At 36.7% G+C, this 57,671-nt stretch carries 56 protein-coding genes (1 of these 56 only partly in view); 29 read left to right on the top strand and 27 right to left on the bottom strand.

Features of this window, described 5'->3' with window-relative positions:
* From IWC72_RS19025 to IWC72_RS19015, 3 genes are all read left to right on the top strand, one after another.
* On the top strand, positions 1-314 hold the 3' portion of the coding sequence (locus tag IWC72_RS19025) for a DUF4252 domain-containing protein (protein WP_194527755.1). 232 nt of this gene lie to the left of the window's left edge; the window shows 314 of its 546 coding nt (coding positions 233-546); its start codon lies off the left edge, out of view; it ends in the stop codon at positions 312-314.
* Positions 315-367: 53 nt separating this feature from the next.
* Positions 368-904 carry a DUF4252 domain-containing protein gene (locus tag IWC72_RS19020; RefSeq protein WP_194530882.1) on the top strand — a complete coding sequence of 179 codons (537 nt, stop codon included), beginning with the start codon at positions 368-370 and terminating at the stop codon, positions 902-904.
* 144 nt (positions 905-1,048) lie between these two features.
* Positions 1,049-1,864, top strand: a complete 816-nt coding sequence (locus tag IWC72_RS19015) for a mechanosensitive ion channel family protein (RefSeq protein ID WP_194527753.1) — start codon at positions 1,049-1,051, stop codon at positions 1,862-1,864.
* A gap of 81 nt (positions 1,865-1,945) precedes the next feature.
* Here the strand turns inward: IWC72_RS19015 and purB are convergent, their stop codons facing one another.
* The 3 genes from purB to IWC72_RS19000 all read right to left on the bottom strand — a co-directional run bounded on the left by purB (position 1,946) and on the right by IWC72_RS19000 (position 4,697).
* Positions 1,946-3,289, bottom strand: coding sequence for an adenylosuccinate lyase (gene purB, locus IWC72_RS19010; RefSeq protein ID WP_194530881.1), 1,344 nt, complete (start codon positions 3,287-3,289; stop codon positions 1,946-1,948).
* Positions 3,290-3,408: 119 nt separating this feature from the next.
* Positions 3,409-3,981 (bottom strand): adenylosuccinate lyase, encoded by a 573-nt coding sequence (locus tag IWC72_RS19005; RefSeq protein WP_194530880.1) that lies wholly within the window; start codon positions 3,979-3,981, stop codon positions 3,409-3,411.
* A 14-nt stretch (positions 3,982-3,995) separates the two neighbouring features.
* Complete coding sequence (locus IWC72_RS19000) at positions 3,996-4,697, bottom strand: SIR2 family NAD-dependent protein deacylase (RefSeq protein WP_194530879.1); 702 nt, start codon at positions 4,695-4,697, stop codon at positions 3,996-3,998.
* A gap of 35 nt (positions 4,698-4,732) precedes the next feature.
* On the opposite strand from IWC72_RS19000, the gene IWC72_RS18995 reads away from it, so the two are divergent.
* A complete protein-coding gene (locus IWC72_RS18995; RefSeq protein ID WP_194530878.1) occupies positions 4,733-5,395 on the top strand; it encodes a TrmH family RNA methyltransferase in 663 nt (220 codons plus the stop codon).
* 107 nt (positions 5,396-5,502) lie between these two features.
* Entirely contained in the window at positions 5,503-6,030 is a 528-nt protein-coding gene (locus IWC72_RS18990; protein WP_194530877.1) for an SRPBCC family protein, read from the top strand.
* Positions 6,031-6,067: 37 nt separating this feature from the next.
* On the opposite strand, the gene IWC72_RS18985 is transcribed toward IWC72_RS18990, so the two are convergent.
* The 4 genes from IWC72_RS18985 to IWC72_RS18970 all read right to left on the bottom strand — a co-directional run bounded on the left by IWC72_RS18985 (position 6,068) and on the right by IWC72_RS18970 (position 11,222).
* Entirely contained in the window at positions 6,068-7,783 is a 1,716-nt protein-coding gene (locus IWC72_RS18985; RefSeq protein WP_194530876.1) for an alpha-amylase family glycosyl hydrolase, read from the bottom strand.
* Between the two features lie 51 nt (positions 7,784-7,834).
* Entirely contained in the window at positions 7,835-8,611 is a 777-nt protein-coding gene (locus IWC72_RS18980; RefSeq protein ID WP_194527746.1) for a carboxypeptidase-like regulatory domain-containing protein, read from the bottom strand.
* A 101-nt stretch (positions 8,612-8,712) separates the two neighbouring features.
* The gene (locus IWC72_RS18975) at positions 8,713-10,512 is read right to left on the bottom strand and encodes a DEAD/DEAH box helicase (RefSeq protein ID WP_194530875.1); all 1,800 of its coding nucleotides are present in this window, start codon (positions 10,510-10,512) and stop codon (positions 8,713-8,715) included.
* 140 nt (positions 10,513-10,652) lie between these two features.
* Positions 10,653-11,222, bottom strand: coding sequence for a non-canonical purine NTP diphosphatase (locus IWC72_RS18970; protein WP_194530874.1), 570 nt, complete (start codon positions 11,220-11,222; stop codon positions 10,653-10,655).
* An 84-nt stretch (positions 11,223-11,306) separates the two neighbouring features.
* On the opposite strand from IWC72_RS18970, the gene IWC72_RS18965 reads away from it, so the two are divergent.
* The 5 genes from IWC72_RS18965 to serA all read left to right on the top strand — a co-directional run bounded on the left by IWC72_RS18965 (position 11,307) and on the right by serA (position 15,994).
* The gene (locus IWC72_RS18965; protein ID WP_194527743.1) at positions 11,307-11,759 is read left to right on the top strand and encodes a methyltransferase family protein; all 453 of its coding nucleotides are present in this window, start codon (positions 11,307-11,309) and stop codon (positions 11,757-11,759) included.
* 82 nt (positions 11,760-11,841) lie between these two features.
* A complete protein-coding gene (locus IWC72_RS18960; RefSeq protein WP_194530873.1) occupies positions 11,842-12,450 on the top strand; it encodes a SatD family protein in 609 nt (202 codons plus the stop codon).
* Positions 12,451-13,149 (top strand): DUF3307 domain-containing protein, encoded by a 699-nt coding sequence (locus tag IWC72_RS18955; RefSeq protein ID WP_194530872.1) that lies wholly within the window; start codon positions 12,451-12,453, stop codon positions 13,147-13,149.
* Positions 13,136-13,936, top strand: a complete 801-nt coding sequence (locus tag IWC72_RS18950; RefSeq protein ID WP_226979636.1) for an alpha/beta fold hydrolase — start codon at positions 13,136-13,138, stop codon at positions 13,934-13,936. Before IWC72_RS18955 ends, IWC72_RS18950 begins: the two co-directional genes overlap by 14 nt.
* Positions 13,937-14,101: 165 nt before the next feature.
* On the top strand, positions 14,102-15,994 hold the full coding sequence (gene serA, locus IWC72_RS18945) for a phosphoglycerate dehydrogenase (protein ID WP_194530871.1): 1,893 nt from the start codon (positions 14,102-14,104) through the stop codon (positions 15,992-15,994).
* A gap of 99 nt (positions 15,995-16,093) precedes the next feature.
* Here serA and IWC72_RS18940 read toward each other — a convergent pair whose 3' ends face one another.
* Both IWC72_RS18940 and rlmH read right to left on the bottom strand, forming a co-directional pair.
* Positions 16,094-16,831 (bottom strand): hypothetical protein, encoded by a 738-nt coding sequence (locus tag IWC72_RS18940; RefSeq protein WP_194530870.1) that lies wholly within the window; start codon positions 16,829-16,831, stop codon positions 16,094-16,096.
* Between the two features lie 154 nt (positions 16,832-16,985).
* The gene (gene rlmH / locus IWC72_RS18935) at positions 16,986-17,459 is read right to left on the bottom strand and encodes a 23S rRNA (pseudouridine(1915)-N(3))-methyltransferase RlmH (RefSeq protein WP_194530869.1); all 474 of its coding nucleotides are present in this window, start codon (positions 17,457-17,459) and stop codon (positions 16,986-16,988) included.
* A 129-nt stretch (positions 17,460-17,588) separates the two neighbouring features.
* On the opposite strand from rlmH, the gene nadC reads away from it, so the two are divergent.
* The 4 genes from nadC to priA are packed head-to-tail and all read left to right on the top strand — an operon-like array spanning position 17,589 to position 22,324.
* Positions 17,589-18,446, top strand: a complete 858-nt coding sequence (gene nadC / locus IWC72_RS18930; protein WP_194527737.1) for a carboxylating nicotinate-nucleotide diphosphorylase — start codon at positions 17,589-17,591, stop codon at positions 18,444-18,446.
* Complete coding sequence (locus tag IWC72_RS18925; RefSeq protein WP_194530868.1) at positions 18,447-19,415, top strand: YihY/virulence factor BrkB family protein; 969 nt, start codon at positions 18,447-18,449, stop codon at positions 19,413-19,415.
* Positions 19,412-19,852: a DUF2147 domain-containing protein gene (locus IWC72_RS18920; protein ID WP_194530867.1), complete on the top strand. Its 441-nt coding sequence runs from the start codon at positions 19,412-19,414 to the stop codon at positions 19,850-19,852. Before IWC72_RS18925 ends, IWC72_RS18920 begins: the two co-directional genes overlap by 4 nt.
* A gap of 15 nt (positions 19,853-19,867) precedes the next feature.
* Positions 19,868-22,324, top strand: coding sequence for a replication restart helicase PriA (gene priA, locus IWC72_RS18915; RefSeq protein ID WP_194530866.1), 2,457 nt, complete (start codon positions 19,868-19,870; stop codon positions 22,322-22,324).
* Between the two features lie 156 nt (positions 22,325-22,480).
* Here the strand turns inward: priA and IWC72_RS18910 are convergent, their stop codons facing one another.
* Complete coding sequence (locus IWC72_RS18910; RefSeq protein WP_194527733.1) at positions 22,481-23,173, bottom strand: LytR/AlgR family response regulator transcription factor; 693 nt, start codon at positions 23,171-23,173, stop codon at positions 22,481-22,483.
* A gap of 228 nt (positions 23,174-23,401) precedes the next feature.
* On the opposite strand from IWC72_RS18910, the gene rpsF reads away from it, so the two are divergent.
* The 8 genes from rpsF (at position 23,402) to IWC72_RS18870 (ending at position 31,242) form a co-directional block, all read left to right on the top strand.
* Positions 23,402-23,740 (top strand): 30S ribosomal protein S6, encoded by a 339-nt coding sequence (gene rpsF, locus IWC72_RS18905; protein ID WP_194527732.1) that lies wholly within the window; start codon positions 23,402-23,404, stop codon positions 23,738-23,740.
* Between the two features lie 6 nt (positions 23,741-23,746).
* The gene (rpsR, locus tag IWC72_RS18900) at positions 23,747-24,043 is read left to right on the top strand and encodes a 30S ribosomal protein S18 (protein ID WP_013991412.1); all 297 of its coding nucleotides are present in this window, start codon (positions 23,747-23,749) and stop codon (positions 24,041-24,043) included.
* Between the two features lie 12 nt (positions 24,044-24,055).
* The gene (rplI, locus tag IWC72_RS18895; protein ID WP_194527731.1) at positions 24,056-24,508 is read left to right on the top strand and encodes a 50S ribosomal protein L9; all 453 of its coding nucleotides are present in this window, start codon (positions 24,056-24,058) and stop codon (positions 24,506-24,508) included.
* Positions 24,509-24,611: 103 nt separating this feature from the next.
* Positions 24,612-27,791, top strand: a complete 3,180-nt coding sequence (locus IWC72_RS18890; protein WP_194530865.1) for a TonB-dependent receptor — start codon at positions 24,612-24,614, stop codon at positions 27,789-27,791.
* Positions 27,792-27,855: 64 nt separating this feature from the next.
* Positions 27,856-28,329 (top strand): DUF6495 family protein, encoded by a 474-nt coding sequence (locus IWC72_RS18885; protein ID WP_194527729.1) that lies wholly within the window; start codon positions 27,856-27,858, stop codon positions 28,327-28,329.
* Positions 28,330-28,432: 103 nt separating this feature from the next.
* Complete coding sequence (hisS, locus tag IWC72_RS18880) at positions 28,433-29,812, top strand: histidine--tRNA ligase (protein ID WP_194530864.1); 1,380 nt, start codon at positions 28,433-28,435, stop codon at positions 29,810-29,812.
* Positions 29,813-29,957: 145 nt separating this feature from the next.
* Entirely contained in the window at positions 29,958-30,728 is a 771-nt protein-coding gene (locus IWC72_RS18875; RefSeq protein ID WP_194527727.1) for an SDR family NAD(P)-dependent oxidoreductase, read from the top strand.
* 79 nt (positions 30,729-30,807) lie between these two features.
* Positions 30,808-31,242, top strand: coding sequence for an RbsD/FucU domain-containing protein (locus IWC72_RS18870; protein WP_194527726.1), 435 nt, complete (start codon positions 30,808-30,810; stop codon positions 31,240-31,242).
* Positions 31,243-31,273: 31 nt separating this feature from the next.
* Here the strand turns inward: IWC72_RS18870 and IWC72_RS18865 are convergent, their stop codons facing one another.
* Together IWC72_RS18865 and IWC72_RS18860 are read right to left on the bottom strand one after the other, a co-directional pair.
* Complete coding sequence (locus IWC72_RS18865) at positions 31,274-31,822, bottom strand: NUDIX hydrolase (protein ID WP_194530863.1); 549 nt, start codon at positions 31,820-31,822, stop codon at positions 31,274-31,276.
* Positions 31,823-31,866: 44 nt separating this feature from the next.
* On the bottom strand, positions 31,867-32,955 hold the full coding sequence (locus tag IWC72_RS18860) for a M42 family metallopeptidase (protein ID WP_194530862.1): 1,089 nt from the start codon (positions 32,953-32,955) through the stop codon (positions 31,867-31,869).
* A gap of 102 nt (positions 32,956-33,057) precedes the next feature.
* Between IWC72_RS18860 and IWC72_RS18855 the strand changes: the two genes are divergently transcribed.
* Positions 33,058-33,741, top strand: coding sequence for a DUF4294 domain-containing protein (locus IWC72_RS18855; RefSeq protein ID WP_194530861.1), 684 nt, complete (start codon positions 33,058-33,060; stop codon positions 33,739-33,741).
* A gap of 3 nt (positions 33,742-33,744) precedes the next feature.
* Here IWC72_RS18855 and IWC72_RS18850 read toward each other — a convergent pair whose 3' ends face one another.
* The 10 genes from IWC72_RS18850 to IWC72_RS18805 all read right to left on the bottom strand — a co-directional run bounded on the left by IWC72_RS18850 (position 33,745) and on the right by IWC72_RS18805 (position 45,732).
* Positions 33,745-33,990 carry a DUF6095 family protein gene (locus IWC72_RS18850; RefSeq protein WP_194527722.1) on the bottom strand — a complete coding sequence of 82 codons (246 nt, stop codon included), beginning with the start codon at positions 33,988-33,990 and terminating at the stop codon, positions 33,745-33,747.
* Positions 33,991-34,025: 35 nt separating this feature from the next.
* Positions 34,026-34,883, bottom strand: coding sequence for a DUF4249 family protein (locus IWC72_RS18845; RefSeq protein ID WP_194527721.1), 858 nt, complete (start codon positions 34,881-34,883; stop codon positions 34,026-34,028).
* A 4-nt stretch (positions 34,884-34,887) separates the two neighbouring features.
* On the bottom strand, positions 34,888-37,287 hold the full coding sequence (locus IWC72_RS18840; RefSeq protein WP_194530860.1) for a TonB-dependent receptor: 2,400 nt from the start codon (positions 37,285-37,287) through the stop codon (positions 34,888-34,890).
* 126 nt (positions 37,288-37,413) lie between these two features.
* The gene (locus IWC72_RS18835; RefSeq protein WP_194530859.1) at positions 37,414-39,633 is read right to left on the bottom strand and encodes an NADP-dependent isocitrate dehydrogenase; all 2,220 of its coding nucleotides are present in this window, start codon (positions 39,631-39,633) and stop codon (positions 37,414-37,416) included.
* Between the two features lie 704 nt (positions 39,634-40,337).
* Positions 40,338-40,688: a 50S ribosomal protein L19 gene (rplS, locus tag IWC72_RS18830; RefSeq protein WP_194527718.1), complete on the bottom strand. Its 351-nt coding sequence runs from the start codon at positions 40,686-40,688 to the stop codon at positions 40,338-40,340.
* A 147-nt stretch (positions 40,689-40,835) separates the two neighbouring features.
* Positions 40,836-41,510, bottom strand: coding sequence for a tRNA (guanosine(37)-N1)-methyltransferase TrmD (gene trmD / locus IWC72_RS18825; RefSeq protein ID WP_194530858.1), 675 nt, complete (start codon positions 41,508-41,510; stop codon positions 40,836-40,838).
* A 12-nt stretch (positions 41,511-41,522) separates the two neighbouring features.
* Entirely contained in the window at positions 41,523-41,966 is a 444-nt protein-coding gene (locus IWC72_RS18820; RefSeq protein WP_194527716.1) for a GNAT family N-acetyltransferase, read from the bottom strand.
* A gap of 43 nt (positions 41,967-42,009) precedes the next feature.
* On the bottom strand, positions 42,010-42,630 hold the full coding sequence (locus IWC72_RS18815) for a tRNA (guanine-N1)-methyltransferase (RefSeq protein WP_194527715.1): 621 nt from the start codon (positions 42,628-42,630) through the stop codon (positions 42,010-42,012).
* Positions 42,631-42,778: 148 nt separating this feature from the next.
* The gene (locus IWC72_RS18810) at positions 42,779-44,227 is read right to left on the bottom strand and encodes a glyceraldehyde-3-phosphate dehydrogenase (protein WP_194527714.1); all 1,449 of its coding nucleotides are present in this window, start codon (positions 44,225-44,227) and stop codon (positions 42,779-42,781) included.
* Positions 44,228-44,340: 113 nt separating this feature from the next.
* Complete coding sequence (locus tag IWC72_RS18805) at positions 44,341-45,732, bottom strand: S1C family serine protease (protein WP_194527713.1); 1,392 nt, start codon at positions 45,730-45,732, stop codon at positions 44,341-44,343.
* 189 nt (positions 45,733-45,921) lie between these two features.
* Here IWC72_RS18805 and dapF point away from each other — a divergent pair, with 189 nt between their 5' ends.
* The 4 genes from dapF (at position 45,922) to IWC72_RS18785 (ending at position 49,035) form a co-directional block, all read left to right on the top strand.
* The gene (dapF, locus tag IWC72_RS18800) at positions 45,922-46,698 is read left to right on the top strand and encodes a diaminopimelate epimerase (protein WP_194530857.1); all 777 of its coding nucleotides are present in this window, start codon (positions 45,922-45,924) and stop codon (positions 46,696-46,698) included.
* On the top strand, positions 46,692-47,216 hold the full coding sequence (locus IWC72_RS18795) for a GNAT family N-acetyltransferase (protein ID WP_194530856.1): 525 nt from the start codon (positions 46,692-46,694) through the stop codon (positions 47,214-47,216). Before dapF ends, IWC72_RS18795 begins: the two co-directional genes overlap by 7 nt.
* Positions 47,216-48,259, top strand: a complete 1,044-nt coding sequence (gene mltG / locus IWC72_RS18790; RefSeq protein WP_194530855.1) for an endolytic transglycosylase MltG — start codon at positions 47,216-47,218, stop codon at positions 48,257-48,259. The genes IWC72_RS18795 and mltG overlap by 1 nt, the downstream gene beginning before the upstream one ends.
* Before the next feature lie 146 nt (positions 48,260-48,405).
* The gene (locus tag IWC72_RS18785; protein ID WP_194527709.1) at positions 48,406-49,035 is read left to right on the top strand and encodes a hypothetical protein; all 630 of its coding nucleotides are present in this window, start codon (positions 48,406-48,408) and stop codon (positions 49,033-49,035) included.
* 522 nt (positions 49,036-49,557) lie between these two features.
* Here IWC72_RS18785 and IWC72_RS18780 read toward each other — a convergent pair.
* The 5 genes from IWC72_RS18780 to dnaA all read right to left on the bottom strand — a co-directional run bounded on the left by IWC72_RS18780 (position 49,558) and on the right by dnaA (position 54,100).
* Positions 49,558-50,244 carry a HEPN domain-containing protein gene (locus IWC72_RS18780; protein WP_194530854.1) on the bottom strand — a complete coding sequence of 229 codons (687 nt, stop codon included), beginning with the start codon at positions 50,242-50,244 and terminating at the stop codon, positions 49,558-49,560.
* Complete coding sequence (locus IWC72_RS18775) at positions 50,241-51,296, bottom strand: DUF262 domain-containing protein (RefSeq protein WP_194530853.1); 1,056 nt, start codon at positions 51,294-51,296, stop codon at positions 50,241-50,243. The genes IWC72_RS18780 and IWC72_RS18775 overlap by 4 nt, the downstream gene beginning before the upstream one ends.
* A gap of 186 nt (positions 51,297-51,482) precedes the next feature.
* Positions 51,483-52,208, bottom strand: a complete 726-nt coding sequence (locus IWC72_RS18770; protein ID WP_194530852.1) for an SAM-dependent methyltransferase — start codon at positions 52,206-52,208, stop codon at positions 51,483-51,485.
* Between the two features lie 14 nt (positions 52,209-52,222).
* Entirely contained in the window at positions 52,223-52,669 is a 447-nt protein-coding gene (locus IWC72_RS18765; RefSeq protein ID WP_194530851.1) for a low molecular weight protein-tyrosine-phosphatase, read from the bottom strand.
* Between the two features lie 6 nt (positions 52,670-52,675).
* The gene (gene dnaA / locus IWC72_RS18760; RefSeq protein ID WP_194527704.1) at positions 52,676-54,100 is read right to left on the bottom strand and encodes a chromosomal replication initiator protein DnaA; all 1,425 of its coding nucleotides are present in this window, start codon (positions 54,098-54,100) and stop codon (positions 52,676-52,678) included.
* Positions 54,101-54,307: 207 nt separating this feature from the next.
* Between dnaA and IWC72_RS18755 the strand changes: the two genes are divergently transcribed.
* Positions 54,308-54,715 carry an acyl-CoA thioesterase gene (locus IWC72_RS18755; RefSeq protein ID WP_194530850.1) on the top strand — a complete coding sequence of 136 codons (408 nt, stop codon included), beginning with the start codon at positions 54,308-54,310 and terminating at the stop codon, positions 54,713-54,715.
* A gap of 264 nt (positions 54,716-54,979) precedes the next feature.
* Positions 54,980-57,671 (top strand): hypothetical protein (locus IWC72_RS18750; protein ID WP_194530849.1); only part of this gene is annotated, 2,692 nt, incomplete at its 3' end.

The following is a 57,671-nucleotide window of genomic DNA, read 5'->3' as shown; positions in this document are numbered from 1 at the left end:
ATATAGGAATATCGGAAGACATGGGCAAAACCGTCAAAAAGTATCTAAAATCATCTAATCTTGAAGAGTTGATGAAAGTGCGTGATAAAGATGCCACTGTAAAATTTTACATTAAGCAAGGTAGGGATGAAGACCATGTTAGTGAGCTTTTGTTATTCGTGTCCGATATTAATAGCGACGAGTTGGATATGGGGAATAGAAAGTTTGAAAGTGTATTGGTTTCCATGACCGGAGATATAGACTTGAACAAAATTGGAGCGTTAACGAGAAAGATGGATCTTCCTAAAGAATTGAATGAAGTAGGAGGAAGATAAAGGGGTGTTTCTCTTTATATCTAAAAACAAAAGTTAATCGAAAAGACATTTATATGAAAAGAATAACAATGATTATAGCTGTATTGTTGCTAGGTATTGTGAGTGCTTGTAACTCTACACCCAGTTTACAACAGTATTATGTTACAAATTCTGAAAACCCTAATTTTCTAACCTTAGATTTACCTGTAGGGCTATTGAATATTAATAAAGCACAATTATCTCAAGAACAGAATGAGAGCCTTGGGTCATTAAAAAAGCTTAATGTTTTAGCTTTTAAGAAGACAGAGGCAAATCAGGCAGATTTTGTAAAGGAAAAGACTATTATAAAATCTATCATGGCGAATGAAGATTTTACCGAACTCATGAAAATGAATACCGATTTTGGTAAGGCTACCATCAAATATTTAGGAGATGATGATGCAATTGATGAGGTGGTTATTTATGGAGATAACGATGAAAAAGGCTTTTTGGTTGTACGGGTTTTAGGAAATAACATGAATCCGGCTAAAATGATTCAATTTATTCAAGCACTTGAAAAATCTAATCTAGATAGAGGTGAACTATCTGAAGCATTGAGTTTTATGAAATAAAGTAAAGTGGAATTTTAACTGAAAATAAGCAAGCCAGTATACTGGTTTGCTTTTTTTTTTGAATAAAAATGAAATTTTTTGTGACCTTTTAATAAATCTAGTGTCTTACCTAGTATAACAATAACCAGAAAACTATTTAAGATTATGGAACAAGCAGAAGTATGGATAAACAAGGGTATTGATTTTGCCGTTGAATTTGGCCCCAAAGTAATAGGAGCAATATTAATTTACATTATTGGTTCTTGGGTCATTAAAAAACTTATTAAAGTTGTTCAAAAGGGAATGACAAGTCAGGAATACGATAAGTCACTTCAGAAATTTTTATTGAGCTTGGTAAAATGGGCTTTGACTATTTTCTTAATTATTACGGTGATTTCTACACTAGGAGTAGAGACTACAAGTTTCGCAGCTGTAATTGCAGCAGCAGGTTTGGCAATTGGTCTTGCACTCCAAGGTTCTTTATCAAATTTTGCAGGTGGGGTTTTGATTATCATCTTTAAGCCTTATAAAATTGGAGATTTAGTGGAGGCACAAGGGGCTCTAGGTTCTGTTAAAGAGATAGAAATTTTCACAACTAAACTTATTACGCCAGATAACAAATTAGCTATAATACCTAATGGGGCAATGGCAAATGGAAATATCATTAACTATACTGCAGAAGGTAAAATGAGAGTAGATACGACTATCGGAGTAGGTTATGGAGAAGATATTAAGACAGCAAAAGAAGTTCTTTTGAATGTGCTTACTTCTGACCCAAAGGTTTTGCAAGACCCAGCACCATCCGTAAATGTTTCAGAATTGGCGGATAGCTCAGTAAATTTTGCAGTACGACCGTTCTGTAAGCCAGAGCATTATTGGGATGTATATTTTGGAACATTGGAAAACTGTAAGCTGGCACTTGATAAAGCTGGAATTGAAATCCCTTACCCACATCAAGTTGAGATACAAAAGAAAGGATAATTTTTACGTAAACACTAACCATTATCCCCCGAAGAAGGCCGCAATTGCGGCCTTTTTTTTGTTTAGGGTGTATAGTGAATTTTAGATGCCAGTATAATTACTTGGCGTAATAATCTTTAGTTCTTGCTTAATTTCATCAGAAACCTCGAGTGTATCAATAAATTCAGCAATAGAATTCTGATTTATTTTAGCATTGGTACGGGTTAATCCTTTTAAAGCTTCATAAGGGTTAGGGTAACCTTCTCTACGTAAGATAGTTTGTATAGCCTCTGCAACAACTGCCCAGTTATTTTCAAGGTCTTGTTCAAACTTTTCTTTGTTCAATAAAAGTTTGTTCAATCCTTTTAAAGTCGACTGAAATGCAATTACGGTATGCGCAAATGGCATACCCGCGTTTCTAAGAACCGTACTATCGGTAAGGTCACGTTGTAATCTTGATACAGGAAGTTTGGCTGAAAGGTGTTCAAAAAGTGCATTCGCAATGCCTAAATTCCCTTCTGAGTTTTCAAAATCTATAGGGTTTACTTTATGTGGCATTGCCGAAGAACCAACTTCTCCTTTTTTAATTTTTTGCTTGAAATAATCCATGGAAACATAGGTCCAAAAATCTCTATCCAAATCAAGAATAATGGTGTTTATTCTCTTTAAAGTATCGAACAATGCGGCCATATGGTCATAATGCTCAATCTGTGTGGTAGGGAAGGAGTGGTGAAGCCCTAATTTTTCTTGAACAAATTTGGTCCCAAAGGCTTTCCAGTCAATAGATGGGTAAGCTACTTTATGTGCATTGTAGTTTCCTGTGGCGCCACCAAATTTTGCGGCACTCGGAATATCGTTCAATAGGTTGAATTGTTCTTTTAATCGCACAACAAAAACTTCTATCTCTTTTCCAAGACGGGTAGGAGAGGCAGGCTGACCATGTGTTCTGGCCAACATTGGTATGTCTGCCCATTCTTTAGCTAGCTCTTCAATCTTATTTAAAAGTATTGTATGCTCGGGAACATAAACCTCATTCGTGGCCTCTTTTATAGAAAGAGGAATTGCCGTATTGTTAATATCTTGAGAGGTGAGTCCAAAATGGATAAACTCTTTGTGTGCGGAAAGTCCCAATTTATCAAAAGCAGCTTTTATGAAATATTCAACGGCTTTTACATCGTGATTGGTAGTTTTCTCTATTTCTTTTATTTCTTGCGCATCTACGGTATCAAAATTAATGTAGATTTCTCTTAATGCTTCAAATTTTGAATGGTCAAAACCGGAAAGTTGAGGTAACGGAATCTCACAAAGAGCAATAAAATATTCGATTTCTACTCGAACCCGATATTTTATAAGGGCTTCCTCCGAGAAAAACGGTGCCAATGGTTCAGTTTTACTTCTGTAGCGCCCGTCTATAGGCGAAATAGCGTTCAAAGCGTTTAGAGACATAACATTGTATAAAGTTGATTTTTGAAAAAAAGCAAAGATACCTTAAGATGGGTAGTTTTGAAAGGTTTTTATGGTTCTTATGCTAAAAAGTTGTACCTAAAAAGTTAATAACTCGTATTTTATGAATAAAGCTTCTTTAACTTGGCAAAAGCATGGCGAGCCCTCGCTTTATATGCAGCACTACCTTCAGCATAATTCTTTTCTAAAATCATTTTTAATTCTGGGTGAATCCAATCGTATTTGTGTCCTAGTTGGTACAGAGAAGTTATAGAATATGCTTTTGCTGCAACTTTATGGTCATCTATTAACCAATCAAAACAAGCCGAGGTAATTCGTTTCAATTGGTTTTCTGTCATAATATTTTTAAGCCCGATATCATTTTTTGAGAAATATACTTCGGTCAAAAATTCACAAATTTTGGCTATGGGGCGTATTGCAGATTCAAAATGTACTCGGTGTAAATTGGTTGTAAAATTTTCCAAATGAGGATATAAAAAGGAGAGATTTTCTTTGGCAGTAAATTCAAGTACCCAGCATGCTCTATTGGATATGGGGTCATCTATAGAAAAAGCTATTTCCATTAACGGAGCTACTAGTTGCGGATTTTGAGAAATTAAAGTAGCCATTTCCGAACGCTTTTCACGAGAATGATTAACATAGTCCAATGATTTATAAAGCTCTTCCTTGGTCATAAAATAACGGCTTGTTAGTTTTCTTGAATGGTTGCAATTAGTTCAGTCACCAGTTTAGGTATGCCTTGTACGGCGGTTTTTGCTATTACGGTAAGGTTGTCATAATTGTTTCTGGACACGTTGGGTTTAGGGTCTACAAAATAAATGGGAATTCTGCTTTGTGCATAATCAATAAGACTGGCCGCGGGATATACTTGCATTGATGTACCTATAATAATAACAATATCGGCATTTTGGGTAGCGATGGCTGCTTCCTCTAAAAGTGGAACCGCTTCGCCAAACCAAACAATGTGCGGCCGCAATTGATGGCCTTCATCACAGCAATCACCTAAATTAAGGTCATTGGACCATGGTAAGACTACGTTTTCATTTTTGGTACTCCGTACTTTTAAAAGTTCGCCATGAATGTGTATTACATTAGAACTTCCTGCTCTTTCGTGAAGGTCATCTACGTTTTGGGTAACAATAGTGACTTTAAAAAAATCTTCGAGCTCTACCAATACTCTATGGGCTATATTAGGAGATACTTCATGTAATTGTTTTCTTCTTTGATTATAAAAATCAAGAACTAAGTTTGGGTTTCGTGCAAAGCCTTGTGGAGAAGCAACTTCCATAACATCATGACCTTCCCATAATCCACCAGCATCTCTGAACGTATTAATACCGCTTTCGGCACTCATTCCGGCTCCCGTTAAAATGGTAATTCGCTTCTTCATCGTTATAAAAATAGAGTTTTTATTATATTCGGTATATGATAGATGAGCAACTTCTTGAATATCTTGAAGATTTTATATCCGAAGAAAGAAAACAACGTTTTTTAGAAATACTTGAACAGCGAACAAAGTTGGTGACGGTAGCCATTGAAGATTTATACCAAATGCATAATACAAGTGCTGTTATTCGTAGTTGCGAAGTATTCGGTATTCAAGATGCGCATGTTATTGAATCTCGTTATGGTAAAAAGTTAGATGATCAAATTGCTATGGGTGCCCAAAAATGGGTAGATGTGCACAGGCATCAAAGCACCACAGATTGTATTGGCAAGTTAAAGGAAAAGGGATATAAAATTATTGCTACTACACCACACAACGATTCTACTTTTTTAGAGGATTTTAAAATTGAAGGAAAGACTGCTTTACTGTTCGGAACAGAACGCACGGGACTAAGTCAAGAAGCTATGGACTTGAGTGATGGATTTTTAAAAATTCCTATGCAGGGTTTTACAGAAAGTCTGAATATTTCAGTTTCTGCAGCCATTGTACTGCAACAACTTTCGGATAAAATTAGAAAGACCGATTTAGAATGGAGGTTGACCGATGAAGAAAAATTGGAAAAAAGATTGGACTGGACCAAAAAGTCGGTTAGGAGCATAGACGATGTATTGATGCGTTATGAAGAGCAAATAAAAAAGTAGAGTTAGCCTATTGGTTAATTCAATTCTAAAATTTGTCTGGTTTAAATAGGATTATATTCTTTGTTTTTTTTAGTATATTTCGTTAATAACCAACCGATTAATAAGATATGTATACATTACTTTATATTATCGTAAGTGTTGTAGTGTTAATTTTAATATTATCACTGATAGCGCCAAAAACCTATAATGTTTTTCGAACAGTAGAAGTTGCCAAACCAAGAAACGAGGTTTTTCAATATTTAAAATCTTTGAAAAAGATGGATGAGTGGTCACCTTGGGCAAAAAAGGACCCGAAAATGAATAAAAAGTTCACAGGAACTGATGGAGAGGTGGGTTGCACTAGTTATTGGAACGGTAATAAAGAGGTTGGGGAAGGAGAGCAGGAAATCAAGAGAATTATTGAAGGAGAACGAATAGAATCTGAATTACGGTTTTTAAAACCCTTTAAATCAACTTCTGACTGTTATTTACAAGTTGATGATATTGAAGAAGGGAACTCTAAAGTAACCTGGGGTTTTTCTGGAAACCATAAATTCCCGATGAATATTATGATGCTTTTTATGAGTATGGACAAGGCTGTTGGGAAAGACTTTGAAGCTGGTTTAGCGAGTTTAAAAGAGAACTTAGAGGATTAAAATTAAGAAAGCCCTTCAGGTTAAAAGGCTTTCTTAGTTATTCTTTTAATTCTAATAGAGCAATATTAAAATCGTTCTCAAGAAGTACTTTGCCATTTTCTACGGTTACTTCTGTTTCTGAATAGGTGTCATAAAGTTTAGTACCATCACCAAAAAATCCTTTCACCCAAAGTGATTTTTTTCCTTTTGGCAAGTCTAGGCCAACCACTACTTTATCTTTGTAATCGCCTTCAACATAGGTTCTGCTAAAAACATAAGGGCTTTTGCCAAGTCTTTTATGTCTTCCGGTGCCAATGGCTAGATGATTTCTTCTAAAGGTTCCTAATTTTTTCCAATGGTGTAGGATTTCTTTTGTTCTTGGTAGGCTATCCAGTTCATCCCAATTCATGAAAGAACGTAATGTGGCATCACCTTGTACAGGGTTATCCGCTGTTCCTTCAATGGTCAAATCACGGGCAGTTTCGTCGCCATAATAGATTTGGGAAGCACCCGGAGTAAGCAATAAAACGTTTGCTGCTCTAAAAGGGTCTTTTCTGTCCGCATCATAAGGATGTGAGTCATCATGTGAGGTTAAATAATTTACAACACTTTTACCGGAAAGTTCGGAATGTAAGAATTTATTATATTTTCTAAAAATAGATTCGTAGTCTTTCTTTGCGTCTTCCTTTAATTCAAAATTGATTAAGCTTTTAAATCCGTGAGCAAAATAATCTACTTTCTTGTCACTAAACTCAAATTCTCTTCCGCTTGAAATACCATAGTTGTAAACTTCACCAACCATATAGAAAGGCTGTTGGTCAAGTACTTTTTCTGGATGCATTTTTTTCCAGTTTTCAAAAGCGTATGAAGCTTCTTTATAAAGTTCAGACCATGCATTTTCGTTCACATGCTTTACTGTATCAACCCTAAAACCATCAACACCTAAATTATTAACGTAGTCTGTGAGCCATTTTATTATATAATAGCGAGGAGCTCTTGGGTAGCCTGTACGTTCAAAAAAGAGTTGTAATTCGTCTAATTCTTGACTAAGGCGACCCTCTTCTTTCCATTTGGCTAAAAGTGCATCAGGAAGCTCAACGGCTTCATTAGATTCTGTTCGTATATCGGGTAGATTTTCCACTAACGTGCACTCAGTAGTAGTTTCATATGTGGCAAAATCACATGTAGGTTGGGTTCTAATCCATTCCTCAGGCCAAGCCTCGTCAATGTCGGTAACAGGTCCGGTATGATTAAGTACTACATCCATTAAAACGCGAATTCCATTTTTATGGGCAGTTTTGACCATAGTTTCTAAATCTTTTCGAGTACCAAAATTAGGGTCTAGAGCTGTCCAGTCGTTTGCCCAATAGCCATGATAACCATATGTGTTTCCGGTACCTTCATCTGTGCTACCATGAATTTGTTCAATGACTGGAGTAAACCAAATGGCGTTGATTCCAAGGTCTGAAAAATAACCTTCTTCAATTTTATGGGTAATACCTTGAATATCGCCTCCCCTGAAATCTCTTAAAGGGCCTGTAGATGCTGTTCTGTCAAAATTAACGTCATTTTCTGTATTGCCATTGTTAAACCTGTCGGTTAACAAAAAGTAGATGTTAGCCGCTTCCCATGTAAAAGGATAGTCTTTTTTGGGATCAATGACTTTCGAAATAGTATCGGTCTTTACTGATACTTCTTCTATTATATCTTTTCGCTTTTCTTTGCAGGCGATAAGAAGGGAGAAAATAACAACCGCAGAGAGCAGTCTTTTCATAAGTAGTCTATTTTCCTCTAAAGCTATAAAATGCTATGGAAAATAGAAAATTTATTTTTTACGATTTAATACTTTAAAATCTTCGTAGCAACTGCTTATGGCGTCTAGTATTTGTAAGTCATTGGCAGTTTTTATAAACGATTTTGAGTAATTGCAATTGTTCAAAATGTCTTGAATGTCTAGTTTTTCTATTTGGAGTAGTTCCGTTAAGACTTCGCGGTCAAATTTTGATGCTAAAAGGTCCCGTATCTGGTCATCTTCTTTTATTTTACGGAGTTTCTTCATCTGGTTGGGCTGTTTGCCAAAAAGATTACGCAACAAATCTGCAGGATTTAAGATAGCGCCCAAAACTTTTGTAACAGCACTTGGATTCTTGCTGCCACCTTCATAACCTACAGAAAGACCTGATATACTGTATTGATACGCATTGTTTATTGGAGCATTCTTAACGTCTATCTCAAGATAACCAGTAAGCTGATAAGGCTTAACAATTACCTCTTCTAATGCATAGGCAAGTTCCGTTAGGGCAATTTTTGTGTCCTTGAATTTGAACATATCATTTGTGACCCTTATTTTTTGAGACTTGAAACCTAAAAAAGAAAAGTAAAGGATGTCATCTACAGATGCTAAAATTGAAAATTCACCATCTTCTTTTGTAATTGTTCCTTTAACCTTGTTCAGATTTATAACGTGAACATCACCCATAAGGGCATCGGTCTGAGCGTTTACAACTGTGGCGTTTATTACTTTTTCCTCTAAAATTTCTTCTTCTTGAGCAAACGAGAATGTAGAGATAAATAGGAGAATTAAGACTAAGATTGGTTTCATTACTTTAAGCATACGGGTTTAAAAGTACTAAACAAAACAAAAAAATACGCCGAAGCGTATTTTTTAATATACAATTAACTATAAATGTAAGTTGCAAGGGTCTAAAAGAAGTCTGTTCTGCTTTTTGAGCTTCTTCTCTTTCCTGAATGGCTAGATTTTCCTTTTGAAGAGTTTCTGTTGTTATCTCTACTTCTTGAACGACCACCACGATCGTTGTCGCGATCTCTTCTGCCGCGACCTCCGCCGCCACTTCTACTACGACCGCCACCGCTTCCGCCTGGATTTTTAGAAACTTCAACGTTTATAAACCTTCCTTCTAATTTGAAATCTGTGAAAAACGAAAGAATTTTATCTGTGTGTTCTGCTTCGGTATTAAAGAAAGAAAAAGAATCTTTAGTGTCAACCTTGTAAACATCTTCTTTTCCTAGACTTAATGTATCACGTAAGAAATCTTTTAACGACATCCAATCGTAACCATCTTTCTCTCCAACATTAATGAAATAGCGAACAGATCCATTAGAAGGCGCGTTTGAATTTCTTTCGCCTCTATTTCTATCTCTGTCGCGACCACGGTCGTCAGAGGTATTCATGTCTTTTGTTTTGTTATAGTAATTAGAGAATCGTGTAAATTCTACAGATACTATTTTTTTGATAAGTTCCTCACGATCTAAACCTTCTAAAACATCGTTAATAGCAGGAAGATAGTTTTCTACATCTGCATTAATTTCTGTTTCCTTGATTTTGTTTGCCAAGTGATATAACTGAATTTCACAAATTTCTATTCCAGTTGGAATTTTCTTTGACAAGAAATCTTGCTGAATTTTTTTCTCAATGGCATGAATCTTACGCATTTCACTTCTGGTTACAATAACCATTGAAATACCAGATTTACCCGCTCTACCGGTACGACCACTTCTATGCGTATAGGTTTCTATTTCATCAGGTAGTTGATAGTTGATAACGTGTGTAACATCATCTACGTCAATACCACGAGCAGCTACATCTGTAGCGACCAGCATCTGAATTTGTTTCTTGCGAAACGAGTTCATAACTAAATCACGTTGGTTTTGGCTTAAATCGCCGTGTAATGCTCCTGCATTGTACCCATCTTCAATTAACTTTTCAGCTACACGTTGGGTATCTCTTTTTGTTCTACAGAAAACTACAGAAAAAATATCCGGGTTGGCATCTGCAAGTCTCTTAAGGGCAGGATATCTGTCTCTTCCGCCAACTACGTAATATTCGTGTTGTACAGTTGAAGTTCCTGCATTTTTATTTCCTACTGTAATTTCAGTAGGGCTGTGCATGAACTTTTTGGCTATAGTAGCTACTTCTCTTGGCATAGTAGCAGAAAATAACCAGGTAGATTTGTCTTTAGGGGTATTAGAAAGGATATCTTTTATATCTTCAAAAAAGCCCATGTTGAGCATTTCGTCCGCTTCATCAAGAATACAGTAATCTATTTTGGTAATATCAACTAGACCACGGCTAATCATATCTTTCATTCGTCCAGGAGTTGCTACAACTATCTGTGCGCCACGTTTGATTTGTCTTGCTTGGTCTGTAATGCTTGCTCCACCGTAAATGGCAACAGTGTTGAGGCCTTTTACATATTTTGAGTAAGCTTGCATTTCTTTAGTAATCTGCAAACATAGTTCACGAGTAGGAGACAGTATCAAACCTTGAGTGGTTCTACTGTTACTATCTACTTTCTGGATTAATGGAAAACCAAAAGCAGCAGTTTTACCGGTTCCTGTTTGCGCTAGTGCAACAAGATCGGTTTCACTTTCCAATAAGATTGGGATTGCTTTTTCTTGTACTTCAGATGGGCTTTCAAATCCCATGTCGTTGACAGCGTCCAATATGGACTTGTCTAGCCCTAAGGCTTCAAATTTTGTCATAAAAAGGTATACTTAAATCGCTAATAGGTGCGTTGCATAGAGCGATTATCGTATATAACCTTAGTACTCAGAGCAACACCTGCCATACCGGCGGCGTTAAAATTAAGCTGCAAAGGTACGTTTAATTATTGAGATAGCGATTATTGTAGAAAATCTATCAATTTTTTCATGGCACGCCCTCTATGACCTATACTGTTTTTAGTCTTTAATGGAAGCTCAGCAAAAGTTTTCTCGTAACCATTGGGCTTAAAAATAGGGTCGTAACCAAAACCATGGTTGCCTGTTTTTTCTTTTGTTATTTCGCCTTGAACGATTCCGTCAAATGTATGTTTTTCTTGATTTATATTTAAGGCAATTACGGTCTTAAAGTGGGCAGCGCGACTATTTTGGCCTTTTAGGTTGTTTAGAAGTTTGTTCATATTGTCATCTGAGTTTTTTGACTCGCCTGCGTATCTGGCTGAATATACGCCTGGTTCACCATTAAGAGCCTCAACTATAAGACCCGTATCATCTGCAAAACAAGGTAGATTATAATTTTTAGTTACGTAGTCGGCTTTGATGTGAGCATTTTCTTCTAAAGTGGCACCGGTTTCAGGTATTTCGTCAAAGCAGCCAATATCTGTAAGTGAAACCAATTCTATATGTGCAGGAACTAGCTTCTTAACTTCGTCAAATTTGTTTTTGTTGTGTGTTGCGAAAACAAGTTTCATGTAAATTGATTTAAGATTGTTTTTAGACTAACTACTTGTAACAGTTCAAAAATAGTAATTTTGAAAAGCTAAAAACATTCTATTATGGAGTTAAGAATACCTCCCGCTGTTGTTTTTTTAATTTGTGTGGGTTTGATGTATCTGCTTGCTACGTTTTTACCTGTGGGTTATTTCGATTTTTTTGGAAGACATTATTTGGTTTACGGGTTATTGGCTTTTGCGAGTATTGTTGCGATTATTGCTCTTTTTCAATTCTTTAGTTCGCGGACTACTATAAATCCAACAAACCCTTCTGGGGCAAGTAAATTGGTTGAGAGCGGAATCTTTGCATATTCTAGAAACCCTATGTATTTAGCTTTGCTTGTTTTGTTGCTGGCTTGGGGGATATGGTTAGGGAATGCTTTTAATACCTTATTAGCAGCTGGTTTTGTGGGGTATATGAATAGGTTTCAAATTATTCCTGAAGAAATGGCCCTTGTAAAACTTTTTGGCAAGAGTTATAGACAATATTGTTTGAATGTGCGAAGGTGGTTTTAAATTATAAGCAATAAAGCTTATAATGTAATATATTAGCGTTTTAGCTTATATTTTTATATATTAGCGTTTTAGCTTATATAATATGGTAGCAATAATCACGGGAGATATTATTAATTCTGAGAACCACAACTCATCCGAATGGTTAGGTATTCTTAAAGATTACTTATCTAAATTAGGTAATTCACCAATAGACTGGGAGGTTTACAGAGGAGATGAGTTTCAGTTAAAAATTGCAAAGGAAGATGCTTTGCAAGCGGCAATACATATTAAGGCTTTAGTAAAAACTGTAAAGGGTTTAGATGTTCGTATGGGCATTGGCTTAGGTAGTGAGACTTTTAAAGGTGTTGGTGTGAGTGAGTCTAACGGGCCTGCGTATCATAGGTCTGGTAGAACTTTTGAGTCTCTTAAAGACGATAAGCTTAATTTAACTATTGCTACGGGCAATGGTTTTTTTGATGATACTCTAAACCTTATGCTAAAACTAGCACTTCATTTTATGGATGACTGGAGTACCGTATCTGCAGAAATAATTGTTTTGGCACTAGATAGCCCTAATGCTTCACAACGTGAAATCGCTAAAAAGCTAGATATTCAACAGTCAGCGGTAAGTCAACGTCAGAAAAGGGCTCGTCTAGATTTGGTTCTAGAATTACTTGAGTATTATTCAAAAACTTTAAAAGAATTAAGTTAGATGGTTCTGTTTACTAAACTTTTATTGGCACATTTAATAGGTGATTTTTTATTGCAACCTAGTCGTTGGGTTGTTCATAAGGAAGCGAACAAGGGGATATCCAAATACCTGTATGCGCACGTTTTACTTCACTTTGCACTAATAATGCTATTTGTATGGGATTTGCAATATTGGAAAATAGCTTTAATTATAATGGTTTCGCATTATATTATAGATTTAGCTAAGTTATATGTAACACCAATGTTCAGACTTAAAAGCATTCCCTTTTTTATTGATCAGGTACTTCATATTATAGTGTTGTATTGTTGCGTGTATTATGACAATCTAATGGAGCATACTATTTCTCTTTTTCAGAATCTAGATTGGCCGTTGGTTACTGCAATTGTATTTGTGAGTTCTCCTGCAGCAATTATTATGGGAAAATTGTTGGAAGCTATGTCCGATAAAATAGAATTAGACCATAAATCGTTGCCTAATGCTGGTAAATACATAGGAATAATTGAAAGATTGTTTGTCCTTATGTTTATTATTATGGGTAGGTGGGAGGCTATTGGTTTATTAATTGGAGCTAAATCTGTTTTTCGGTTTAATGATTTAAAAGAAAGTAACAACAGGAAGCTTACCGAATATATTTTAATAGGAACATTGTTGAGTTTTGGGCTTGCTGTAATTACAGGAATTATCTATGTCAATATATAAGATTACCATACGTACCGTTTTTGCAATGGTTATGTTTATTTATAGCACAGTTACTTGGGCACAAACTGAATTTTTTAATTCTTTTGACGATACCAAAATTGCGTATTCGGATGAAGGTGAGGGAGATGTAGTGTTGCTCATTCATGGTTTTATCAATACAAAGGAGTCTTGGGATAATGCAAGTATAAAGGAAGATTTGTTAGCTGAAGGTTTTAGGGTTGTAGCACTAGATTTAAGGGGTAATGGAGAATCAGATAAGCCTCAAACTGAAGATGCTTATAGCTTTGATGCAGAGGTAATGGATATCCTATTTCTCATGCAACATTTGCGATTAAAGAAATACATGGCGGTAGGGTATTCTCGTGGTAGTATCATTCTTGCTAAGTTGTTACTAAAAGATAGGCGTGTTAAAAAGGCAGTGTTGGGTGGAATGGGGGTTGATTTTACTAATTATAGGTGGCCGAGAAAAATTAAATTCATGAATGCCTTTAATGGAAGGGTGACAGAAGAAACGAAAGGAGCGGTAGACTATGCCAAATCTGTGAATGCAGATTTTAGAAGCCTCTATCTGCAGCAGCGTTTTCAGCCGTTTACAAAAAAGAGTCATTTAGCATATGTAGAGGCTAAAGTTTTGGTCATTGCGGGTAATGAAGATCTAGATAACGGTAGTCCTGAAAAGTTGCATCAGGCTATACCTGAAAGTGAGTTTGTTCTTGTTGATGGCGATCATAATGAAACATATAAAACCGATGCTTTTTCAAAAGCCGTAGTTTCTTTTTTAGATTAGAAAAGTCTTATTTCTGGTAATTGTTATCATGATTTTTGGTCTCCTCAAAAATTAAATTCCCTATCAAAAAGCATCAGATTAGTTATAAGGATAACTTTTAGCAATATTAGTCCGGTTTGGACAGAAATAATCTTTAAATTTGTTCCTTAATTTGTTAGCAAAGACATGGTAGAAACAGGTAGAAAATACGTATTCGATTTTGATAGCACCTTAACAAGGGTTGAAGCTTTAGATGTTCTGGCTGAAAGAACCTTGCAGGGCAATTCTAACCGAGACGAAATCATTAGTCAAATACAAGAGATTACAAATCTGGGTATTGATGGAGATATATCCTTTACAGAATCACTTGAAAGACGTATAAAATTATTGCATGCTCATAAAGATGATTTAGGGCCGTTGGTAGAAGAGTTGCGTCACAAAATATCTAAGTCTATTGCTTCCAATAAAGAATTCTTTGAGAAATTCTCAGATGATATTTATGTTATTTCCTGCGGATTTAAGGAATTTATAGACCCTATTGTAAAAGAGTATAATATTCCTTCAGATAGAGTATATGCTAATACTTTTGAATTTGATGCAGAAGGGAATATTGTAGGTTTTGATTCTGAAAACGTACTTTCTCAGCATAATGGTAAAATTGAGTGCCTTAAGAATATGAAGCTTGAGGGCGAAGTTCAGGTTATTGGTGATGGTTATAGTGATTATGTAATGCGAGAGGCAGGTATTGCTGATAAGTTTTTCGCATACACCGAGAATGTACACCGTGAGAAGGCTGCTAAAAACGCAGATTACATCACTCCGAATATGGATGAGTTTCTTTTTGTGAACGATTTACCACGTAATATATCTTATCCAAAGAATAGAATAAAAATATTGCTTTTAGAGAATGTTCACCCAGATGCGTTCAAGAATTTATCTGACGATGGATTTTCTGTAGAGTTGGTAAAGCATAGTATTGGAGAGGAAGAACTAATCGAGAAAATAAAAGGTGTTCACGTTTTAGGTATACGTTCTAAAACTCAGGTAACTCAAAAAGTATTGGATGCTGCAGATAAGCTTTTAGTAGTTGGCGCATTTTGTATTGGTACCACGCAAATAGATTTGCTTCATGCAAAGAAAAATGGAGTTGTGGTTTTTAATGCTCCATACAGTAATACACGTTCGGTAGTTGAATTGGCTATTGGGCAAATAATTATGCTAATGCGTAGTGTGTTCTCTAGAAGTAGTGAAATTCACAGTGGGCAATGGCAAAAAACAGCAGAAGGTTCAAGAGAAGTTCGTGGTAAGAATCTTGGTATAGTTGGTTACGGAAATATTGGTAAGCAGCTTTCTATCTTAGCAGAAGCTTTGGGTATGCGTGTGTATTATTATGATGTTGACGATAAACTGTCAATGGGTAATGCAAAAAAATGCAATACGCTAGAAGATTTATTGAACGTTTCAGATGTAGTAACATTACATATAGATGATAATAAAGCCAATAAGAACTTCATTGGTAAGCGAGAAATTAGCCAAATGAGAAATGGGGCTATGCTTATTAACCTTTCAAGAGGTTTTGTTGTTGATATTGAAGCTTTGGCGGAAGGTTTAAAATCTGGTAAAGTTGCTGGTGCAGCTATAGATGTGTATCCAGAAGAGCCACGTAGTAATGGTGAGTTTTATACGCCATTACAAGGATTGAAAAATGTTATTTTAACTCCGCATGTTGGTGGTAGTACAGAAGAAGCACAGCGTGACATTGCAGATTTTGTTCCGAATAAAATTATGGATTACATTAACTCTGGTAATACGGTAGATGCTGTAAACTTCCCTAATATTCGTTTGCCAAAACAGCAGAATGCACACCGTTTCTTGCATATACACAAGAATGTGCCAGGCATTATGGCTAAGATTAATGAAGTATGTGCTAAATATGGCTTGAACATTTCTGGGCAATTTTTGTCTACTGATAGTGAGGTAGGGTATGTAATTACTGATTTAGATAAAGAGTATAACAAAGATGTTATTAAAGCTCTTAGAAAGGTTGAGAATACTATTAAATTTAGAGTATTGTACTAGACTTTAAGAGAATTTAGATATAGGAACGGCTTTCTTTTAAGGAAGCCGTTTTTTTATTTAAAATTTAAATTTTACCAATCATTACGGGATAGTCACTTTTTAATCTTCATAAAAGTATTTACGTGTATTAAGATCGTAGTTTGCACAATCAGATAGGTACTCCCAAAAAATTAAACTTACCAAAATCCTATTATATTCGCTGTCATAAATAGTGCTTAATTCATCAACGTTATACTTTTGAATACTATCGTAAGAAAAACCAAAAGCTGTGAACCCACCTCCAAAATCTAAATAAGCCATAATTAAATCCATTACTGCTGAAGGAGTCTTGTCATTCAATAATTGTTTTCCAAAAGAATATTTGAAACTACCTTCAATAAAAGTATTTCTTGGAACATAACAAGTCATATTAGTTGGAATTCTTACCTCTAAGGTATCACATATTCTATTAAAAATATGTTTTTCCACAATATGGTCAAAATTTGAATTTTCTTCATAAATATAACTATGAATTGGAAAGAAATCATCATAAATACTTTCTAAAGAAGTATTGAGCGATTTAAATTTTTTAGTATCCACTTGTAGTCTAAAAAAGTCTTCAGGCTCCTCATTTTCTTTAGTTATGATTTTCATAAGGGCCTGTATATTTTCTGCCCGATTTCCCTCAAAATTTTCTTCAAGCGTAGTAAAAAAAAATTCACTTGCCTTAGAAAAAGTTAGGATTTGATTTTTTGAAATATTTTGAGGAGTATCACTAGTAGTATTTATTTGCGATTGTAGAGGGGGGATAATCGTGAACAATATTATGATTATAAGTAAATATCTAAAATGTTTCATTTAAATTTTTAGTAAAAGAGTTGAAAATATCATTTTGGCATAAAGCGTATTAACTATAGAGTATTTTGTATGAGGATAGTAATTCATTAAACATACAAAATTGGATTTGTTTAATATATATAATTATATCTTAACCATAAAAAAATCTTCTGAATTATCTGTGGTGGTAAGGCTCGTTTCGTAAAATAGTGAAGGCTCTATAAACCTGTTCTACTACAAACAAGCGAACCATTTGGTGCGAAAACGTCATTTTTGATAAACTGATTTTTCCTTGTGCTTTATTGTAAACATCTTGACTGAAACCATAGGGGCCGCCAATTACAAAAACAAGTTGTTTAAGGCCTGCGTTCATTTTCTTCTGTAAATAAGCAGAGAAATCTATAGAGGAAAATTGCTTTCCGTTTTCGTCTAGTAAAACAAGAACATCGGTATTGTTCAAATTTTTTAAAATCAGTTCGCCTTCCTTGTCTTTTTGTTGCGTTTCGGAAAGGTTTTTGGTGTTTTTAATGTCTGGTATAACCTCAAGTTCAAACTTAATGTAATGTTTTAATCGGCTCTCATATTCAGCAATAAGCTGTAATAGGGCTTTGCTATCCGTTTTTCCAATTGCGATAAGTTTTATGGTCATGGCGCAAATATAATTTGAAATAATAAATATTAATGGGTAATGTGTAAACCTACTTCTAAATAACACTTAGGTTAAGGTCAATAAACCCCTAACAATTTACTAATTTAGCTTTTAAGTAAAATCCCGTACATGATTTCCAAAGAACAGTTTCAAGAAGAAATAGATTATATCATAAAAAATGCCATTCGTGAAGACGTAGGAGATGGGGACCATAGTTCGCTATCTTGTATTCCTGCAACGGCCCAAGGTAAGGCTAAATTATTGGTGAAGGATAATGGAATTATTGCTGGCGTAGAATTCGCCAAACAAGTTTTTAAATATGTGGATTCCAATATGGAGGTAGAGACATTAATTGCGGATGGTTCTCCCGTAAAACATGGGGATATTGTTTTTTACGTTTCGGGAAGTTCACAAAGTATTTTAAAAGCGGAACGGTTGGTTTTAAATGCCATGCAGCGTATGAGTGCCATTGCTACAAAGACAAATTCTTTTGTTAAGTTGTTGGATGGTACGGGAACCAAAATTCTAGATACTAGAAAAACAACACCTGGTATTCGTGCTTTGGAGAAGTGGGCGGTTAAGATAGGAGGTGGTGAAAATCATAGATTTGCACTCTATGATATGATTATGCTAAAAGATAACCATATAGACTTTGCAGGAGGAATAGATAAGGCTATTCAGAAAACCAAAGACTATTTGAAAGAGACCGGTCGTGATTTGAAAATAATTGTAGAAGCACGGGATTTAGGTGAGATAAAGCAAATACTGGATGCAGGTGGGGTGTACCGCATTCTAATTGACAACTTCAATTATGAAGATACTCGTAAAGCGGTAAAGCTGATTGGCGACACCTGTTTAACCGAGTCTTCAGGAGGAATCAATGAAAACACCCTTCGTAAATATGCTGAGTGTGGTGTGGATTACATTTCTTCTGGAGCACTGACACATTCAGTTTATAATATGGATTTAAGCCTAAAAGCGGTGTAAATGTCGCAAGAGATAGAAGAGAAAATTGATAAAATTCCTATAATTAATTGGCTAGCGCGTCTTTTAAAAGGCATTAAGTTACCGGCTTTTGAGGGGTTATCTCTGTACGATTTAATGGAAATGTATATTCTTGGTATTTTTCGTGGAGCTATTTCTACTCGTGCCAGTTCTATTGCCTTCAGTTTGTTTTTAGCATTATTTCCCTTACTTATATTTCTTATTACATTGATTCCTTTTATTCTGCCATATGTAAGTGTTGGTAATGAAAATTTTGATTCTCAGTTTTTGGTGTTTTTAGAGTCTTTTTTGCCATCGGCTACCAGTGACTATTTTGGGGATATCTATCAGCAGATAAAAGACCAAAAGCGAGGAGGGCTTTTGTCTTCCGCTTTCTTATTTTCCATTTTTCTTATGGCTAATGGGGTCAATGCTATTTTTGGTGGGTTCGAAAATTCGTATCATGTAGAGCTGACTAGAAATTTTTTTCGTCAATATTTGTATGCCCTAATGGTTGGGCTTATTTTATCCATATTGTTAATAGTAGGGGCTGTGGCTTATGGTTATTTTGAATTTTATATTACGGATTACCTGAGCGTATGGGCCGCCAAAACAAGAGGCTATGATTTAACGGAAAATGACATTGTAGGCGCTCAAATGGGCAAAGTATTGTTCTTTGTTCTGTTGTCCTATTTTACGACCGCAATATTGTATTATTTTGGCACGACAGAAGGTAGACATGCTCGTTTTTTTTCGATTGGCGCGTTAATGACTACTTTATTATTTATGCTTACTTCATACCTTTTTGGGGTATATGTGGAAAAATTTGCCCGATATAATGAATTATACGGAGCTTTAGGAGGTTTGTTGATACTTATGGTATATATCTGGTTAAATTCTAATATATTGTTGCTGGGGTTTGAGCTAAATGCTTCTTTGAACTCTTTAAGAAAAACATATCATAAAAGATGAGCGTAACCAATATAGTAAGTTTAATTTTTCTTTATTTAACCCTTATTCCTGTGGGGCAGTCTCAAAGTGTTTTCGGAAAATGGAAAACTATTGATGACCGAACAGGTAAACCAAAAGCTATTATAGATATCTATGAGGAAGATGGTAAAATGCACGGTAAAGTGATTGAGATAGTAGAGGAGGGTAAAGAGAATTTCATTTGCAGTAAGTGTGATGGGGATATGAAGGATAAGCCTGTTTTGGGTATGACTATAATTGAGGATGCGGAACATCATGGAGATGGGGTCTATAAGGGTGATACACTGTTTGATCCTCAGCAGGCCATGACCTTTAGATGTAAAATTTGGCTAAACCCCGATAATCCTGATGAGCTTAAAGTAAGGGGTTATTTGGCCTTTATTTATCGTACCCAGACTTGGGTGCGTGTAGACGGATAGAATTCCAACCGAAGTATGCAGTATTTTATTGACGTAATATTACCGATTCCTTTAGAGAAACTTTTTACCTATGCTATCTCCCAAACGGAAGCTGAGTTTTTGCGTCCGGGTATGCGCGTAGGCGTTCCTTTTGGAAAGTCTAAAATTTATACGGGTTTGGTGCATCAAGTGCATACCAATGCCCCAGTGGTTTATGAGGCAAAGGAGATAGACCGTATCTTAGATGAAGATCCTATTATCAACTCTATTCAGTTAAAACATTGGCAGTGGATTGCAGATTATTATATGTGCACTATTGGCGAGGTGTTCAGAAGTGCGGTTCCTGGAGCTTTTTTGTTAGAGAGTGAAACTCTTATTCTTAGGAATGATAGTAGTAAAGTGGATGAGTCCATTTTAGAGGATGACGAGTTTTTGGTTTTTGAGGCTCTACAGCATCAGCCGTTGTTGAAAGTACAAGAAGTCAGTGCTATTATAGACCGAAAGAATATCCTACCTGTTTTAAATCGACTTATAGAAAAAGGTGTTATTCTCTTAAAGGAGGAGATGTACGACCAGTACAAACCTAAATTGGTTCGTTATGTGAAGCTGGGAGAAGAATATCTTGATGAAGAGAAATTGGAAGCTTTATTGAACGATTTATCTAGAGCGCCAAAGCAGAGCCAGGTTGTACTTTCTTTATTTCAATTACAGGCTACAAATAAAAAACCCATAAAAATATCGGAATTAGAGCAGGCGAGTGGAGGTTCAAAAGCGGTTATAAAATCGCTCATTGATAAAAATATTTTAGAAGAATATTTCATTAGAACGGATCGTGTAAATTATGAAGGCGAGGAAGATAACTATGCTCTAAAAGCTTTGAACGAATACCAGCAAAAAGCTTTTGAGGATATCTCAAAGAGTTTTCAGGAAGAAAGGGTAACATTGCTTCATGGGGTCACATCTTCCGGTAAGACGGAAGTATATGTACGTTTAATTGAGGAATGTATCCAAAAAGGGAAGCAGGCGTTGTATTTACTTCCTGAAATAGCCTTAACAACACAGCTTATTTCTCGTCTACAGGGGTATTTTGGCGAAAAGGTATCAGTATATCATTCAAAATATAGCGTTCAGGAGCGGGTGGAAGTTTGGAACAATGTTCTGGCCAAAAAGGATAAAGCGCAAATTGTAATAGGAGCTCGTTCGGCCTTGTTTTTACCATATTCGGATTTAGGCCTTATAGTGGTTGATGAAGAACATGAGAGTTCTTTCAAACAATTTGATCCAGCACCTAGGTATCATGCTCGGGACGCCGCAATAGTGTTGGCCAAACTACACAATAGCAATATTCTTTTAGGTTCTGCTACGCCAAGTATTGAAAGTTTTAATAATGCTAGAATAGGTAAATACGGGTATGCAACTATTACAAGGCGTTTTGGTAATGTTCTTATGCCGGATATAGAATTGGTAGATTTAAAAGAACAGAGCAGGAAGCGTAGAATGAAAGGTCATTTCTCCGAACGTTTATTTCTAGCTATTCAAGAAGCGCTGGAAGAAGGGGAGCAGGTTATTTTATTCCAAAATAGAAGAGGGTATGCCCCTATAGTTGAATGCACCACTTGTGGGCATTCACCACAATGCCCTAATTGTGATGTGAGTTTAACGTATCATCAGTATAAAAAACAATTGCGTTGTCATTACTGTGGTTATCATATGGCGCTGCCAGAAAGTTGTCAAGCCTGCGGAAGCCCAACGTTGGACACCAAAGGTTTTGGAACCGAACAGGTAGAAAAGGAATTGGAAACCTTGTTTCCGGATGCGAAGACCTGGCGGATGGATTTGGACACAACGCGTGGTAAACATGGTTATGAGAAAATAATTACGGCATTTGAACAGCAAGAAATGGATATTCTTGTAGGGACTCAGATGCTGACCAAAGGACTCGATTTTAGAAACGTGAGCTTGGTGGGTATAATGAATGCCGATTCTTTATTGAATTTTCCAGACTATAGGGCACATGAACGTTGCTTCCAGTTGTTAACGCAAGTGGCCGGGCGGGCAGGACGGACAAAAAAAAGAGGTAAAGTTTTAATTCAGAGTTATAATCCATATCACCAGATATTGCAACAAGTATCTACGCATGATTATGATACCATGTTTAAGGAACAATTGTATGAGCGGGAGCAATACAAGTACCCTCCCCGCAACCGGATTATAAAAATTACGTTTAAGCATAAAGAATACAATCGTTTAAATGAAGCAACGGAATGGTTTGCGAAAGCTTTGAGAACAACTTTAGGGGGTAATGTGCTAGGGCCTGAATATCCACCAGTGGCCAGGGTGCGAAACCAGTACCTAAAAAATATCTTGATTAAGATTCCGCATTCGCAATCTGTGGTAAAAACGAAACTCGCCATTAAGAAAATAGAGAAGTCTTTTAATTCCGTAGCTCAATACCGTAGTGTACGGGTAATATATAATGTAGATCATATATAAAGGTAAAGTAAGCTAGCTTAGGGCAAGCCCATGAGGCATTAAAAGGAATACACTTTTATTTCGAAGCAAGCCTAGGAGCATTTAATCTCGATTATCAAGCAAAAAAAATCCCGAACATTATATAATGTTCGGGATTTGTGTTTTAAAGTAGAAGTGCTAGACATTGGCAAGTGCTTCTGCCAACTCGGTTTTTTTATTCCTGCTGAGAGGAATAGACCTTCCGCTAACTTCAACATTTTTACTGTTGAATTTTTCTATCTTCTCTAGATTCACAATGTAGGATTTGTGAATACGTAAGAATTTATCTTCCGGTAATTGCTGCTCAAATGATTTCATGGTAGACAAGATAACAATGTTAGCTTCGTCAGTAACTAGTTTAATATAGTCACCAAGAGCCTCTATCCATTTAATATCGTTTAAAATTACCTTACGTTTTTTAAGGTTGCTCTTTACGAATATATGCTCTTCGTCTTCTTGTACTTTATGTAGTTGCTCATATTTGGCTACCGCTCTTTTTACAGAAGCGTCAAATCTGGCAAGCGTAATAGGTTTGTGCAAATAATCGGTTACATCGTAATCAAATGCTTTAAGGGCATAATCTGGCTTACCTGTAATCAAAATTACTTGAGGACTGTTTTCTAAGGATTCGAGTAGGTCAAATCCACTGATGATAGGCATTTCAACATCAAGAAAAATAAGATCGATCTCGTTGTTCTTGATGCCGTTTTTGGCTTCAATCGCATTGCTGTACTCGGCCACCATAGCAAGATTGGGATGACTGTTTACAAGCTTCGCGACTGCCATTCGTTGCATGGACGAATCGTCTACGATAATACTTCTTAATTTCATAAATGGGTCGATTTGTGGGGTTAAATCATCGACAAAATACTAAAAAAAGCGGTTTAAATACAATAATATTGTAAAGTAGGTGTGCTTTTTTGTGTAATTTGTAATGACATAGGTTAAGATTTGGTTTTGTAAGATTTTAGGATTATCAAAGTATAACGAAGAAATTTCCGTTTTCTTGTAAAGTCTCATAAATATTCTTACTTTTGCGCTCCTAAAAAATATATATTTATGAACCATTACGAAACTGTTTTCATTTTGAATCCCGTGCTTTCTGATGATCAGATAGCGGAAACAGTTAAGAAATTTGAGGATTTCTTAATTAAGAATGGCGCCAAGATGGTCTCCAAAGAAAACTGGGGACTTAAGAAATTGGCCTATGCCATCCAACACAAGAAAAGTGGATTTTACCACTTGTTCGAATTTACTAACACTGGTGAAGTTATCACTCCTTATGAGCAAGAGTTCAAAAGAGATGAGCGTGTTATGCGTTTTTTAACAGTGAAGTTAGACAAGCACGCAATTGAGTGGGCTGAGAAAAGAAGAACAAGGTTAAAAGCTAAAGCTTAAGGAATTATGGCAACATTACAACAACAAGCAAAAGGAAAAAAAGACGGTGAAATCCGTTATTTGACTCCATTGAACATTGAGACCAATACTAAAAAGAAGTATTGCCGTTTCAAGAAATCAGGTATTAAATATATCGATTACAAAGACGCAGACTTTTTAATGAAGTTGGTAAACGAGCAAGGTAAATTGTTACCTAGAAGACTTACCGGTACTTCTTTAAAATATCAGCGTAAAGTGGCTCAAGCGGTCAAAAGAGCACGTCACTTGGCTTTGATGCCATACGTAGGAGATTTATTAAAATAAATTTAAGGCAAGATGGAACTTATACTAAAACAAGACGTAGAGCATTTAGGCTTTAAAGATGATATCGTAAACGTAAAGAATGGTTACGGTAGAAATTACCTTATTCCAAGAAACTTAGCTGCAATGGCTACTGCTTCTGCAAAAAAGGTATTGGCAGAGAACTTAAAACAAAGAGCTCATAAAGAGAAAAAAGTGGTTGATGCTGCAAGCAAAACTGCCGAGGCTCTTAAAGCTTTGGAAATGAAAATTTCTGCTAAAACAGGTGCTGCGGACAAATTGTTCGGATCTGTTACTACAATTGATCTTGCTGCCGCTCTTGAAAAAGAAGGTCACAGCATAGACAAGAAGTTTATTAGCATTCAAGGTGGTGCCGTTAAACGTACTGGTCCTTACAATGCACAAATTAGATTACACAGGGAAGTAATAGTAGATTTCCCTTTTGAGGTTGTTGCAGATAAAAAATAACGTTAATAGAACGTTAATAACCTAATGATAACTTAGAAGAGCTATGCTTGCATAGCTCTTTTTTTTTGCTCTATTTTTGTAAGACTAACTCAAACAGATGATTATGTCTTACAAAGTTCATTTAAGTCTTGTGCTATTTTTCACCTTCTTTAGCGCAATTTCACAAGTCACAACCTCCAACATGAGCGGTTCGGTGGTGGACGATCAAAACCTTCCTCTTTTAGGTGCAAACGTAGTGGTAGTGCACACTCCAACTGGCACTAAGTCTGGAGCCATTACTAATGAGGATGGCCTTTTTAAAATTCTTAACCTTAGAGTGGGCGGGCCATATACGGTAACCGTTTCTTATGTAGGATTTAAAGAGCAAAGCTTGGATGAAATCTATTTATCCCTAGGAAAAACATTTACTTTAGATGTTGTTCTTGCTACAGAAAGTCAGGCGCTTGATGAAGTAGTGGTTATTTCGGATCGTGGAGGAACATTTGGAAGTGATCGTACAGGTTCGGAAACAAGCGTTGGTAGAAGAGAGCTTACCAAATTACCAACTATTTCTAGGTCTGCGGAGGATTTTACAAGGTTAGAGCCGAGTGCTTCGGGTACCCCTGGTACTGGTGGTCTTTCTTTTGGTGGTCGTAATGACCAATACAACAACTTTTCTTTAGATGGTTCTTTCTTTGGAAATCCGTTTGGTTTGGATGCTTCAGGTCCAGGTGGTCAGACAAGTTCGCAGCCTATCTCTTTGGATGCGATTGACCAGATTCAGGTTTCTTTGGCGCCTTATGATGTAACTCAATCAGGATTTACTGGTGCTACGGTTAACGCGGTTACCAAAAGTGGTACAAATGAGTTTCACGGGAGTGTATATGGTTTTTTTAGAAATGAAAGCCTTACCGGAGGAAAGATTAGAGGAGAAGATGTAGTAAAGCCAGATTTAAAACAAAACCAGTATGGGGTTAGCATTGGCGGTCCAATAATAAAGAACAAACTCTTTTTCTTTGCGAATTTTGAACGTGATCAAAGAGATGATTTAGGAACCAGTGGATGGGTGCCAAATACTGGTTCAGGGGCAATTAACGAATCAAGGGTATTAGAAAGTGATTTGGTTACGGTACAGTCTGCATTGGCAGGTTTAGGGTATGATACAGGCCGATATGAAGGATTTACATACGGTGCTGAATCTACAAAAGGTATTTTTAAGTTAGATTGGAACATAAACGATAATCATCGTTTGGCGTTAATTTATAATTTTTTAAATTCTTCAAAAGAAAAGCCGGCTCACCCTACTGCTTTAGGTGTTAGAGGTCCAAATGTGCAGGTGTTGCAATTTGAAAATACGGGTTATGAGATAAATAATAATATCCAATCGTTCCAGATGGAGCTAAACTCTACTTTCGGGGAAAATGCAACAAATAAACTTCAGGTGGGGTATTCTCATTTTGATGATTTTAGAAATCCGTTTTCTTCTCCCATGCCCGCTATAACAATTCAAGATGGAGCTCAAAGTAATTATATAATTGCAGGTCATGAACCTTTTTCCATTAATAATACACTAGATCAAAAGGTCTTTCAGATTACTAATAATTTCAATTATTTCATGGGAAACCACACCTTTACGGTTGGGGCGTCCTTTGAAAAATTTCAATTTGATAATTCATTTAACCTAGGGGCTTACGGTTATGATGAAAACGGAGATTTTATTCAAGAAGTAGGGGCTTTTGCATCTTACCCTGACTTAGCAGCGTTTCAAGCAGATGTTGCAGATGGAACTCTTGCAGCGGCTTTGACCAATGCACAAAACATTTTTACAAATAGTAATGCTGCAGGTGTTGGTAATCCTGGTGGTTGGGCATTGGCAGAAACTAATGTGGGGCAATTTTCTTTTTACCTACAAGACGATTGGAGTGTGACACCGGATTTTAAATTAACCTACGGTGTGCGTTTTGACAAACCATTATATTTTGACACAGATGATAAGATTCAAGAAAATATAGCTAGAAAGCCATTTACGTTTGATCCAACTATTTCATATTTCAACCCACAAACCGATCAAGAAACCCTATTGGATTCTGAGTCGTTGCCTAACAATGACTTTCTTATTTCTCCTAGAGTTGGTTTCAACTGGGATGTTAACGGAAACCAAACTACTCAAATACGTGGTGGCAGCGGTGTCTTCACGGGTCGTTTTCCATTTGTTTGGCTAGGGAACCAAGTGCAGGGGTTAGATTCGTTTTTCTATCAAATCGTAGATCCAGATTTCAAATGGCCACAAGTATGGCGTACTAATATTGGTGCAGATCATAGATTTGATAGTGGTATTATTTTAACAGCAGATGTTTCGTATACTAAAGATTTAAATGGGGCTCATGTTCAGAACTGGGGATTGAGAAATCCTTCGGCAACTTTAAATGCTCCAGGCGATAATAGACCTATTTATGCTGCTACAGATAAAGGGAATAACGCTTATGTATTTACTAACTCAGATAAAGGAAGAATATGGAATGCTTCTTTAAAAGCACAGAAGACTTGGGATAACGGTTTATTTGCAAGCGTTGCCTATAACTATTTAAATGCACAAGATGTAAATTCTATTGAAGCAGAAATTACTGGCGATGCTTTTGATTTTAACCCTAATTTAGGAGATGCCAATCAAGATGTTTTATCTTACTCAAAATATGGGGATACGCATAGGGTAATCGGTGCTGCGGCAAAGCAATTCAATTATGGAAATAACAATAAGTGGTCTACCACTATTTCTACATTCTTTGAATACGCCCAAGGAGGAAGGTTCAATTATACCTATGCCGGTAACATAAATAACGATAGTTCATTTCAGAATAATGACTTATTGTACATTCCTACTAGTGCAGAAGTGCAACAAATGCAATTCTCAGGTGTGGGTCAGGCAGATGCTTTTGAACGCTTTATTCAGCAAGATGAGTATATGAGTGATAATAGGGGAGAATATTTTGATAGATATGGAGCACTTGCGCCATGGAGAGGAAAGTGGGATGTAAAGTTCCTGCAAGATTATCGTTTTAATGTATCAGAAGACAAAGTACATACTATTCAATTCAGCATCGATATTCTGAACTTTGGAAACATGCTTAATAGTGATTGGGGTGTTATTCAGCAACCTAATAGTCTTAACCCGTTATCTGTAACAGTAGATACTAATAATGTTCCTACCTATACTTTTAATGAACAACTTACAGAAACTTTTGGTTATGATTCAAGCTTGTTCTCTAGATGGCAGATGCAATTTGGTTTACGTTATATTTTCTAAAAACTAATTCATATTTTTTGAAACAAAGGCCGTACTTATCGTACGGTCTTTTTATTTTTGCAGAATGAAATATACGAGGCTTACAAAGCAGCAACTAGAAGAACTGCATCAAGAGTTTATAAACTTTTTGGCTACACAGTCCATTACAGGAGATGAATGGGAGGAAATCAAAACCAATAAGCCAGAAGTGGCCGAAGATGAAATTGATGTTTTCAGTGATTTGGTTTGGGAAGGTGTGCTTGCCAAAGTGGAGTATCTAGAGAATATTTCCGAAAAACAGATGCATCTTTTTCATTTAGCGGAAAAGGAAATGAAATTGATTTCTGTTAAGGTCATGAATCCTGCAATTGATTTGAATACTACAATTGGTTTTTCTTGGTTTAAAAAGAACTGGCAGTCAGATTTTGTAGAGTATTTAACTGCATCCAAGGCATATACGGAAGATAAAAATCTAGATAAGTTTCAGCTTATTCAGCAAGGGGCCGTTATCACCAAAGGAGACCTGTATCAATGGTTTGATAACGTCATTGAATCATAATACGTAAATCTACTTTACTTTATTGAAAATAGGCTGTTTGTTTATCTAGTAAACAAAGAGTGCCTCTTTCTAAAATTTTATATTTGCACCACAATTATATCTAATGGCACAAAAACCAAGCATACCAAAGGGAACAAGAGATTTTACCCCTTCCGAAGTCATCAAACGGAATTATATTTTTGATATCGTAAAAAAGCATTTTCAGACCTTTGGATTTCAGCCTATTGAAACCCCTTCTTTTGAAAACTCGGATACTTTAATGGGTAAATACGGTGATGAGGGTGATCGCTTGATTTTTAAGATTTTGAATTCAGGAGATTATTTGAATAAGGTTGATGATGCTTCATATACATCGAAGGATTCGAATTTGCTTACCTCTAAGATTTCAGAAAAGGCACTACGTTATGACCTAACAGTGCCTTTTGCCCGATATGTGGTCATGCACCAGAATGAAATAGATTTTCCTTTTAAACGCTATCAAATACAACCGGTTTGGCGTGCGGACAGACCCCAAAAAGGGCGTTTCCGTGAGTTTTTTCAGTGTGATGCAGATGTAGTCGGTTCCGATTCTTTATTACAGGAAATAGAATTTGTGCAGTTATACGATGCCGTTTTTACTGATTTAAAATTAGAAGGTGTCAATATCAAACTGAACAATAGAAAGATACTTTCCGGTATTGCAGAAGTTATAGGTGCACAAGACCTCCTCATAGATTTTACCGTTGCTTTGGATAAGTTGGATAAAATTGGTGAAGAAGGGGTAAAGAAAGAAATGGCGGAAAGGGGACTTACTCCTGAGGCAATAGCCAAAGTGGAACCACTTTTCTCACTTTCTGGAAGCAACCTAGAACAGCTTGAAGCTTTAAAAGAGCTTTTAAAAGATTCCGAAACCGGAAGCAAAGGGGTTGAAGAGCTTACTTTTATTGTGAGTACCATTGAAGAAATGGGACTTCAGTCCGCTAATCTTTCTATCGATGTAACTTTGGCACGTGGGCTCAATTATTATACGGGTGCTATTTTTGAAGTAGCGGCGCCAGAGGGTGTAAAAATGGGCTCTATAGGTGGCGGTGGTCGTTATGATGACTTAACGGGAATTTTTGGCTTAAAGGATGTTAGTGGAGTGGGTATTTCATTCGGTTTAGATCGTACGTATTTAGTATTAGAAGAATTAGGGCTCTTCCCAGAAAGTATTGATCAGTCTTTAGAGGTGCTTTGTCTGAATTTTGGAGACCAAGAAGCCTTGGCGGCTTTAAAACTTGTATCTAAATTACGGAAGAATCAAGTAAAAGCAGATGTATACCCATCAAACGTTAAAATTCAGAAGCAGTTTAAATACGCCAATAACAGAAAAGTACCGTATGTAATTTTGATTGGTGAGCAAGAGTTAGAAAATAATTCTTTTGTAGTTAAAAACATGGCAGAAGGTTCTCAAGAAGAGTATAATTTGAATGAAGTGGAGGCTTTTGTAAAACGTCTATCATAGTTCAGTATTAAACTGGTAGGGGAGTACTGCATCATTTTTATTTATCTTTGGTTTTGTCCATGTCTGTTGAAGCGATTTTTAATTGCATAATAGATAAGAATCGTTTTCAATATAATAACAATCAACCTAGTAACTTTAGAATACTATGACAAATAAAAATAAACTAACCGGAAAAAACATTCTAATTACTGCTGGCGCTCAGGGCATTGGTGAGTCAATCACTAGACACTTCATTGATAGTGGTGCCAATGTTGCAATTCATTATTTTTCTAGCTCCGATACTGCAAACAAATTGGTGGAATATGCAATTAGCAAAGAGCAAAAGGCAATTGCTATAAGTGGCGACTTAACCAAAGAAGCCGATGCCAAGGCAATGGTGGAAAAAACAGTAGAAGAATTAGGGGGCTTGGATGTACTCGTCAACAATGCAGGTTCTCTGGTGGCCCGTAAAATGCTGAGTGATATGGAAGCTGATTTTTGGCATAAGGTTATGGATATCAATATGACATCTATGATGTTCGTGACACGCGCCGCAGCTCCTTTTTTAGCAAAAAATAACAATAGTAGTATTGTTAATTTAGCATCTCTTGCTGGCCGTAAAGGCGGGCATCCTGGGTCGCTCGTTTATTCTACAAGTAAAGGTGCCATTTTAACCTTCACAAGAGCACTCTCAACAGAATTGGGAGGACAGGGTACGCGTGTTAATGCAGTAGCTCCAGGTCTTATTCTTGGCACTTCGTTTCATAATACGCATACTACAAAAGAATCTGCAGATGCTACAACGGCGGGTATTCCAATTCAGCGCGCAGGTAATGCTGCAGACGTAGCCCGAGCGGTTTTATTTCTAGCTTCTGAATATGATGGTTTCATTACTGGCGCTACATTAGACATCAATGGCGGTGTTTATAATATGTAATGATTTGTAATCAATCGTTTAAACACATTACCACCGGAAGATAATTAGCTTCTGGTGGTTTGTTTCTAAAACTCAAATTATGCTAAAGACTCCAGTAATACATCCGACAATCATGGAGGCGCTTGCGCGTTCAGGTCATTTTGCACAAGTTGTAATTGCAGATGGTAATTTGCCGGTAGGTGCTATGACAGGCCCTAATTCTGTTACTGTACATCTTAATTTTCGTCCTGGACTGTTAGATGCGCTTACAGTTTTAGAAGGTATACTAGAAGTTTGTCCCGTTCAAGGTGCAATTGTTATGGAAAAACCTGCAGAAGCAAATGCAGAAATACACGATGCTTATAAAAAGTTATTGGGTGATGTTACATGGGATGAGATGGAACGTTGGGCTTTTTATGATAAAATAAGAAATCCTAATACTACACTAATCATTCAAACAGGAGAGCAGCGCCGTTTCGCAAATTTAATACTTACGGTTGGTGTTGTTAAAATGGCAGAAGAGCGTGGTTTTTAGTGAGTAGCTTTTTTTTTATAACTGCCATTTATTATAATCTGTTTTTTATAGCCTTAACTATAGCCCTATAGTATTCTGTACTATGAGGAACATATTTTTGCAGGTGGGCAAGACCCCATATTTCTTGCGAGAATTGAACAAGTGAAATTAAAGAGAGGTCTTCTACTTCACTTTCTTGTTTTGTAAGTTTGTGTAATGGCACTTTAAGCTCACATAAAAAAGCGTGATGATATTCGCAATCCAATAAATTTTCAGAATGTCTGTGAATAGATTTAAAAACACCTATTTTTTCTAGTGCTTCCGGAGTAATGGTCAGCCCTATTTCTTCCTCAATTTCACGAACTGCGGAAATTTCAATATCCTCTCCAGCACCAATATGTCCGGCAACAGAGACATCCCAGAGCAGAGGGAAGACATCTTTTGTTTTGGACCTTTGTTGAATTAGAACTCGGCCATCCATCGTGTAGAACCAAACATGGACGGTAGGGTGAAACCATCCTTTACGATGTGCTTCAGATTTCATTGCCGTTTTGTTCGTGTAATTTCCGTCGGAATCTAGTATATCAATTAGCTCGTCCATAATAAAAAAGAAACCCTCCTTTTTAGGGAGGGTTATAATTGGTTTTAATCGAAATAACTAAAAGTCTCTCCTTCTTTTATGGTCAGGAGTGTTTCGTAAATCAATTTAATTACATTTTCTACATCATCTCTATGAACCGTTTCTACGGTGGTGTGCATATAACGCAACGGTAATGATATAAGTGCAGAAGCTACACCACCGTTACTATAGGCAAAAGCATCGGTGTCAGTTCCCGTAGCTCTGGAAGCCGCCATACGCTGAAAAGGAATTTTATTTGTTTCAGCAGTATCAAGGATGCGTTCGCGTAATTTATTCTGAACTGCTGGAGCATAGGAGATTACAGGTCCTGAACCTATTTCAGTATGGCCTTGTGTTTTTTGATCTATCATTGGTGTTGTCGTATCATGACATACATCTGTAATGATAGCTACGTTTGGCTTTATGGTCTGTGTTATCATCTCTGCGCCACGAAGACCTATTTCTTCCTGAACAGAGTTGGTAATGTATAGTCCAAAAGGTAACTTCTTTTTATTCTCATGAAGCAAACGTGCAACTTCCGCAATCATAAAACCACCAGCACGGTTATCAATAGCACGACAAACAAATTTATCGCCGTTCAATACTTGAAACTCGTCTGGATAGGTGATAACACATCCTACATGAACGCCCATTTTTTCCACTTCCTCTTTATCTTTGGCACCTATATCAATAAAAATATTGTCCAATTTAGGAGGTGTTTCTTTTCCTTTATCGCGCGTGTGAATGGCAGGCCATCCAAAAACTCCTTTAACTATTCCTTTTTTCGTATGAATGTTCACCCATTTAGAAGGGGCAATCTGGTGGTCACTACCACCGTTTCTAATTACGTACAACAGTCCGTTATCGCTAACATAGTTCACGTACCAAGAAATTTCATCTGAGTGGCCTTCTATTACAACCTTGAATTTGGCGTCCGGGTTAATGACTCCAACAGCTGTGCCGTAAGTATCAGTAATGAACGTGTCTACATATGGTTTTATGTAATCCATCCATATTTTTTGACCTTCCCATTCATAGCCTGTAGGAGCCGCATTGTTTAAATATTTTTCGAAAAAATCCAATGATTTTTTGGTAAGAATTTTCTTTGTAGCCATTAAGTTTATATTTGAATACGAATTTACTAATATTCACTTTTATTTAATAATAAGCAGACCTATTTATCGTTAATTTGGCAAGGCTTTTGTATAATGGCGGTTATGAAAAAAACACTCTTGTTTTTATTTTTTGTTCACTTCCTGTTTTTGGGGTATTCCCAGATAGAAGAACAACCTTTGGATTCTGTTACGGAAAAGATGATTATTGTTGAGGGTGATTCTATTTTTAGAAACTCTATAGATCTGGATGAAGTGTATCTGTTTGGTAAACTGAAGTTTAGTTCTTATAAAGATAAATTACGGTATTATATTCTTAGAAGAAAAACCTTAAAAGTATATCCTTATGCTAAATTGGCCGCGGAACGTCTTGAGGAGTTGAATGATAGCATTACAAAAATAAAGAAAAGGAGACATCAGAAAAAGTACACCAAAGAGATTCAGAAGTTTATTGAAGAAGAATTTTCTGAGGAATTGAAAAAATTGACACGTACCGAAGGTCAAATTCTAGTAAAGCTAATTTACAGGCAAACCGGAGAGACTGCATTTGAGTTAGTGAAGGAACTTCGTAGTGGTTGGCGTGCATTTTGGTACAATACCACGGCTAGCATGTTTAAAATAAGCTTAAAGGAGCGGTTTCAGCCGGATCAGGTGCATGAAGATTACCTCATAGAGGATATCCTGCAAAGGGCGTTTGCTGAGTTTAAATTGGAACGTCAAGAATCGGTTTTAGATTATGATTATACACAACTAAAGGATAAGTGGGGTCACGCTGGTAAAGAGAACTAAATGCTACTTGCTGCTATTCTTCTTCCCGAATAGCGATTCCATAATGAGCTGTAAGCTATAGAAAGCCATACCAATAGCTGCAATGGCAAAAATAAATCCTAAAATAAGAACTGGCCAATACAAAGGGTGACCTTCATTTTTAAATGCTTGATAAATGACACCAGGAGCCAAGAACATAAGGGCAATGGTATAGGCAATATGTTTAAGCCCTTTTACGAGCAAGTCTTTATCGGTTCTCTTTTGAGACATTTTGGGTACTCTTTTAAGTGTTTTGAGGGGTAAAGTTATTCAATTGTGATGGATTTATCGAAAGTTTGGCAGACTGCAAAATACCCTAACGCAAAATTTTCCTGGTCCACAACGTCCGCTAAGTTGTCTAAGTCTGACAAGTCTTCAACATCAGTTACATTAAAGATGTTTCCTTGCACTGTGGCCGATGGGGTTTGAAAAGGGCCTTGGTCACCGCCGGATTGAACAATAAGTTGATTCATATAATTGTAAAAAGACCTATCCACACCAAGAATGCTTATGTCTATTTCCATGCCGTCTTTGACATCGTCATCATAAAAATAGGAGAATTCAAAGGTGCTTCCTGGGTAAAAAGTATCTTCGGTAACTAGATATTCATTAAAATCAAAATCGAATAGATAAAAATCTGTTCGGTTGGGTTGGTCGTCAAACGCTACAATTATTTCAGTTTCTTCTCCAGAAAAAAGAGTAGCATCGCCCTGTACCAGTTTTCTAATGGGAACAGATGGTACATAAGTGGTTCTGGCCGCATATTTAGAGCCATCATATTCTATATAAAGAACTAATTCGCCAGAGGTCATAAAATCTATAGTGGTTTGACTTTGATATACGCCGCTACCAATAAAAGTCTCAAAGAGTGCTATGGTCTCCTCAGTTTCAAGATTGGTTATGCTAATTTGTTCAAGTTCCGCAGGTTCTATGGATTCAAAAAAGTTACTTGAAGCGCTTACCTTCACCTCGGCATAATAGGTAGAAGAAGCCTGGGTGGTATCTATTCGCATTAACGCATCTACGGTAAGCCTAGACTTATCCGTAGGAACGTCTACATCTATAACATCTTCACAAGCTGTAAAAAGAAGGAACATACAGAGTATATATATCAATTTTTTCATAGCCTTAAAATTTAAAATTATAGGTTACCGCAGGTACAACACCAAAAATAGAGGTACGGACCGCTTCATTGACCCCCGTATCTTCGTTACGACTAAAACTTATGGAAGCCGCATTCCTGCGGTTGTATACATTGTAGATACTAAAGACCCATTCGGTCTGCCATTTTCTATTTCTATTCTTTTTTGGGGTTAGCGTGGCAGAAATGTCCATGCGGTGATAAGCGGGCAATCGCTCTTCATTTCTTAGGCCGTAATAAGGAACGGTCAATCCTTGAAAGTTGAATTGACCAATAGGGTAATTAGTGGGTTGTCCGGTCTGGAAAACAAAATTGGTATTGAAATTCCATTTTTCATTAAGGTCATAGCTGCCGTAAAGAGATACATCATGGGTTTTATCATAAGGTGTGTTATACCATCCTCCTGCGTTAATTCCACTTTCTTTAAACATAGTACCGTCATTTAGCTCAATGGTTCTTCCAGGTGTTCTTTGTTCGGATTTTGATAGGGTGTATGCCAGCCATCCTTGAAATTTGCCTTCGTTTTTTCTAAATAGAAATTCTAGCCCGTACGCCCGTGCTTCTCCATTTAAGATAACCTGTTCAATAGCATCATTGGCTATTAAGTTAGCGCCATCTATATAATCAATACGATTATCTACGTCCTTATAGAAAGCCTCCGTTTCAACAGAATAATCACCTTCTTTGAAATTTTTAAAATACCCGATAGCATACTGGTCCAAAAGTTGGGGTTTTATGAACGGTCCGCTAGGTGTCCAAACATCCAGTGGAGTAGGGGAACTTGTATTGGATAATAAATGTAAGTATTGTGCCAAGCGGGTGTAGCTAGCTTTTACTGAACTTGTGTTGTTAATGGTGTAGGCTAGCGAAATACGGGGTTCTAAATTATTGAAAGTTGCCAAGCTGCCACTTTTCTTTACACTATAGGTATCGATAACGAGTCCTTCTTGGTACACATTTAAAACCGGGTCAAAATTAACGGGACTGTCATTGAAATACACATTTACTTCATCTTGACCTAAACGAACGAAATTACTAAAACGAAGTCCGTAATTAAGGCTCAGGTTTTTTGTAATATCATGCTCAACATCAATGTAAGCGGCAAACTCATTTGCATATTTTTGGGTTAATTGCTCTTCAACAATGCCTGAATCTTCATTACTGGGCTCTATTTTACCAGGGTTAAAGCGATAATAAATATTGTTGATGCCATAATTGATTTGAAACTTGTCGTTCACATAGTGTTTTAAGTCGTACTTAATATTGAAATTTTCAATGCCAGAATTCCAATCGAAACCTACAAAGTCTAATTTTAGACCGTAATAATAATTCGAATAAATTAAAGAAAGGTTGGAGAAGAGTTTGTCCGAAAACAAGTGATTCCATCTGAAGTTTCCAACGGCATTTCCATAGGTGTTCACAAAGCTATCACTAATACTGAAGACATCACGGCCAAAATACCCCGACAAAAAAATACTATTGCTATCATTAATATTGTAACTGAGTTTGGTATTCAAGTCGTAGAAGTAGGCCGTATTGTCTACGTCAAAAAGTGGTAGGAACAAATGGGCATACGAGGCGCGACCACCAACCAAAAAGGCTGCTTTGTCTTTCTTTATAGGACCTTCTACCAATAAACGGCTGGCTACGGCACCAATACCACCGTTTACCTTAATTTTTTTGCTATTGCCCTCTTTCTGAAAAATATCAAGAACGGAAGAAACTCTTCCGCCATACCGTGCAGGGATACCCCCTTTGTATAATTTGATGTCTTTTATGGCATCTGGATTAAAAACCGAGAAAAATCCGAATAAATGCGAAGAGTTAAAAATTGTAGCTTCATCTAGTAGAATTAAATTCTGGTCTACCGCTCCACCACGAACATTAAAACCAGAAGAACCTTCACCGGCATTGGTTACGCCCGGTAGCAAAAGAATGGATTTGATAACGTCTGCCTCTCCTAAAATAACGGGAATTTTTTTGATTGTACCCACCGAAAGAGAGTTCACGCTCATCTGAGGCTTGCGCACATCCATTTTCTCAACATCTTCGGTAACTATAACTTCTTGTAATTGTTCCGCGGACTCTTGTAACGAAAAATTCATTTTTTGGTCCGAATCCAAAGTTATGGTCTGGACAATATCTTGAAAACCCAAGTAGGATACTTGTAGTTGGTATTCGCCCTTTGGAATAGTTATGGAATAAAACCCATATTCATTTGTGGTAACACCCGTTTGTAGTTCGGGAAACGCAATAGTAACTCCAATAAGGGTTTCGTTACTGGAGGCTTCGGAAATGGTACCACTTAAAGTATGCCGCTGCTGAGCGAATGTGGATATGGAAAAAAATAGGAAAACTGATAAAATGACCTTTTTGAGTGGGTTCATCTAAGAAAGCAATTTTTGATAAATGTAACTAGAAAAACTCCTGCGAGAAAAACGTTAACAGTATTTTAGAATGAAAAAGCCCCTACGTCTGTAGAGGCTCTTTTTTCTATCTTGAAATTATAAGAATTAGATTGTATCTAAAATAGAATTGAAAGTTTGGCTGGGTCGCATTGCCTTAGCAGCAAGTTCTTGGTTTGGTTTGTAGTAGCCACCAATGTCTTGAGGTTGGCCCTGAGCCTTTATCAACTCATCTACGATGGTTGATTCCTTACCTTCAATAACTTCAAATACTTTTTTGAAAGTAGCTTGTAGCTCTGCATCTTTGGATTGGTTAGCTAAGGCTTCTGCCCAGTACATTGCCAAGTAAAAGTGACTTCCTCTTGTATCTATTTCCTTTACCTTTCTTGAAGGCGACTTATCATTGATCAAGAATTTTTCGGTTGCGCTATCCAAAGCATCGCCTAAAATTCTAGCTTTTTCGTTTTTGTTCTTTTCGCCATAAAAATCAAGTGAAACACCAAGGGCAAGGAATTCTCCTAAAGAATCCCATCGTAAATGGCCCTCTTCTAAGAATTGCTCAACATGTTTTGGAGCTGAACCACCCGCACCAGTTTCAAAAAGACCTCCACCGTTCATTAAAGGAACAATAGAAAGCATTTTTGCACTAGTTCCTACTTCAAGTATAGGGAAAAGGTCAGTTAAGTAATCTCTAAGCACATTTCCTGAAACAGAAATAGTGTCTTTACCTTCTTTCATTCTCGCAAGTGTAAACTCGGTAGCTTTCTTAGGAGAAAGAATACGAATGTCTAACTCGGATGTATCATAATTAGGTAAATAAGCATTTACTTTTTTAATAAGCTCAGCATCATGGGCGCGATCTTCATCTAACCAGAAAACGGCAGGGTCATTGGTAGCTCTAGCTCTTGAGACGGCTAGTTTAATCCAATCTTGAATGGGAGCATCTTTTACTTGACACATACGCCAGATATCTCCTTCTTCAACAACATGTTCTTCTAGAGTTTTCCCGGAATTAACATCAACGACTTTTACGGTACCCGCTGCGCTAATTTCAAAAGTTTTGTCGTGAGAACCGTATTCTTCGGCTTTTTGAGCCATAAGACCTACGTTAGGTACAGTGCCCATAGTAGTAGGGTCAAAAGCACCATGTTTTCTACAGAAGTCAATTGTTGCAGAGTATATTTCAGCATAACTGCTATCTGGTATAACCGCTTTGGTATCTTGGGCTTTACCTTCAGCATTCCACATTTTACCTGAGTTACGAATCATTGCAGGCATTGAAGCATCAATAATAATATCAGAAGGAACATGAAGGTTGGTAATACCTTTATCGGAATTTACCATAGCCAAATCAGGACCTTCGCTTATAGCTTTTTTAATATCTTTTTCTATTGCTTCTTTTTGATCGGCTGGCAACTCATTAAGTTTGGTAAACAAGTTTTCCAATCCATCATTTGCGCTAATACCTATAGTTTTAAAAGTGGAAGCATGTTTGGTGAATACGTCAGCAAAGAAAACTTCAACGGCATGTCCAAAAATAATTGGATCGGAAACCTTCATCATGGTAGCTTTCATGTGAAGCGAGAACAATACACCCTTATCTTTAGCATCCTTAACCTGCTCTTTTAAGAATGCTACAAGAGCATTCTTGCTTAATACAGTTGCATCTATGATTTCGCCCTCTAGAAGGCCTAATTTATCTTTAAGGACAACAGTGTTACCGTCATTCTTTACTAATTCTATTTTTATATCAGTAGCTGATGGTAATGTCAACGATTTCTCGTTGGCTTTAAAGTCACCATGATTCATGGTAGCTACATGGGTTTTTGAATCAGGGCTCCAAGCGCCCATAGAATGCGGGTTTTGCTTTGCATAATTTTTTACGGCTCTTGGCGCTCTCCGGTCAGAATTCCCTTCTCTAAGAACCGGGTTTACCGCGCTACCTTTAATTTTGTCATATCTGGATTTAATATCTTTCTCAACGTCATTAGAAGGTTCATCTGGATAACTAGGCAAATTGTACCCATTATCTTGTAATTCTTTGATGGCTTCTTTTAATTGAGGAACGGAAGCACTAATATTTGGAAGCTTAATGATGTTAGCTTCTGGCTTTTTAGCCAAGGCGCCTAACTCTTCTAAGTCGTTGGCTATTTTTTGATCATCTTTTAGAAAATCAGGGAATACAGCTATTATTCTTCCAGCCAAAGAAATGTCTTTGGTCTCTATGGTGATACCAGCAGTTTTAGTAAATGCTTTTACAATTGGTAAAAATGACTGTGTAGCTAAAGCTGGAGCTTCATCTGTTTTTGTATAAAAAATTTTGGACATGTAAGGAAAGGTTTAATTTAAGCGGAGCTAATATACGATTTTATGTATTCTTGTGAGCAAAAGATAGCAGGTTGTTCGTCGCTGTTTTGTATAGGGAGGTTTTTTAACAAAAACATTGAGAATAAAGAAAAAAAAGGGCAAAACAAAAGCCATATCATTGTACATGTACATTGATATGGCTTTTTAGAAACTGATATAGCAAACTTTCTTCCCTGTTCTTCTGACAGATCGGCAACCATTGATTGCATTCGCATCACAATTTCAACGTTTGAGATGAATTGTACTTAATTATCGAACCAAGCTACAACTTATATCTCTTCTCATTGTTTACACAGTCTTTGTGCATATTTCCTAGACTTACGTCTGTTGAATATTTACAAATATGTTCACATAATCATTTCTCAAAAAGCGACAGCCCTTTGTTGATATGTTCGTTTTGCTAAATGGCGTACTCTGAAATACATCTTTAAACATTTATAAAACCTAAACAATACTATAAAGAACGCTAACTCTATAACAATTCTGGAATCTATCTTCGACAGATATTTTCTTTTATTGTTTTATAAATGTAGGAAAAATAGTTCGAGCCACCAAAATATTTAACATATTAGAAATCAACATATTATGAACTTTGGTTATTAACAATTGTTTATAACGCAAAAATCCCGCGATTGCGGGATTTTTTAATATTATGTATGCTTGGTTTAAGAACGAACCTCTTTGATACGTGCTTTTTTACCAGTAAGGCCTCTAAAGTAGAAGATACGAGCTCTACGTACTTTACCTTTTTTGTTAACTTCAACTTTCTGTAAAGCTGGCATATTGATTGGGAAAATACGCTCTACACCAACTGTACCTGACATTTTACGGATTGTAAAAGTCTCGGTAGAACCAGAACCTCTTCTTTGGATAACAACACCTCTAAAGAACTGAGTACGTGTTTTTTCACCTTCCTTAATTTCGTAGTACACAGTAATAGTGTCACCAGCTGAAAATTTTGGGAATTCTTTTTTTGGAACAAACTCGTCTTCTACGAATTTTAATAATTCTTCCATGATATTTTTTTAATGAAAAATGGTTACGTTATGGTCAACATTCACGATTTTCGTCAGAGGTTAATTTAACAGGGTGCAAAAATAGTGTTTAATTTAGAATAGACAACGTATTTTGTTGATTTTTTGCAGTATAGAAGGTGAGTAATTTTATTTTAGCAAATCCGGTCTACGTTCTTCCGTTCTTTTTTGGGCTTGATCTTCTCTCCACTTTTCTATTTTAGGAAAGTTACCGCTTAAAAGTACATCCGGTACTTTCATACCTTTGTATTCAGAAGGTCTGGTGTATACGGGAGGCGCAAGGAGGTCATCTTGGAATGTATCCGTCAAAGCTGACGTTTCATTGTTCAAAACACCTGGAATTAATCTAATAACTGCATCGCAAAGAATAGCAGCACCTAATTCTCCACCGGAAAGAACATAATCTCCTATTGAAATTTCACGCGTAATAAAGGCATCTCTAATTCTTTGGTCCACTCCTTTGTAATGACCGCAAAGAATAATAACATTATTGAGTAATGACATGCCATTGGCTATTCTCTGGTTTAAGGTTTCGCCATCTGGTGTCATGTAGATGACTTCATCATAGTCTCTTTCTGCTTTTAATGCAGAAATACACTTGTCAATGGGTTCTATCATTAGTACCATACCAGCTCCGCCACCAAATTGGTAATCGTCTACTTGGTTATAGCTTTTGTCTGTGTAGTCTCTTATATTGTGCATATGCACTTCAACAAGACCCTTGTCAATAGCTCTTTTTAATATAGATGCTCCAAACGGACTTTCTAGCAATTCGGGCAAAACGGTAATGATATCAATGCGCATTTTAAACTTGGACTATAAATTGGTGGGCCAAAAGTAGTGAAAAGAGTGCGAATCTTTTTTCCAACCTAGCTTTTCGTATAGCTTTTGTGCGGGATTATCAACTGCGGTTTCCAAAGCCAGACCTTTAAATCCGTTGGTACTACAGAATTCCTGTGCCGTGTTCAACAAAGCGGCACCAACTCCTTTCTTTCGGTTGGATTCATTTACATAAAGGTCATTCAGTATGTAATAGCTTTTCATGGAAACGGAAGAAAATGTAGTGTACAACTGCGTGAAGCCTGTAGGTTGTTCATCTACAAAAGCAATGAATACAATAGATTCAGATCTAGACAGACGTTCTTTTAGAAATAAACGGGCTGCGTCTATATCTGAGTTTTGCTTGTAAAATACCCTATACTTATCGAACAGTGGTACTAAGACATCAAGATGAGTTTCGTTTGCTAGTATGATTTTCATAATGCCCTAAAATAAAAAAAAGCTCCGTGAGGAGCTTTTTTAGTTATTTCTGTTTCTTGTATTTGTTTATCTCGTCTTGCAGCTGCCTACTAATTTTTTGCTCTCTTTCTAAAGCCCTTCTGCGGTGGTCTTCGTACTCAGTTTCAAGTTCAGATAGATTAGTCTTGGCTTCTTGCGTTAATATATTACTGTTTCTAAATCTATAGATAAAGAAAAGTAATAAAGCCAAAAGTGAAAAGATAACCGTCCAAAGAATACCGTTATAGGTACTTTTTGCAACCATAATACCCAAGAACGACATGCTGTCTTTTTCTTCAGTTACACCTGCAAGGTTGTTGGTGGTTTCTTCTAGTTTTTTGTTAAGTGAACCTATTGTAGATTCATGACCTCCAATAGTAGCCTTTAGTTCTCCAGCTCTCTTATTGTATCCTTTTAAGGAATCAAGAACGTTTTGACGAAGCTTTTCTAAAGATATAGTACGAACAACTTCATACTTCTTTCCATCTGAACGGTAATTACCGGATTTGGTGAAAATATATTCAAATTGACTATCTATAGGACCTCTATCGAGGGATAAAACATCTTGAGTTTCTTCCTCTTGGGCAAATTGTAGGTTGCATGCTAATAAAGCCGTTATAAGTAACAGGATTCTAAAGCCTTTCATGTTGGAGTGATTCTTTGAATTAATGAATTAGAGGCGACTAAAGTAATTCAATAATATCAATTAATAAAAGAAATCGGGGAGAAGGTTGCTATTAGGTAGGAAATACCTTCAAAAAAGCGGCAAACTTATCCTTGTAACTCTTTAAAAATTAATAATATGTATACCGTCTGACTTTTGCGATGTATTTAGCTAAACGTATTACTTGGTGCGAATAACCATATTCATTATCGTACCAAATGTAAAGTACAATATTCTTACCATTTCCACTAACAATTGTGGCGTTACTATCATATATAGAAGGAGCGTTTGTCCCAACAATGTCTGAAGACACCATTTCTTTGCTTAAAGAATATTTGATTTGTTCTACCAAATCTCCTTCCAAAGCATATTTTTTAATGATAGTGTTAATACCGTCTAAAGAAGTTTTGTTCTTTATCTCTAGGTTTAGAATAGCTAGAGAGCCATTTGGAACGGGAACTCTAATAGCATTAGAGGTGAGTTTGTCCTTTAGTTCTGGCAGCGCTTTGGCAACAGCAGCGCCTGCACCTGTTTCTGTTATTACCATATTTAAGGCAGCAGCTCTTCCCCGTCTGTGTTTATTATGCATATTATCTACCAAGTTTTGGTCATTGGTATAGGCGTGAATAGTTTCTAAGTGCCCTTTTACAATACCTAGAGAGTCCTCTATAACACTAAGAATTGGTGTAATGGCATTGGTAGTACACGAAGCCGCAGAAAATACTTTAATGGCATCAGGATCGTACGTTTTATGATTAACACCATGAACAATATTAGGTATTTCTTTACCCGGAGCGGTTAGTAGTACACTAGATGCGCCTTCTGCTTCTAAATGTCTTTCTAGTTCTGTTTTAGTCCTGAAAGCGCCCGTGTTATCAATAACTAGGGCGTCATTTATTCCGTATTGGGTGTAATCTATTTTTTCAGGACGGTCTGCACTGATCATGTGCACTGTGGTTCCGTTAATGATAAGGGCACTATTTTTACTATCTGTTTCTACTGTTCCTGAAAATTTACCATGAACGGAATCTATGCGCAATAGGTTCGCCCTTTTTTCTAAAATCTCACTGTTGCCTGCATTTCTGGTTACAATAGCTCTTAACCGCAACTGATTACCCTGACCGGTCTTGGCCATCAATTCTCTTGCTAAAAGTCTACCTATTCTTCCAAATCCATAAAGAACAATATCTTTTGGTTTTAGGGGGGCGGATTGGTCAGCATCCTTAAGTTTATCAAAAACGAAGGTTTTTATATCTGTGTGGTGATTCTCTTCTGAGTGATACTCATACGTAAGTTTACCAATATCCAGTTTTGCAGGCGGTAATTGAATGTCATTAATTGCCCGTAAGATTTCGGTTGAGTCGAAAATGGAAATTGGTTTCTGGACAAATTCACCTGCATACTCGTGTAGGTTAATAATGTCACTTACATTTTTGTCTATCACTTGGTTTTTAAAAAGTACAATTTCGATAGTTTTATCATACCAAAGGTCACTTACCAATTTAATGAATTCGGTAGTAGCCTTTCTTCTGTCAGCTTGGAAGGCTAACTCTTTTTCGTAAGAAGCGTTGGATTTCATTTGTTAAGTTGAGTTATATTTTGGTATAAAAGTAGCTATTTAGTGTTGTTTGAAACTGTTTAAAACAAAAAAACACCCCAATTGGGGTGTTTCTATTAATAAACTTTCAAAAATTATTGAAAAATAAGACGTTCTCTTTCTCCTTTTTCGTTAATCATGGTAATACTTGTTTTTCCATATCTAGAAATACTTCCAAAAAGGCTTCTAGCTTCCTCAATATCGTTTATTTCTTTATTGTCTACAGATAAGAGGACCTTTCCTTCCAATCCGTATCCACGGTAGGTTTCAGGTACTCCAACTATTTTTACCCCTTGTTTAGTTTTGAATTTTTTGTTGTCTTCTTTGCTTAGGTTTTTTACCTCAAGCCCCATTACGGGAACAATTACCGTTTGCCTTTTCTTAAGCATTACAGGTACAGTAAATTCTTCACCATCCCTAGCTATGGTTACCTCTACGGTATCATCGGGTCTTTTAGCGGAAAGGTATCCGGTAAGGTCTGCAAATTTACGAACCTTAATGTTGTCTACTTTTTTGATAACATCACCTTCTTGTAGTTCTGCTTCTTGTGCTCCTGTTCCTTCTTCAACTCCGGAAATATATACCCCTTCAATCTCATTAAGTCCTTTTTCAATTGCGTACGGCGTATTAATATTTAAAGTTTTAATTCCTAATATTCCCTTTTGAACATTTCCATATTCAAGAATATCATCTACTACCTTCTTCGCAATATTACTAGGTACGGCAAATGAATACCCTACATAGCTACCGGTTTGAGAGGTAATTGCCGTGTTGATGCCAACAAGGTCTCCGTTTGTATTTACCAATGCACCACCACTATTACCTGGGTTTACTGCAGCATCGGTCTGTATGAAGGATTGGTTTTTACCCAAATCACGAGCTTTAGCACTCACAATACCCGCTGTTACTGTAGAAGTTAGGTTGAAAGGATTACCCACGGCCAATACCCATTCTCCAATTTTCATGTTGTCGGAATCGCCAAAAGCCAAATACGGAAGGTTTCCTTCAGCATCTATTTTAATAAGGGCTATATCAGAATTTGGGTCCGTACCAATAAGTTCAGCATCATAGGTCTTATTGTTATTAAGTGTTACCTGTAATTGGTTAGCCTTGCTAATAACGTGGTTGTTTGTTACAATGTAACCGTCCTGTGAAATAATAACTCCAGAGCCTGTTCCTACTTGGGGCCTTTCATTTCCGCCGCTTCCATAGAAAAAATCCATAAGGCTATGTGGCGTTCTATTAATGGTAACATTTTTAACGTGCACCACTGCGTTTACCGTATTCTCTGCGGCAACCGTAAAATCAACTTCATTAATTCCGGCTCCTTTGGCAGAAGTAGGGGTTAAACTGGTATTGAAAACCGAGTGTCCCTCGTCCTGAGAAATAACCGTATAGTTCGTATTTTCAAAAAATAATTTGTAGCTGCCCAATGTGATTGCTCCAGCAAAAAGGGCGATTAAAAAGGTACTGGCAATTTTTTTCATGTTATTGTTTTGTTTAAATTCTTTTGATATGTTAAAATTAGTCGTTTTTTAGGTGTGTTATATTTGCTTTAACTACTCTTTAACTGCTAAATATATCTTAATCCCTACTACTTCAGGTCGCTAAGTTGCAGACTAAACAGGTTATTCCGATAGGGATAAAAGCCTATATTTGTGTCTTTAAATAATTTTATGACACTTAGTTTTTACAAATACCAGGGTACCGGAAACGATTTTGTGCTTATCGATAATCGACAATTACAATTTCCCAAAAATAATACAAAACTAGTTGCATCTCTATGTGACCGAAAGTTTGGTATAGGTGCAGATGGTCTAATACTTTTAGAAAATGACGAACTGTCAGATTTTAAAATGGTCTATTACAATGCAGATGGCCGTGAAGGCAGCTTGTGCGGTAATGGTGGCCGGTGTACGGTAGCATTTGCTAATTTTTTGGGTGTTATAGATAAAGATACCGTTTTTAATGCTGCAGATGGTAAACACCATGCAACTATTGCAGATGGTATTGTAAGCTTACAGATGCAAGACGTATCGGAAATAAAAGAAAAACCAGGATATGTTTTCTTGGATACAGGTTCACCTCACCATGTGCAAATGGTTAAAGGTGTTCAGGACTTTGGCGTTTATAAAGAAGGTAAAAAATTACGATACGGACTTTACGGACAAACGGGAAGCAACGTTAATTTTGTTGAAGTGTTAGATGATGACACCTTTGCTGTGCGAACATATGAAAGAGGGGTGGAGGATGAAACGCTATCTTGCGGAACGGGAGTTACAGCTGTAGCTATTGCTATGCACAACTCTGGAAAAACATCTGCAAACAGAATTAAAGTAAACACCCAGGGAGGCGAGCTACACGTAGAGTTAACTAAGAAAGATGGTGTATATAGTCAGATTCATTTGATAGGACCAGCTAAGCAGGTGTTTAAAGGTGAGATAGAATGTTAAGCTTAAAAGGAGAACATATCTACCTTAGGGCTCTAGAACCAAGTGATTTGGATTTCCTTTACGAGCTTGAGAATACAACTGAAATCTGGGAAATAAGTGGGACGACGGCGCCTTACTCTAAACATGTGCTAAATCTCTATTTGGAGAATGCGCACAGAGATATTTATGACGTTAAGCAATTGCGACTCTGCATTTGTAATAAAGAAAACGCTACAGTGGGTCTTATTGATTTATTCGACTTTGACCCTAAGAATTATAGGGCAGGAATAGGAATTGTGGTTCTGAATAGCGAAAATAGAAACCAAGGAGTAGGAGCAGAGGCCATTTCACTGGTGTCTGACTATGCTTTTAAAGTTTTGAATCTTCGTCAGCTTTATGCAAATGTTATGGAGGGTAACGACTCTAGCATTCATTTGTTTACGAAAATGGGTTTTGAAGAAGTAGGCATAAAAAAAGATTGGATTTTTTCTGAAGGAAAGTATAAGAATGAAATTTTGTTTCAAAAAATAAACACCTAATGTATATAAAACGTATTCTACTGTTTATCGTAATTGCCGGCTTAATTGGTGGTGGAATTTTTGCTTACACAGTTTACAATGCCATTTTTGCCCCCAATACCAGTTTTGAAAATAAGGAAGCTTATCTTTTTATTCCTTCGGATGCTGATTTTAGTGAAGTACGGGAATTGGTTACTCCGTTATTAAAGGATATGGCATCTTTTGATAAAGTGGCGCAGCGTAAAGGATATGCCTCTAATGTAAGAGGAGGTAAGTATGCTATAAAAAAAGGAGCAAATAATAATGATATTATAAACTCCCTACGCAGTCAGAATGTACCTGTAAAGGTGGCTTTTAATAATCAAGAAACCATAGCAGACCTTGCAGGAAGAATAGCAATACAAATAGAGCCAGATAGCCTGGCTTTACTTGAAGCCTTTACGGATGATACGTTTTTAAAAGCGAACGGTTTTGATAAAAATACAGAACTGGCAATGTACATACCTAATAGCTATGAGTTTTTCTGGAATACATCAGGTAAGGAGTTCAGAGAGCGAATGCTTAAAGAATACAAGCGTTTTTGGACGGATGCCCGCTTAGAAAAGGCAAAAGCTTTGAATCTTACCCCGGCCGAAGTAATTACGTTAGCTTCAGTTGTGCATAAAGAAACCGCTAAAGTAGATGAAAGACCAAGAGTGGCAGGTGTGTACTTAAATCGTTTACGAAAGGGAATATTACTCCAAGCAGACCCAACCGTAATCTATGCTATTAAAAAACACACGGGTAATTTTAATACGGTCATTAAGCGCGTCCTGTATAAAGATTTAGAATTAGACTCTCCTTATAACACGTATAAGTATGCAGGTCTTCCACCTGGGCCTATTGCTATGCCAGATATTACCGCTATAGATGCTGTATTGAGTCCAGAAAAGCATGATTATATATACTTTGTTGCTAATGTAGAGAACTTCGGTTATCATAAATTTGCTAAGACTTTGGCCCAGCACAACCGTAATAAAGCACAGTATGTCCGTTGGATAAATTCCAAAAAAATCAATAGATAGGTATTTCGTCTATTGTTTATTACTTGTTAACTAATACAGATTTTTTTTAACAAATCCTTCTAATTTGTAACTGTAAAACGGACTTATCTTTGCCCTTCGAAATCTAAGCAGGTTAAATTTTCGTAAGTCTTAGGTAAATATAATGTATGAGAAAGTGGCTAAGTTTATCAAGCCCCCTGATCATTACCTTTATTTTATTGAGTTACGGTTTTGAATCTAAACAGGTGAAGGTGCCGGAAACTCTTAAAGTAAAACAACCTACTGAAGTTTTGTTTCCCAAAAACAAAACTATGCATGCAACGATATTGTTGGCTCCGCCTTTTTTAGGGAGCTCCTATATCGGTTTTAAAGAAGCTCTAGCGTTTAAAGAATCGCAGGGTAACTATTTTACAACAAATACGCTCGGGTATTTGGGAAAATACCAGTTTGGTATCGGTACCTTACAGCTAATGGGTGTTTATAATGCAACTCGTTTCTTGAACGACCCTGTGTTACAAGAAAGGGCTTTTCACACGAATATTGCCCGTAACAAATGGATTCTACGTAGAGACATTGCCCGTTTCGTTGGAAAGCGAATAGGTGGTATTGAGGTTACAGAATCTGGAATATTGGCCGCGGCTCATTTGGCCGGTGCAGGTAACGTAAAGAAATATTTACGTTCTTGGGGAGCGTTCGATGTATCGGATAGCTACGGAACCAACATTGCAAAATACATGAAAAAGTTCTCAGGATATGATATATCATACGTTTTGCCAAAGCGAAACCCTAAAGTATAAATAGATTCTGATTAAGATTTAATTTACATATGAAAGTGGACACGCCCCAATAGAAATATTGGGGTTTGTTTTTTTGAGGCTTAAGCGATTTTTTGAAAGAGTCTACATGATTAGGAGATATTGCTTTGTAAACCAATTTTACGAGGTTGGATTGAATTGTATATTTAAAAATTATTTCCTTAGACTTATATCAACCTGAAAAAGTCGTCCTCTTTATTTCTAATAAATCTTGCTTCTTTATCGTTTACTCTAGGGTTTAGTTGGGGGATTTTTTGGCAACCAAAATATACACTTAAAGGTTATAGTTAAAAATCAATTAAGTTGACAACAGGAGCTATTAGACCAATAATTGATTTTAAGCGATACCAATACATTTCTGATTCTTTCTGAAGTCTGATTTTGTCAATTGTAGGGCGCTTTCTGATCGGACATGTGAAAAGCCCCTTGAAGAGGCTTATATGAATCCGTTTTTTTGGCTTATCAGTGGCTTGTGCAACGGTTACCATTGTTGACAGTAGTTTTTTAAACGTAATATTTTTTCATAACCGGTTTCAAATATTTCTTATTATCATAATAGTCCTCGAATTTGTCGATAACTAAAATCATAAAATCTTGAGCCACTTGTAGTTTTGTTCTCAATACTGCAGCTCTATGTCTTTCACCAACATAGGAAGCCGATTCTCCTCCGTGGGCAACAGCATTTCGTTTATCAACGATTTCATTAATTGTTGCTCTATCTCTAGGTGTCAATGTTAATTCAGTCATTCCAAATGCTGCAATTATTTCCTCAATAGTTTCAATCCATACATTTTGAAGTTTTTTTGAAAAAATGGTTTCGTTTATTGGACGAACATTTCTCGTTCCTACTTCTTGGAATAGCTGGACTGACCTTTCTACAACTTTTTTATATCCGCAATCTTTAAGAGCTTGAATTTTATCCATCACAGAAATTGTATTAAATGCTAATGTATAGTGATTGTTTTTTACACTTTTAGCACTTATTAGTAACAAAGATTTTTGAACTATTTCATTAGTAGATTTCTCTAAAGCCGCATATAAATGAACGTAGAATAACCCTCGCATAATTTTAACTTCTGCAGGCGTAGGGTCTGTAGGTACAGAAGGCTCTTGAGAAGTTATATAATTTAAGAACATTTGAACTTCATTGAACCTTGCTGAATTTTGACTTTTTAAGGTTGTAAAACTCATTGTCTTAAGTAATCTTTTACAAAATCAATTCTTCGAAGCAGCTTGTTTCTTGAATTTGTAGCTCCAGTAGTTAATTTTGTTAATTCATTATCATTCAATACAGTTTGTAATCTAGCCGCAGTAATTATCGCTTCTTCATTTGAATTTATTAAATCTGCTGTTGCGATTGAAATAGCTTCAAACAAAATTAAGGGTGTAATATTCTTTCTATTTCCACGAACAATACCTTCTGGAAGTAATACATTTAAAATTTCGAATGTTCTATTGAAAAGAGCACGATAGTCATTTATTTCAGGAAAAGACTCTGTTTTTTTTGCCATAAAGTCATTAAGGAATTCCTTTACGCTATGAACAAATATTTCTCTATCTTCAAAATAAGCGAAAAATTTTAAAACCAATTCTTCACGGTTTCCTGTCCGTTCAGCATTCGAAGTCATTTTTACTACATTTAAGAAGTTTTGATTTTCTGCACATTCTTCAAGAAAATCTTTAAACTTGCCTAAATAAACACAATTTCTAATTTCTTGTGGGTGTAAAGTGACACCACCAGTATTAAGCCGTTCAAATAAATCGTAACGTAATTCAAAATCACTTCTGTCATTTAATACAGTCACTCGAATTGGTCTGGTCATAAACATCAATTGTATAGACCTTGGCAATTCCTCAAATACACTTCCGTTAATACTGTCTAATTTCTCCAAACCTTTAAGTTTTAATTTGGAACCATTAGCATTTGTCTTTTTTATAATTGTTTCGTCTCCAAGAAAGTTTACAATCGTTGTTAATCGTTGCAAGCCATCAATTACTTCCCAACTTGAATCCTTATTAGTTGCCATAAAAAGGTTTGGAATAGGAATCCCTAGAAGTAGAGATTCAATAAGCTGTGATTGTCTAGTTTCATCCCAAACAAAGTGTCTTTGATATTCAGGTGCAATATCTATTAATGATTCTCCAATCATATCAAATAATTGTCTAACAGTAATATCATAGCTATCAAAAGCTACAGAACGTCTGTTTTTTTCTATTTGTTCTTGTATTTTGTTTGAGTTCATATATTTTTTTCAAATTACTGCCAGCAACCGAATAAAGCAACTAGTTGCATTATACAATTTATAGGTATACTAAAAATACTAGTTTTTTTAAACCTACTATTAGAAATAGGTTAGTAAAACGGAAAAATAATCTAAAGGTGGGGGAGGAATGTCACCGGATATGAGGTAAAGACCTAAAAATGAGAATCATCCTTGTATAATAAAAATGGCCGGTCTTTTGTGAAGCGATTCTACCTTGGTGCGTTTCCAGTCGGCAATAGTTTTGGTAAGTATATATTCCGTGGGAAGGGTTACGTCACAAGCTACACATATTCTTGTGTTAGGATGTAGGGTTTTGAGTAATTCTGCAAAAAGTTTATCGTTTCTATAGGGTGTTTCAATGAACAGTTGAGATTGTCCGTAATCTTTACTTAGTTTTTCTAATCTTTTAATGGCACTTTTACGCTCAGGGCCGTCAATAGGCAGGTAGCCGTTAAAAGCAAAGCTCTGGCCGTTCATTCCGCTTGCCATAAGGGCCAGTACAATAGAGGAGGGGCCTACAAGTGGTACAACCTGAATATTTTTGTCATGCGCAATTTTTACAACATCCGCCCCTGGGTCCGCAATTCCTGGGCAACCGGCTTCGGAGAGTATACCTGTATTAAATCCGTCTAAGCAGGATTGTAAAAAGGTGGGTATTTCTTGAGGTTCGGTATACTTGTTAAGAACCGATAAATGAAGCCCGGGTTGCGACTTTCTTGGACTTATTTTTTTAATGAACCGTCTTGCTGTTTTTTCATTTTCAACAATGTAATGGTCAATCTGTTCTATGGCCTGTTTAATTGAAATAGGTAATACTTCCAATGGCTCGTTATCGCCGAGTGTGGTGGGTATTAGGTATAATTTTCCCTGATTTTCAATTCTGTTGGCCATACGATTTGATTCTATTAGAGTTTTTTGGCAATAGACGTACAAGCGGTGTCTATAAGTTGAAATACCTTCTCAAATCCGTTGTCGTCCCAATAGGGGTCCGGTACTTCAATAACAGGTAATTCTACTTCTGTAAGCAACAATTTCACTTTATTAGCGTCTTCTTGGGTATCCGCCAAATTTAAAATGTTATTGAGGTTGCTACGGTCCATAGCATAAATTACATCAAATTTTTTAAAATCCGATTTTTTGAATTGACGGCAACGCTGGTTTTCTATATTCAGGCCATGTTTTTTTGCAACGGCAATAGACCTAGGGTCCGGTGCATTGCCAATATGGTAACCTCCGGTTCCGGCAGAATCTACAAATACGTTTTTCGGGTCAACTTTGTCCTGTAGAATACCTTCCGCTAATGGCGACCGGCAAATATTGCCTAGGCAGACCATTAAGACTTTGGTTTTCATATGTTTTTAAGAAAATTTCTTGGTAAGGTCTTCTATGTACTTTCTGAACTGCTTATCCGTTTCGGCTAGGTTGTCTACTGTTTTGCAAGCGTGTAGTACGGTAGCATGGTCTCTTTTTCCTATTTGAGAGCCTATGCTGGCCAATGATGCTTTGGTAAATTTCTTCGCAAAGAACATAGCCAATTGTCTTGCTTGTACAATGTGGCGCTTTCGTGTTTTGGACTGAAGTGTGGCAACATCCATTTCAAAATAGTCTGAAACTACCTTTTGTATGTAGTCTATAGAAACTTCTCTTTTGGTGTTCTTTACGAACTTTTCAACTACTTGCTGAGCCAGTTCTATGGTAACTTCCTTTTTGTTGAAAGAAGATTGCGCTATTAAAGAGATAATGGCACCTTCTAGTTCACGAATATTACTTTTAATATGCTTTGCCACATATTCAATGATATCATCTGGCATTTCAACACCATCTCTATATAATTTGTTCTTAAGAATAGAGATCCGTGTTTCGTAATCGGGATTTTGAAGCTCTGCCGACAATCCCCATTTAAAACGAGACAACAAACGCTGCTCTATATCTTGCATGTCTACGGGGGCTTTGTCCGAAGTTAAAATAACCTGCTTGCCGTTTTGGTGCAAATGGTTGAAAATATGGAAGAAAACATCCTGTGTTCCAGATTTTCCGCTTAAGAACTGCACATCGTCAATAATAAGCACATCTATCAATTGGTAGAAATGGATAAAATCGTTTCTGGTGTTTTTCTTTACGGACTCTATGTACTGTTGTGTAAACTTTTCAGCAGAAATATAAAGAACGGTACGTTCTGGATATTTGTCTTTGATCTCAACACCAATGGCATGGGCCAAATGCGTTTTTCCTAAACCAACTCCTCCAAATACCAATAAAGGGTTAAAAGAAGTTCCGCCAGGCTTGTTAGCTACGGCCATACCCGCCGATCTTGCCAAACGGTTGGAGTCTCCTTCTAAGAAATTATCAAAATTATAATTGGGATTAAGTTGAGATTCAATTTTTATGTTTCGAATACCAGGAATCACGAACGGATTCTTTAGCTCAGGATTTTTAGATTTAATAGGCACATCCATTTCCTGTGGACTCATGGTAGCTCTGTTAGAACTAGGAATCTTTTCTGTAAATGGTTCTTTGTTGCCATAGGTGTTTTCCATTCTAATGATGTACACCAGTTTTGCGGTCTCACCCAATTCTTTGGTAAGAGCAACTTTTAGTAACTTTACATAGTGCTCTTCTAACCATTCATAAAAGAATTTACTGGGCACCTGAATACTCAAAGCATTATCGGATAACTTAATTGGTTTGATTGGTTCAAACCAAGTTTTGAATGCCTGCGGTTGAATATTGTCTTTGATAAAAGTTAAACAATTGTTCCATACGGAAATAGCAGTAACACCCATGCGAAAGTTTGTCTTATTTTTGTTGGTTAGTGATTTTGTAAGTCAGTAGAAAGTATATGGGATAATCCTTACTTTCTCGGAGGGCAAATATGTGAACAAAAAAACTAAAAAAAAAATCAAACTCTATTGAATTTACCCTTTTTTTTTCGCATGTTCGGAAACCAAAAAACGAAATCTTTTAAAGATATAATTTTTACATGATAATTTATGAGTTTTAACAATATTTCTTTTAGAGTACGATATTCGGAAACAGACCAGATGGGAGTGGTCTATTACGGTAATTATGCGCAGTACTTGGAGATGGGAAGGGTTGAGTGGTTAAGAAGCGCAGGTATTTCTTACAAAGAGCTGGAAGAAAACGGAATTATGCTGCCAGTCGTTTCTTTGTCTTTGAACTACAAGAAATCTGCCTTTTATGATGACTTGATTAGCGTTGAAACAACACTCAAAAAAACACCATCTGTTAAGATAGAATTTGATTATGTAATTTATAATGAAAAACGTGAAATTCTGGTAGAAGCAAATACGGTTTTGGTATTCATAAATATGAAAAATAAACGACCGATTCGTTGTCCTAAATATGTCTTGGATATAATTGAAAAAAATAATGTTTAATCCAATTTTTTTTGATAAAAATGTAATAAATCTCTAGTGAATTGCAGGTCAATCCACGATTACCATTTTTTAGCTACTTGCTTTTTTAACTCATCGATTAAATGGTTTAAAAGAGGTTGTAAAATAGTTATATCTTTCTTCACATCTAATTCAGGCAGTTTCACAACAAAAACAAGTATAACTCTGGTATATAGGCTAATTTAGTTCATATAATACAACATGTTCATTACTAATTATTGAGCGTCTTGAAAAGGATGAATTTATATGCCTAAATTTTTAGTAAAACTTATATTTTTTCTTTGTTGCGTTAACCTAACGGCTCAACTAGATCTTGATTTAACACAAACCGAATCGGTTTGTTCTTCTGATGGTAGTATCAGTGCACAGGCTAGTGGAGGTACGGAACCTTATCAATATAGAATTGGCAGTGGGCCTGAAGTTAGGGGGTTTCAATCATCTGGTATGTTTTTGGCTTTGCAGCCTGGTACATATAGCGTAGAGGTAAGAGATGCTACTTTTAGCACTTTTACAGAATCAATAGAAGTTTTAGGGAATTATGTCTTGCCTAGTCTTGCTACGACTATAACTCAGCCATCTTGTTCTAGCAGTACGGACGGGCAAGTTGCGCTTTCAGGAAGTAATGGAAATCTTATAGGTACAGCGGCATTCCCAACGTATAAATATAGAATTGTAGATTTAAGTACAACGCCTCAAACTGTAATCTTAGAACAGAACTCTGATACGTTTACCAATCTCTCAGAAGGTACATACACATTTCAAATTGAAGACGGGTGTCAAAATACCGTTAGTGAAACCGTAACTATCGCAGCCCCTTCTATTGAGGCGTTAGATGGTGCAATTGATTTTATTGAAAAAGCGGGTTGTGATACTTATGAGGCTGATTATTCTTCTTATGGTCGCGGAGTTTATCCACATGCTATCACGGTTACTGAGGATGCAACCGGAACTGTTATTTTTTCAGGGTCCGTTGGCAGTGACACATCATACCCCATTGGAACCAATTACGATTTTGGTACGGCCTATACAGCCAATATTGTTGATGCTTGTGGACAAACGGAGAATATAAACTTTGCATATTCTGCCGATATTGACATGTGGCGTCAAAAATCATTGGATTGTTCAGGAAATACTTCGTTTTTTGTTTTTGCGTCCTTGGCTTCCAATAGTGTACAGGAAAAGAGTGTATTGGTCCCGGCAACATTAACGTTGACCAATCAAACCGATGCGAGTGATGTTCTTGTTTACACGTTTACTGATCCTGATGATCTTGAGGCGGAAATTAGTCAAACTGATATTATGCTTGGGGCTACCTATGATGTTACTTTAGAGGATAGCTGTAGCACTACATTAAATACCACCTTAACATTTGATCCTGTAGCACCTACTGTGTTTGAGGCTACTGTAAGACCTGAACGTGGGTGTATGGACGGAACAACGGGTATGTCTTTTCGTGTGAGAAATGGGGGGACAAATTACGGGCGGGTTACCATTCTATCCGGACCGGCAAGTTTTACTTCGGAAAGCGGAGTGGTTACAACGTACAGTTATCCTAGGGTATTTGAAAATATGAGCAACAGTTCTGTTTTTCCCATAGCGTTTCCTCCTGGAAATTACGAAGCGGAAATTTCGGATGGCTGCGAATCCGGAAATGTAACTTTTGAGATTTTGCCTTCAGAAACTGTTCAACACGATTTTACACTAGATTTTTTACAAAGTTGTGGTAATTCCAACACTTTGATTATTAATCCAAATGAGATAAAAGCTTCTGGATCATCATTTTATACGAATGTAAATGTGGTGAATTCGGATACGGGAAGTACTGTATTTCGAGAGAGCATTTCCTTTTTTACGGAAGGAACCCCGGTAAGTGTACCTAATCTTCCACCAGGAGATTATCAGTTATTTTTAGAGTTTCAGAGTGGGGGTAGTTGTAGTTCGGCGCTTCCATTTACCTGTCCTTGTGAACCTCAGACCATTGATATTAATATCCCGATATATGTTTCTACTTCGTTTGAAAACATAGTAGGGTATACCTGTACGGAGGGCTCGGGAGTTATTCTAGCGGAAGGATCCAATGGGGTAGAACCTTATCAATACGAAATTATAGATTCTTCCATTCCGGCCAATATCGGACGTACTTCAACAGATGGTGTTTTTACAGCTACTGATGAGGGTACTTACACGGTTAGAATAAGTGATAGTTGCGGTAATTCTGCAGATGGTGCATTTGAAGTGACACCTTATGTGCCAGATTTGGTAGCCAATTGTGATGCAACGGGTACAAGAGTGACTCTTATGGCCAACCCAGTACCTAATGCTACATTTACTTGGATTGATTCTATGGGGGTTACCATACAACAAAGCACAAGTAACGAGCTTATTTTTGACCCTTTTGACCCTTCGCAAGGAGGAGAGTACACTTTGCAAGTAGCAGCTCCAGGATTAAGCTGTACTATTTTTGATGGCTCTATTACAGTACCTAGCGTTCCTTGTAATTCCAGTATTGATGTTAGTAAGTCCGTTGAATCAGGACCTACTTATGATATGGCTACCGATGAATATACGGTTAGCTATAGAATTACAGCTGAGAATAGCGGAGGTCTTGCCGGCTCTTATGATGTTATAGATACGTTTATTTTAGGAACAGGATTTACATTGAATTCAGCAACCTTGGCTTATGGCGGTGAAAGTGATGGCGTTGACGGTACCATTCTTAGCCCGTTTGTCAGTGGCGATCAAATTATAACAAATGAATCTATTGCAGGCCTACACACGGAAAGTTGGTTGGTGACGGCAATTTTTTCTATAGATACAGATGCAATTGATCCTACCCAAGATTGTACAAATGGAGGTGGGTTTGGTAATCAGATTACTGCCACCGGCGATACGGATACCTCAAATAACACCGCTTGTGTGCCTGTGGAGATTGGAAATT

Source organism: Zobellia roscoffensis, from assembly GCF_015330165.1.
Lineage (GTDB): Bacteria > Bacteroidota > Bacteroidia > Flavobacteriales > Flavobacteriaceae > Zobellia > Zobellia roscoffensis.
The sequence above is the reverse complement of the archived record's forward strand: the minus strand, read 5'-3'. Positions and strand labels throughout refer to the sequence as shown.

Excerpts from the sequence above, each read along its gene's own strand:
- IWC72_RS19020 (WP_194530882.1), top strand. The coding sequence starts at position 368 with ATGAAAAGAATAACAATGATTATAGCTGTATTGTTGCTAGGTATTGTG.
- IWC72_RS19015 (WP_194527753.1), top strand. The coding sequence starts at position 1,049 with ATGGAACAAGCAGAAGTATGGATAAACAAGGGTATTGATTTTGCCGTT.
- purB (WP_194530881.1), bottom strand. The coding sequence starts at position 3,289 with ATGTCTCTAAACGCTTTGAACGCTATTTCGCCTATAGACGGGCGCTAC.
- IWC72_RS19005 (WP_194530880.1), bottom strand. The coding sequence starts at position 3,981 with ATGACCAAGGAAGAGCTTTATAAATCATTGGACTATGTTAATCATTCT.
- IWC72_RS19000 (WP_194530879.1), bottom strand. The coding sequence starts at position 4,697 with ATGAAGAAGCGAATTACCATTTTAACGGGAGCCGGAATGAGTGCCGAA.
- IWC72_RS18995 (WP_194530878.1), top strand. The coding sequence starts at position 4,733 with ATGATAGATGAGCAACTTCTTGAATATCTTGAAGATTTTATATCCGAA.
- IWC72_RS18990 (WP_194530877.1), top strand. The coding sequence starts at position 5,503 with ATGTATACATTACTTTATATTATCGTAAGTGTTGTAGTGTTAATTTTA.
- IWC72_RS18985 (WP_194530876.1), bottom strand. The coding sequence starts at position 7,783 with ATGAAAAGACTGCTCTCTGCGGTTGTTATTTTCTCCCTTCTTATCGCC.
- IWC72_RS18980 (WP_194527746.1), bottom strand. The coding sequence starts at position 8,611 with ATGAAACCAATCTTAGTCTTAATTCTCCTATTTATCTCTACATTCTCG.
- IWC72_RS18975 (WP_194530875.1), bottom strand. The coding sequence starts at position 10,512 with ATGACAAAATTTGAAGCCTTAGGGCTAGACAAGTCCATATTGGACGCT.
- IWC72_RS18970 (WP_194530874.1), bottom strand. The coding sequence starts at position 11,222 with ATGAAACTTGTTTTCGCAACACACAACAAAAACAAATTTGACGAAGTT.
- IWC72_RS18965 (WP_194527743.1), top strand. The coding sequence starts at position 11,307 with ATGGAGTTAAGAATACCTCCCGCTGTTGTTTTTTTAATTTGTGTGGGT.
- IWC72_RS18960 (WP_194530873.1), top strand. The coding sequence starts at position 11,842 with ATGGTAGCAATAATCACGGGAGATATTATTAATTCTGAGAACCACAAC.
- IWC72_RS18955 (WP_194530872.1), top strand. The coding sequence starts at position 12,451 with ATGGTTCTGTTTACTAAACTTTTATTGGCACATTTAATAGGTGATTTT.
- IWC72_RS18950 (WP_226979636.1), top strand. The coding sequence starts at position 13,136 with ATGTCAATATATAAGATTACCATACGTACCGTTTTTGCAATGGTTATG.
- serA (WP_194530871.1), top strand. The coding sequence starts at position 14,102 with ATGGTAGAAACAGGTAGAAAATACGTATTCGATTTTGATAGCACCTTA.
- IWC72_RS18940 (WP_194530870.1), bottom strand. The coding sequence starts at position 16,831 with ATGAAACATTTTAGATATTTACTTATAATCATAATATTGTTCACGATT.
- rlmH (WP_194530869.1), bottom strand. The coding sequence starts at position 17,459 with ATGACCATAAAACTTATCGCAATTGGAAAAACGGATAGCAAAGCCCTA.
- nadC (WP_194527737.1), top strand. The coding sequence starts at position 17,589 with ATGATTTCCAAAGAACAGTTTCAAGAAGAAATAGATTATATCATAAAA.
- IWC72_RS18925 (WP_194530868.1), top strand. The coding sequence starts at position 18,447 with ATGTCGCAAGAGATAGAAGAGAAAATTGATAAAATTCCTATAATTAAT.
- IWC72_RS18920 (WP_194530867.1), top strand. The coding sequence starts at position 19,412 with ATGAGCGTAACCAATATAGTAAGTTTAATTTTTCTTTATTTAACCCTT.
- priA (WP_194530866.1), top strand. The coding sequence starts at position 19,868 with ATGCAGTATTTTATTGACGTAATATTACCGATTCCTTTAGAGAAACTT.
- IWC72_RS18910 (WP_194527733.1), bottom strand. The coding sequence starts at position 23,173 with ATGAAATTAAGAAGTATTATCGTAGACGATTCGTCCATGCAACGAATG.
- rpsF (WP_194527732.1), top strand. The coding sequence starts at position 23,402 with ATGAACCATTACGAAACTGTTTTCATTTTGAATCCCGTGCTTTCTGAT.
- rpsR (WP_013991412.1), top strand. The coding sequence starts at position 23,747 with ATGGCAACATTACAACAACAAGCAAAAGGAAAAAAAGACGGTGAAATC.
- rplI (WP_194527731.1), top strand. The coding sequence starts at position 24,056 with ATGGAACTTATACTAAAACAAGACGTAGAGCATTTAGGCTTTAAAGAT.
- IWC72_RS18890 (WP_194530865.1), top strand. The coding sequence starts at position 24,612 with ATGTCTTACAAAGTTCATTTAAGTCTTGTGCTATTTTTCACCTTCTTT.
- IWC72_RS18885 (WP_194527729.1), top strand. The coding sequence starts at position 27,856 with ATGAAATATACGAGGCTTACAAAGCAGCAACTAGAAGAACTGCATCAA.
- hisS (WP_194530864.1), top strand. The coding sequence starts at position 28,433 with ATGGCACAAAAACCAAGCATACCAAAGGGAACAAGAGATTTTACCCCT.
- IWC72_RS18875 (WP_194527727.1), top strand. The coding sequence starts at position 29,958 with ATGACAAATAAAAATAAACTAACCGGAAAAAACATTCTAATTACTGCT.
- IWC72_RS18870 (WP_194527726.1), top strand. The coding sequence starts at position 30,808 with ATGCTAAAGACTCCAGTAATACATCCGACAATCATGGAGGCGCTTGCG.
- IWC72_RS18865 (WP_194530863.1), bottom strand. The coding sequence starts at position 31,822 with ATGGACGAGCTAATTGATATACTAGATTCCGACGGAAATTACACGAAC.
- IWC72_RS18860 (WP_194530862.1), bottom strand. The coding sequence starts at position 32,955 with ATGGCTACAAAGAAAATTCTTACCAAAAAATCATTGGATTTTTTCGAA.
- IWC72_RS18855 (WP_194530861.1), top strand. The coding sequence starts at position 33,058 with ATGAAAAAAACACTCTTGTTTTTATTTTTTGTTCACTTCCTGTTTTTG.
- IWC72_RS18850 (WP_194527722.1), bottom strand. The coding sequence starts at position 33,990 with ATGTCTCAAAAGAGAACCGATAAAGACTTGCTCGTAAAAGGGCTTAAA.
- IWC72_RS18845 (WP_194527721.1), bottom strand. The coding sequence starts at position 34,883 with ATGAAAAAATTGATATATATACTCTGTATGTTCCTTCTTTTTACAGCT.
- IWC72_RS18840 (WP_194530860.1), bottom strand. The coding sequence starts at position 37,287 with ATGAACCCACTCAAAAAGGTCATTTTATCAGTTTTCCTATTTTTTTCC.
- IWC72_RS18835 (WP_194530859.1), bottom strand. The coding sequence starts at position 39,633 with ATGTCCAAAATTTTTTATACAAAAACAGATGAAGCTCCAGCTTTAGCT.
- rplS (WP_194527718.1), bottom strand. The coding sequence starts at position 40,688 with ATGGAAGAATTATTAAAATTCGTAGAAGACGAGTTTGTTCCAAAAAAA.
- trmD (WP_194530858.1), bottom strand. The coding sequence starts at position 41,510 with ATGCGCATTGATATCATTACCGTTTTGCCCGAATTGCTAGAAAGTCCG.
- IWC72_RS18820 (WP_194527716.1), bottom strand. The coding sequence starts at position 41,966 with ATGAAAATCATACTAGCAAACGAAACTCATCTTGATGTCTTAGTACCA.
- IWC72_RS18815 (WP_194527715.1), bottom strand. The coding sequence starts at position 42,630 with ATGAAAGGCTTTAGAATCCTGTTACTTATAACGGCTTTATTAGCATGC.
- IWC72_RS18810 (WP_194527714.1), bottom strand. The coding sequence starts at position 44,227 with ATGAAATCCAACGCTTCTTACGAAAAAGAGTTAGCCTTCCAAGCTGAC.
- IWC72_RS18805 (WP_194527713.1), bottom strand. The coding sequence starts at position 45,732 with ATGAAAAAAATTGCCAGTACCTTTTTAATCGCCCTTTTTGCTGGAGCA.
- dapF (WP_194530857.1), top strand. The coding sequence starts at position 45,922 with ATGACACTTAGTTTTTACAAATACCAGGGTACCGGAAACGATTTTGTG.
- IWC72_RS18795 (WP_194530856.1), top strand. The coding sequence starts at position 46,692 with ATGTTAAGCTTAAAAGGAGAACATATCTACCTTAGGGCTCTAGAACCA.
- mltG (WP_194530855.1), top strand. The coding sequence starts at position 47,216 with ATGTATATAAAACGTATTCTACTGTTTATCGTAATTGCCGGCTTAATT.
- IWC72_RS18785 (WP_194527709.1), top strand. The coding sequence starts at position 48,406 with ATGAGAAAGTGGCTAAGTTTATCAAGCCCCCTGATCATTACCTTTATT.
- IWC72_RS18780 (WP_194530854.1), bottom strand. The coding sequence starts at position 50,244 with ATGAGTTTTACAACCTTAAAAAGTCAAAATTCAGCAAGGTTCAATGAA.
- IWC72_RS18775 (WP_194530853.1), bottom strand. The coding sequence starts at position 51,296 with ATGAACTCAAACAAAATACAAGAACAAATAGAAAAAAACAGACGTTCT.
- IWC72_RS18770 (WP_194530852.1), bottom strand. The coding sequence starts at position 52,208 with ATGGCCAACAGAATTGAAAATCAGGGAAAATTATACCTAATACCCACC.
- IWC72_RS18765 (WP_194530851.1), bottom strand. The coding sequence starts at position 52,669 with ATGAAAACCAAAGTCTTAATGGTCTGCCTAGGCAATATTTGCCGGTCG.
- dnaA (WP_194527704.1), bottom strand. The coding sequence starts at position 54,100 with ATGGGTGTTACTGCTATTTCCGTATGGAACAATTGTTTAACTTTTATC.
- IWC72_RS18755 (WP_194530850.1), top strand. The coding sequence starts at position 54,308 with ATGAGTTTTAACAATATTTCTTTTAGAGTACGATATTCGGAAACAGAC.